General features: G+C 67.0%; 50 protein-coding genes (1 of these 50 cut by a window edge). 21 read left to right on the forward strand and 29 right to left on the reverse strand.

Translation table 11 applies throughout. The annotated features are described in order from the left end of the window. Positions 1-659 carry the 5' portion of an isocitrate lyase/PEP mutase family protein gene (locus AC07M7_RS07445; protein WP_495207053.1) on the reverse strand. 169 nt of this gene lie to the left of the window's left edge, so the window shows 659 of its 828 coding nt (coding positions 1-659); the start codon lies at positions 657-659; its stop codon lies beyond the left edge, outside the window. Positions 660-825: 166 nt separating this feature from the next. Between AC07M7_RS07445 and AC07M7_RS07450 the strand changes: the two genes are divergently transcribed. The 5 genes from AC07M7_RS07450 (at position 826) to accC (ending at position 4,673) form a co-directional block, all read left to right on the forward strand. Next, positions 826-1,572 carry a DOPA 4,5-dioxygenase family protein gene (locus AC07M7_RS07450; RefSeq protein ID WP_495207054.1) on the forward strand — a complete coding sequence of 249 codons (747 nt, stop codon included), beginning with the start codon at positions 826-828 and terminating at the stop codon, positions 1,570-1,572. A 318-nt stretch (positions 1,573-1,890) separates the two neighbouring features. After that, positions 1,891-2,340: a type II 3-dehydroquinate dehydratase gene (aroQ, locus tag AC07M7_RS07455; protein WP_136639400.1), complete on the forward strand. Its 450-nt coding sequence runs from the start codon at positions 1,891-1,893 to the stop codon at positions 2,338-2,340. After that, positions 2,340-2,762 (forward strand): lysozyme inhibitor LprI family protein, encoded by a 423-nt coding sequence (locus tag AC07M7_RS07460; RefSeq protein WP_006397182.1) that lies wholly within the window; start codon positions 2,340-2,342, stop codon positions 2,760-2,762. The genes aroQ and AC07M7_RS07460 overlap by 1 nt, the downstream gene beginning before the upstream one ends. 53 nt (positions 2,763-2,815) lie before the next feature. Next, entirely contained in the window at positions 2,816-3,295 is a 480-nt protein-coding gene (accB, locus tag AC07M7_RS07465) for an acetyl-CoA carboxylase biotin carboxyl carrier protein (protein WP_006397184.1), read from the forward strand. A gap of 10 nt (positions 3,296-3,305) precedes the next feature. Next, complete coding sequence (accC, locus tag AC07M7_RS07470; RefSeq protein WP_006397186.1) at positions 3,306-4,673, forward strand: acetyl-CoA carboxylase biotin carboxylase subunit; 1,368 nt, start codon at positions 3,306-3,308, stop codon at positions 4,671-4,673. A 134-nt stretch (positions 4,674-4,807) separates the two neighbouring features. Here accC and AC07M7_RS07475 read toward each other — a convergent pair whose 3' ends face one another. Both AC07M7_RS07475 and AC07M7_RS07480 read right to left on the reverse strand, forming a co-directional pair. Beyond that, positions 4,808-5,182 carry a hypothetical protein gene (locus AC07M7_RS07475; protein ID WP_065723554.1) on the reverse strand — a complete coding sequence of 125 codons (375 nt, stop codon included), beginning with the start codon at positions 5,180-5,182 and terminating at the stop codon, positions 4,808-4,810. After that, positions 5,179-6,141: a hypothetical protein gene (locus AC07M7_RS07480; RefSeq protein WP_046986043.1), complete on the reverse strand. Its 963-nt coding sequence runs from the start codon at positions 6,139-6,141 to the stop codon at positions 5,179-5,181. The genes AC07M7_RS07475 and AC07M7_RS07480 overlap by 4 nt, the downstream gene beginning before the upstream one ends. A 164-nt stretch (positions 6,142-6,305) precedes the next feature. Between AC07M7_RS07480 and prmA the strand changes: the two genes are divergently transcribed. From prmA to fis, 3 genes are all read left to right on the forward strand, one after another. Beyond that, on the forward strand, positions 6,306-7,226 hold the full coding sequence (prmA, locus tag AC07M7_RS07485; RefSeq protein WP_495207132.1) for a 50S ribosomal protein L11 methyltransferase: 921 nt from the start codon (positions 6,306-6,308) through the stop codon (positions 7,224-7,226). Between the two features lie 42 nt (positions 7,227-7,268). Next, positions 7,269-8,036, forward strand: a complete 768-nt coding sequence (locus AC07M7_RS07490) for a DUF3426 domain-containing protein (protein WP_253078606.1) — start codon at positions 7,269-7,271, stop codon at positions 8,034-8,036. Positions 8,037-8,150: 114 nt separating this feature from the next. After that, positions 8,151-8,426, forward strand: a complete 276-nt coding sequence (gene fis, locus AC07M7_RS07495) for a DNA-binding transcriptional regulator Fis (protein WP_006397198.1) — start codon at positions 8,151-8,153, stop codon at positions 8,424-8,426. A gap of 128 nt (positions 8,427-8,554) precedes the next feature. Here fis and AC07M7_RS07500 read toward each other — a convergent pair whose 3' ends face one another. The 7 genes from AC07M7_RS07500 to AC07M7_RS07530 are packed head-to-tail and all read right to left on the reverse strand — an operon-like array spanning position 8,555 to position 15,025. Further along, positions 8,555-9,550: a phosphatidate cytidylyltransferase gene (locus AC07M7_RS07500; protein WP_046986045.1), complete on the reverse strand. Its 996-nt coding sequence runs from the start codon at positions 9,548-9,550 to the stop codon at positions 8,555-8,557. Continuing rightward, positions 9,547-10,176, reverse strand: coding sequence for a lysophospholipid acyltransferase family protein (locus AC07M7_RS07505; RefSeq protein WP_046986046.1), 630 nt, complete (start codon positions 10,174-10,176; stop codon positions 9,547-9,549). Before AC07M7_RS07505 ends, AC07M7_RS07500 begins: the two co-directional genes overlap by 4 nt. Positions 10,177-10,189: 13 nt before the next feature. Then, positions 10,190-10,627: a hypothetical protein gene (locus AC07M7_RS07510; RefSeq protein ID WP_495207055.1), complete on the reverse strand. Its 438-nt coding sequence runs from the start codon at positions 10,625-10,627 to the stop codon at positions 10,190-10,192. Next, a complete protein-coding gene (locus tag AC07M7_RS07515; RefSeq protein WP_495207056.1) occupies positions 10,624-11,952 on the reverse strand; it encodes a phosphatase PAP2/dual specificity phosphatase family protein in 1,329 nt (442 codons plus the stop codon). Before AC07M7_RS07515 ends, AC07M7_RS07510 begins: the two co-directional genes overlap by 4 nt. Next, complete coding sequence (locus AC07M7_RS07520) at positions 11,952-13,703, reverse strand: bifunctional alpha/beta hydrolase/class I SAM-dependent methyltransferase (protein ID WP_495207057.1); 1,752 nt, start codon at positions 13,701-13,703, stop codon at positions 11,952-11,954. Before AC07M7_RS07520 ends, AC07M7_RS07515 begins: the two co-directional genes overlap by 1 nt. A gap of 34 nt (positions 13,704-13,737) precedes the next feature. After that, entirely contained in the window at positions 13,738-14,355 is a 618-nt protein-coding gene (locus tag AC07M7_RS07525) for a CDP-alcohol phosphatidyltransferase family protein (RefSeq protein ID WP_046986050.1), read from the reverse strand. Between the two features lie 46 nt (positions 14,356-14,401). Next, positions 14,402-15,025: a hypothetical protein gene (locus tag AC07M7_RS07530; protein WP_046986051.1), complete on the reverse strand. Its 624-nt coding sequence runs from the start codon at positions 15,023-15,025 to the stop codon at positions 14,402-14,404. A gap of 189 nt (positions 15,026-15,214) precedes the next feature. Between AC07M7_RS07530 and purH the strand changes: the two genes are divergently transcribed. From purH to purD, 3 genes are read left to right on the forward strand one after another with little or no spacing between them, the layout of a single operon-like run. After that, the gene (purH, locus tag AC07M7_RS07535; protein ID WP_495207058.1) at positions 15,215-16,798 is read left to right on the forward strand and encodes a bifunctional phosphoribosylaminoimidazolecarboxamide formyltransferase/IMP cyclohydrolase; all 1,584 of its coding nucleotides are present in this window, start codon (positions 15,215-15,217) and stop codon (positions 16,796-16,798) included. Between the two features lie 16 nt (positions 16,799-16,814). Continuing rightward, the gene (locus tag AC07M7_RS07540; protein ID WP_495207059.1) at positions 16,815-17,693 is read left to right on the forward strand and encodes a hypothetical protein; all 879 of its coding nucleotides are present in this window, start codon (positions 16,815-16,817) and stop codon (positions 17,691-17,693) included. A gap of 58 nt (positions 17,694-17,751) precedes the next feature. Next, positions 17,752-19,035: a phosphoribosylamine--glycine ligase gene (gene purD / locus AC07M7_RS07545; RefSeq protein WP_495207060.1), complete on the forward strand. Its 1,284-nt coding sequence runs from the start codon at positions 17,752-17,754 to the stop codon at positions 19,033-19,035. A 139-nt stretch (positions 19,036-19,174) separates the two neighbouring features. Here the strand turns inward: purD and rpoH are convergent, their stop codons facing one another. Next, a complete protein-coding gene (gene rpoH / locus AC07M7_RS07550; RefSeq protein ID WP_006397457.1) occupies positions 19,175-20,050 on the reverse strand; it encodes an RNA polymerase sigma factor RpoH in 876 nt (291 codons plus the stop codon). 357 nt (positions 20,051-20,407) lie between these two features. Between rpoH and AC07M7_RS07555 the strand changes: the two genes are divergently transcribed. From AC07M7_RS07555 to AC07M7_RS07565, 3 genes are all read left to right on the forward strand, one after another. Continuing rightward, positions 20,408-20,800, forward strand: coding sequence for a BlaI/MecI/CopY family transcriptional regulator (locus AC07M7_RS07555; protein WP_006397459.1), 393 nt, complete (start codon positions 20,408-20,410; stop codon positions 20,798-20,800). Continuing rightward, entirely contained in the window at positions 20,797-22,326 is a 1,530-nt protein-coding gene (locus AC07M7_RS07560) for a M56 family metallopeptidase (RefSeq protein ID WP_495207061.1), read from the forward strand. The genes AC07M7_RS07555 and AC07M7_RS07560 overlap by 4 nt, the downstream gene beginning before the upstream one ends. A 130-nt stretch (positions 22,327-22,456) precedes the next feature. Next, complete coding sequence (locus tag AC07M7_RS07565; RefSeq protein ID WP_495207062.1) at positions 22,457-23,992, forward strand: serine hydrolase domain-containing protein; 1,536 nt, start codon at positions 22,457-22,459, stop codon at positions 23,990-23,992. 37 nt (positions 23,993-24,029) lie between these two features. Here the strand turns inward: AC07M7_RS07565 and ung are convergent, their stop codons facing one another. The 5 genes from ung to rhlB form a co-directional block, all read right to left on the reverse strand. After that, on the reverse strand, positions 24,030-24,743 hold the full coding sequence (gene ung / locus AC07M7_RS07570; RefSeq protein ID WP_495207063.1) for a uracil-DNA glycosylase: 714 nt from the start codon (positions 24,741-24,743) through the stop codon (positions 24,030-24,032). Further along, the gene (locus AC07M7_RS07575; RefSeq protein ID WP_012512286.1) at positions 24,740-25,582 is read right to left on the reverse strand and encodes a response regulator; all 843 of its coding nucleotides are present in this window, start codon (positions 25,580-25,582) and stop codon (positions 24,740-24,742) included. The genes ung and AC07M7_RS07575 overlap by 4 nt, the downstream gene beginning before the upstream one ends. Positions 25,583-25,589: 7 nt before the next feature. Continuing rightward, entirely contained in the window at positions 25,590-26,537 is a 948-nt protein-coding gene (gene ftsX / locus AC07M7_RS07580; RefSeq protein WP_012512287.1) for a permease-like cell division protein FtsX, read from the reverse strand. 2 nt (positions 26,538-26,539) lie between these two features. Beyond that, positions 26,540-27,226, reverse strand: a complete 687-nt coding sequence (gene ftsE, locus AC07M7_RS07585; protein WP_005419728.1) for a cell division ATP-binding protein FtsE — start codon at positions 27,224-27,226, stop codon at positions 26,540-26,542. A 227-nt stretch (positions 27,227-27,453) separates the two neighbouring features. Continuing rightward, positions 27,454-29,187 (reverse strand): ATP-dependent RNA helicase RhlB, encoded by a 1,734-nt coding sequence (gene rhlB / locus AC07M7_RS07590; protein WP_495207064.1) that lies wholly within the window; start codon positions 29,185-29,187, stop codon positions 27,454-27,456. A gap of 510 nt (positions 29,188-29,697) precedes the next feature. Here rhlB and trxA point away from each other — a divergent pair. Beyond that, the gene (gene trxA / locus AC07M7_RS07595; protein WP_005411275.1) at positions 29,698-30,027 is read left to right on the forward strand and encodes a thioredoxin; all 330 of its coding nucleotides are present in this window, start codon (positions 29,698-29,700) and stop codon (positions 30,025-30,027) included. A 232-nt stretch (positions 30,028-30,259) separates the two neighbouring features. Further along, positions 30,260-32,011, forward strand: coding sequence for a transcription termination factor Rho (gene rho / locus AC07M7_RS07600; RefSeq protein WP_136639414.1), 1,752 nt, complete (start codon positions 30,260-30,262; stop codon positions 32,009-32,011). A 155-nt stretch (positions 32,012-32,166) separates the two neighbouring features. Here the strand turns inward: rho and AC07M7_RS07605 are convergent, their stop codons facing one another. Then, positions 32,167-34,698: a glycoside hydrolase family 3 protein gene (locus AC07M7_RS07605; protein ID WP_495207065.1), complete on the reverse strand. Its 2,532-nt coding sequence runs from the start codon at positions 34,696-34,698 to the stop codon at positions 32,167-32,169. A gap of 341 nt (positions 34,699-35,039) precedes the next feature. Between AC07M7_RS07605 and AC07M7_RS07610 the strand changes: the two genes are divergently transcribed. Further along, positions 35,040-36,047, forward strand: a complete 1,008-nt coding sequence (locus AC07M7_RS07610) for a LacI family DNA-binding transcriptional regulator (RefSeq protein WP_046986059.1) — start codon at positions 35,040-35,042, stop codon at positions 36,045-36,047. A 17-nt stretch (positions 36,048-36,064) separates the two neighbouring features. On the opposite strand, the gene AC07M7_RS07615 is transcribed toward AC07M7_RS07610, so the two are convergent. Further along, positions 36,065-37,261 (reverse strand): sugar MFS transporter, encoded by a 1,197-nt coding sequence (locus tag AC07M7_RS07615; protein ID WP_495207133.1) that lies wholly within the window; start codon positions 37,259-37,261, stop codon positions 36,065-36,067. A 490-nt stretch (positions 37,262-37,751) separates the two neighbouring features. Here AC07M7_RS07615 and AC07M7_RS07620 point away from each other — a divergent pair, with 490 nt between their 5' ends. The 3 genes from AC07M7_RS07620 (at position 37,752) to AC07M7_RS07630 (ending at position 43,561) form a co-directional block, all read left to right on the forward strand. Next, the gene (locus tag AC07M7_RS07620) at positions 37,752-40,742 is read left to right on the forward strand and encodes a TonB-dependent receptor (protein ID WP_495207066.1); all 2,991 of its coding nucleotides are present in this window, start codon (positions 37,752-37,754) and stop codon (positions 40,740-40,742) included. Between the two features lie 119 nt (positions 40,743-40,861). After that, a complete protein-coding gene (locus AC07M7_RS07625; protein ID WP_495207067.1) occupies positions 40,862-41,872 on the forward strand; it encodes a cupin-like domain-containing protein in 1,011 nt (336 codons plus the stop codon). A 114-nt stretch (positions 41,873-41,986) separates the two neighbouring features. Continuing rightward, a complete protein-coding gene (locus AC07M7_RS07630) occupies positions 41,987-43,561 on the forward strand; it encodes a sensor domain-containing diguanylate cyclase (protein ID WP_046986063.1) in 1,575 nt (524 codons plus the stop codon). A gap of 39 nt (positions 43,562-43,600) precedes the next feature. On the opposite strand, the gene AC07M7_RS07635 is transcribed toward AC07M7_RS07630, so the two are convergent. The 11 genes from AC07M7_RS07635 to AC07M7_RS07685 all read right to left on the reverse strand — a co-directional run bounded on the left by AC07M7_RS07635 (position 43,601) and on the right by AC07M7_RS07685 (position 55,417). Next, on the reverse strand, positions 43,601-44,473 hold the full coding sequence (locus tag AC07M7_RS07635; protein ID WP_046986064.1) for an energy transducer TonB: 873 nt from the start codon (positions 44,471-44,473) through the stop codon (positions 43,601-43,603). Between the two features lie 72 nt (positions 44,474-44,545). Continuing rightward, positions 44,546-46,276, reverse strand: a complete 1,731-nt coding sequence (gene aceK, locus AC07M7_RS07640; protein ID WP_295379568.1) for a bifunctional isocitrate dehydrogenase kinase/phosphatase — start codon at positions 46,274-46,276, stop codon at positions 44,546-44,548. A 146-nt stretch (positions 46,277-46,422) separates the two neighbouring features. Next, positions 46,423-46,782 (reverse strand): hypothetical protein, encoded by a 360-nt coding sequence (locus AC07M7_RS07645; protein WP_012512293.1) that lies wholly within the window; start codon positions 46,780-46,782, stop codon positions 46,423-46,425. A 53-nt stretch (positions 46,783-46,835) separates the two neighbouring features. After that, on the reverse strand, positions 46,836-47,252 hold the full coding sequence (locus tag AC07M7_RS07650) for a roadblock/LC7 domain-containing protein (protein ID WP_046986066.1): 417 nt from the start codon (positions 47,250-47,252) through the stop codon (positions 46,836-46,838). Continuing rightward, positions 47,245-47,793 carry a GTP-binding protein gene (locus tag AC07M7_RS07655; RefSeq protein WP_495207068.1) on the reverse strand — a complete coding sequence of 183 codons (549 nt, stop codon included), beginning with the start codon at positions 47,791-47,793 and terminating at the stop codon, positions 47,245-47,247. The genes AC07M7_RS07650 and AC07M7_RS07655 overlap by 8 nt, the downstream gene beginning before the upstream one ends. Continuing rightward, a complete protein-coding gene (locus AC07M7_RS07660) occupies positions 47,786-48,754 on the reverse strand; it encodes a hypothetical protein (protein WP_136639421.1) in 969 nt (322 codons plus the stop codon). The genes AC07M7_RS07655 and AC07M7_RS07660 overlap by 8 nt, the downstream gene beginning before the upstream one ends. Positions 48,755-49,112: 358 nt before the next feature. Beyond that, positions 49,113-51,335 (reverse strand): NADP-dependent isocitrate dehydrogenase, encoded by a 2,223-nt coding sequence (locus AC07M7_RS07665; RefSeq protein WP_495207069.1) that lies wholly within the window; start codon positions 51,333-51,335, stop codon positions 49,113-49,115. Between the two features lie 307 nt (positions 51,336-51,642). Further along, positions 51,643-52,152 carry a hypothetical protein gene (locus AC07M7_RS07670; protein ID WP_482998243.1) on the reverse strand — a complete coding sequence of 170 codons (510 nt, stop codon included), beginning with the start codon at positions 52,150-52,152 and terminating at the stop codon, positions 51,643-51,645. A gap of 44 nt (positions 52,153-52,196) precedes the next feature. Then, positions 52,197-52,490, reverse strand: coding sequence for a LysM peptidoglycan-binding domain-containing protein (locus tag AC07M7_RS07675; RefSeq protein WP_005419771.1), 294 nt, complete (start codon positions 52,488-52,490; stop codon positions 52,197-52,199). Between the two features lie 233 nt (positions 52,491-52,723). Continuing rightward, entirely contained in the window at positions 52,724-53,542 is an 819-nt protein-coding gene (queF, locus tag AC07M7_RS07680; protein ID WP_253078621.1) for an NADPH-dependent 7-cyano-7-deazaguanine reductase QueF, read from the reverse strand. 555 nt (positions 53,543-54,097) lie between these two features. Further along, complete coding sequence (locus AC07M7_RS07685) at positions 54,098-55,417, reverse strand: M20 family metallopeptidase (protein WP_136639174.1); 1,320 nt, start codon at positions 55,415-55,417, stop codon at positions 54,098-54,100. Positions 55,418-55,603: 186 nt separating this feature from the next. On the opposite strand from AC07M7_RS07685, the gene AC07M7_RS07690 reads away from it, so the two are divergent. Further along, positions 55,604-56,848: an efflux RND transporter periplasmic adaptor subunit gene (locus tag AC07M7_RS07690; protein ID WP_428710061.1), complete on the forward strand. Its 1,245-nt coding sequence runs from the start codon at positions 55,604-55,606 to the stop codon at positions 56,846-56,848. Positions 56,849-56,915 lie beyond the last annotated feature (67 nt).

Below are 56,915 nucleotides of genomic sequence, written 5' to 3' on the forward strand. Positions count from 1 at the left end.
AGGCTCAGCGGCGTCGGCCCACCGACCAGCAGGTTCACCGGCTTCGAGCCCGCAGCGGCGACTACCGCATTGATCTGTTCGCGTGTACTGATGCCCGGTGCATACAGCACATCGGCACCCGCTTCGGCATAGGCGCGCAGCCGCTGCAGTGCGTCCTGCAGATCGGGCACTCCGACGAAGAAGTTCTCCGCCCGGCCGACCAGCAGCACCTCGCCGCCGGCACGGTCGATGGCCGAGCGCGCTGCACGCAGGCGCTGGACCGCCTCGTCGATCGGCCTCAACGGCGCATCGGCCACGCCACTGGCGTCCTCGATCGACAACGCGGCTACGCCAGTATCGATTGCCGCCGCCACGGCCTCCTCCACCGCGCGCGGTGTGGCGCCAAAGCCATCACCGAAATCGGCGTTCAACGGCAATGGCGTCGCCGCCACCATCAGCCGCAGATGTTCCAGCGTGGCCTGCAGCGAAACCGCGCCGTCTGGCCGCCCCTCGCTCCAAGCGCACCCGGCGCTGGTCGTGGCCAGCGCCTGGAAGCCCTGCCGCTGCAGGTAGCGGGCGCTGCCCACATCCCACGGATTGGGCAGCACGAAACAACCCTGTGCGTGCAGTTGGCGGAAGGTCGCGCGCTTGCGCCGGGTGTCGGCATCGGGCGAGGTCATGGCGGGCTCCAGGGCGGCAGACCTGCACCCTAGCCCGTCGATCGGCCGCGCTCAATGACAAGGGGTGAACGGGCATGAGGTGATACCGCCTGCTTATTGGACGCTGCCGAGGCAGGTGCCTGAGCGTGCTTGCCTGCCCCCGCTGCACGCTGCCATGGAGCCCTTCATGCACCCGGACCCACAGACCTCCGCCACCAACGCCCTGTTTGCTGCCGACGACGATGCCCAGTGGGCCGACCTGCTCTCGCCCACGCGCCGCCGGCTGATCGCCTCGGCCGGGCTGGCCGCCGGTGGCCTGGCCAGTGCCAGCGCGGCGGCCGCACCGGCAGCCGCGCGCGCCGAAGCAGCGGCGAACACCACCGAGCCGGGCCGCCCCGGTTTCCGAGCCATTGTTCCGCCCGCGCCCCAAGCTCGCAGCCCTTGGGGCGAGGCCACGGTCAGCGAGTCGACTCCGCGTCCAACCAGTGTGCGCCCCGGCGAGGCCACCCTGCCGGCCACCCCGCGTGCCTACACCGATATCAGGAGCTATCACGCGCATATCTACTTCGACGAGGACAGCTTCGAGAAGGCGGCCCTGTTGCGGCGCTGGGCGGCCGAGCGCTTCCCGGTGGAGCTGGGCAACTGGAACCTGGAGCCGCGCGGCCCGCACGTCACGCCCTCGTTCTACTTCGGCTTCACCAACGACCTGCTGCCGGTCCTGGTGCCGTGGCTGCAGCTCAACAGCCTGGGCCTGACCATCCTGATCCATCCCAATACCGGTGATGGCCGCGCCGACCATCTGTATTACGCGTTGTGGGTGAACCGCGTGCAGCCGGTGAACGCCTACAACTGGCCGGCACCAAAGCAGGGGGAACGAGAGCCCTTGGAGGAGGTGTTCCCGAACGTTGTACCGACGGTGCCGCTGGAGACCTGAGCGGCCGGGTGCCGGAGTGCTCCGTGGTGGGTACGTCTTTTGCCGCGCACCGTACTCCCACATCCACGCATGGCGTGGATCTACTCATCACGGCCCATGGCAGCATGAGCCCTCTCCCTGCCTGCCGCCATCGTCGGCCTACGTGCACGCATCCCCCACCTGCACGGCGTTCAGCGCGCCTTGATCCAGCGCCCGCCATACAGCCACAAGCGCTCCGGCAGATTTCAAACGATCGATTGAAACGCTGCAAACTTCGCCGAACTGGACAGCATCCACCGGTTCCGCCAGACTGCCGCCCTTTCCCGTCTTCCGGATCCCATGGCGAAGCTGCTGGTCTTGCACGGCCCCAACCTCAACCTGCTCGGCACCCGCGAGCCGGAGGTCTACGGCCACACCACGCTGGCCGACATCGACCAGGCCCTGGCAGCCCAGGCGTCCGCTGCCGGGCACGCCGTGGAGAGCCTGCAGTCCAACGCCGAGCACGTCCTGGTGGACCGCGTGCAGGCCGCGCGCAATGACGGAACCGCTTTCATCCTGATCAATCCGGCCGCCTTCACCCACACCTCGGTGGCCCTGCGCGATGCGCTGGCAGCGGTGGCGGTGCCGTTCATCGAGATCCACCTGTCCAACCCGCATACCCGCGAACCGTTCCGCCAGCACAGCTACTTCAGTGACAAGGCCGTGGGCGTGGTCTGTGGCTTCGGTGCCGACAGCTATCGCTATGCGATGGATGCAGCGCTGGCACGCGTGCGGGTGGCCGGCGCGTGATGATGCTGCCGCGCGTGCTTGCCAGCGTCGTGCTGTGGGCCGGCATCTGCGGCGCGGCCACGGCGTTCGACCGCAAGGACGAAGGCATCGACTGTGCGCACCCGACCACTACGATGGAGAGCGACCTGTGCGCCTCGGACGTAGCGGCGGCTGCAGACGCTGAACTCAATACCGTGTACGCCCAGGCGCGCCAGCAGCTGCGCACGCCGGACCACGGTGGCAGCTGCAGCTACTGCGGCGAGGCCGAACAGCAGCTGGTGCTGGCCCAGCGTGCCTGGATGCAGCTGCGCGACCACGACTGCAACGCCGTCTATGCCCTCAATTCCGATGGCACGGCCCGCAACGGCGCACAGATGCGCTGCCTGATCACCCTCGCGCGCGACCGTACGCGGCAGCTGCGCGAGTTCTACGAACTGCTTTGACCCGAGCGCACCGCGCTTCCCACCCCACTGACATCACGAGCCAAGAGGCCACCATGGATCTCCGCAAAATCAAGAAGCTGATCGACCTGCTGGAAGAGTCGAACCTGGCCGAAATCGAAATCAAGGAAGGCGAAGAGTCGGTGCGCCTGTCGCGTGCCCCGGTGGCCGGCTATGCCGCACCGATGCCGGCACCGGTGTATGCCGCCCCGGCCGCCCCCGCACCGCAGGCGATGCCGATGCAGTCGCCGACCGAAGCCTCCACCGGCGGCACCGCCAAGCCGGGCCCGGCGCTGCCGGAAGGCCACGTGCTGCGCTCGCCGATGGTCGGCACCTTCTATGCCTCGGCCGCCCCGGACAAGCCGGCCTTCGTCAGCGTTGGCCAGCAGGTCAAGGAAGGCGAAACCCTGGCCATCATCGAAGCGATGAAGATGTTCAACCCGATCGAGGCCGACAAGTCAGGCACCATCGTCGCCATCCTCGGCGAGAACGGCCAGCCGGTGGAGTTCGACCAGCCGCTGTTCGTGATCGGCTGAGGGGCACGCCATGCTCGACAAAGTCGTCATTGCCAACCGAGGGGAGATCGCGCTGCGCATCCTGCGCGCGTGCCACACCCTGGGCATCCGCACGGTGGCCGTGCACTCCACGGTCGACCGCAACCTCAAGCACGTGGCCATGGCCGACGAGTCGGTCTGCATCGGACCCGCGCCGTCGCCGCAGAGCTACCTCAACATCCCGGCGCTGATTGCTGCCGCTGAAGTCACCGACGCCCAGGCCATCCACCCGGGCTACGGCTTCCTGTCGGAGAACGCCGACTTCGCCGAGCGCGTGGAGGAGTCCGGCTTCATCTTCATCGGCCCCAAGGCGGACACCATCCGCATGATGGGCGACAAGGTCGAAGCCATCCGCGCGATGAAGTCCGCCGGCGTGCCGTGCGTGCCTGGCTCGGGCGGCCCGCTGGGCGATGACATCGTCGCCAACACCAAGATCGCCCGTGAGATCGGCTACCCGGTCATCATCAAGGCAGCCGGTGGCGGTGGTGGCCGCGGCATGCGCGTGGTGCACGCCGAAGCCTCGCTGAAGACCTCCATCGAAACCACCAAGAGCGAGGCCAAGGCCGCGTTCGGCAATGGTGAGGTTTACATGGAGAAGTTCCTGGAAAATCCGCGCCACGTGGAGATCCAGGTGCTTGCCGACGGCCAGGGCAACGCCATCCACCTGGGTGAGCGCGACTGCTCGATGCAGCGCCGCCACCAGAAGGTGGTGGAAGAAGCACCGGCACCGGGCATCAGCGCCGAGCAGCGCGAGCAGATCGGCAAGGTGTGCACCGAAGCCTGCGTGCGCATCGGCTACCGCGGTGCCGGCACGTTCGAGTTCCTGTACGAAGATGGCCGCTTCTACTTCATCGAAATGAACACCCGCATCCAGGTGGAGCATCCGGTCACCGAAATGGTCACCGGCATCGACCTGGTGGCCGAGCAGCTGAAGATCGCCGCCGGCCAGAAGCTGTCGATCAAGCAGAGCGACGTGGTACTGACCGGTCATGCGATCGAGTGCCGCATCAACGCCGAAGATGCTGAAACCTTCGTGCCGAGCCCGGGCACCATCACCGGCTTCCATCCGCCGGGCGGCCCCGGCGTGCGCGTGGACACCCACATCTACAGTGGCTACCGCGTGCCGTCGAACTACGACTCGATGATCGGCAAGCTGATCGTGCACGGTCCGGACCGCGAGACCGCCATCGCCCGCATGCGGGTGGCACTGAGCGAAATGGTGGTGGACGGCATCAAGACCAACATCGCGCTGCAGCAGCGGATCATGCGCGACAAGGGCTTCCAGGCCGGTGGCCAGAACATCCACTACCTGGAAAAGCGCCTTGCCGAACGCAAGAACAAGCCGATCGCGCTGACCTGATCGGCGCCAGGTGCTGGACATGAAAAGGGCGGGGATATCCCCGCCCTTTTCTGTTTCTCTTCCGCTACCGCCGGACCATGCCCGGCGAAATGGCAACGAAGCGCGAGGCCGCCGGGCATGGCCCGGCGCTACCTTCAGCGCGCGTCGGCCGCCGTCGCCGGAATCTGCGACTTTGCCAACGGGCGGACGCCATTGGGCGAAGTCGGGTCGACGATCACCATGGTCTCGGTCGAGCCGTCGGGCCACACCACCTGGAAGGTGCTGCCGGCCGGCAGCGAGGCGAACGGCATGCCGCTCTGCGCGCGATACACCGCTGCGACCTGGCTGGCGCCCGCGCGGCGCACGTCTTCCTGCGCCTTCACCGTGGTCAGCTCCACCTTCGACAGATGCCGGTAGCGATCTTCATAGGTGTCGATCATCAACAGGCCAACCGCACCGGCCGAATAGGCCACGAACAGCGCCACCCAGAACCAGAATTTGGCCCCATGCAGGAATCGACGGTAATTCATTGCCCGTCCCTCTTTCCAACCAATCGCTTGATCCATTGCCTCATCTTCCCCGCACCTTGCCGCGAAACCGCAGCGTCATACACGAAATCCCGGAAATCCTGCGTTCCATCCTGCGAACAGATCCCTCCGTTCGCACAAAAACTGTTGACCAGCACGCTGTCTGCTCCACACGGTAGACCGAGTTCGCAGGCCGCAAGCCGCCATGCCAGTTCACTGAGCTGTTCGCCGGCCACCAGGCCGTTCAGCGCACGATCGCCCGAGGCGCGCACCCCCATGCCCGGCGCGATGGCCATGAATGCCTCCGGATCGCGCGACGTGCGCACCCGCTCGACCAGGTCGCGGCGGTACTCGGGGCTGTCCTGCAGCGGCTCGCCTTCGGCGAACAACGCTGCCTCGGCTGCCAGGTTGCCCTGCTCCGCCGCCTTGCGCCGTTCGGCAAGCACCAGCGGCGGCCCCAGCTTGTCGCCAGGCACAAAGCCACCGCAGCGCTGCGCGACACGTTCGCGTGCCTGCACCATCGCCGGCGCGGCGGTCAGCCCCGATCCGGCCAGCACGTTGTTGTCCAGGCGGTAGCCGCCCGGGTCGACCGCATACTGTGCGCAGTAGTCATAGACACGGCTGAGCATCCAGCGCGCCTCGTGGTTGCCCTCATCGGCCTGCACGCGCAGGCGCTGCGCGTAGGCATACAGATCGGTGGCATCTTCGATATCGGCACGGAGATCCAGTGGCAGGCCTGAAGGCAGGGCGTTGCCGCGCTCGAAGGCCGCCAGCCGGCGCGCCAGTGCTTCCGGCATTACCTGCAATGCTGCTGCGCTGTCATCGGCGACCGCGACGCCCGGCAGGTCTGCCTGCACCGTGGACGGCGCCACGTGGCCGCTGGCCCGATAGCCGGCCACGCCCAGCACGGCCACCGCCGGCAGCACGAGCAACCAGGTTTTCAGGGTCGGAGCAAAGGCCATTGGCGGCGGTGGAGCATCAGGGCGCACAGGAAAGCACGGAGTTTAGCAAGGCCCGGCAGGCCTGTCTGAATCGGCGTCGTTCATCCCAGAGCGGCATCTCAGGCAATACGGAGACGCCCCGATGGTCTAGCATGGCCCCCTTTCCCGCGATTGCCCCCACTGCCATGCCGTTCCTGGAACTGACCCTGCGCTGCACCGAAGCGACCCAGCCCCGCTATGAAAACGCGCTGGAGGACGTCGGCGCACTGGCCGTGACCCTGCTTGATGCCGAGGCCGATACCAGCAACGAACAGGCCATCCTCGAGCCGGGTGTGGGCGAAACGCCGCTGTGGGACACCCTGGTGCTGAGCGCGTTGTTCCCCGCCGACAGCAATGCGCTGTTGCTGCTGGCCGCACTGGAAGCATTCGATCCGGAACTGGACTGGAGCGGCGGCAGCTTCCGCGCGGTCGAGGACGAGGACTGGGAACGCGCCTGGCTGGACCAGTTCCAGCCGATGGATTTCGGCAGCCGGACCTGGATCGTGCCGTGGAACCATGAACTGCCAGAGGCCGCGCAGTCCGCCGATGCCGCCGTGGTGCGACTGGATCCGGGCCTGGCGTTCGGTTCGGGCACCCACCCGACCACCGCGCTGTGCCTGCGCTGGCTGGACCAGTTGGCCGTGGATGGCCTGCTGCAGGGCCAGCGCGTGCTCGACTTCGGTTGTGGCTCGGGCATCCTCGCGCTGGCCGCACTGAAGCTGGGCGCGGCTGAGGCAATCGGCGTCGACAACGATCCGCAGGCACTGGTGGCCACCGCCGACAACGCCGAGCGCAACGGCGAACAGGCACGCATGCACGTGTACCTGCCGCAGGACGAACCCGTCGCGACCTATCCGGTCGTGGTCGCCAACATTCTTGCCTCGGCGCTGGATGCGCTGGCCGAACTGCTGGCCGCGCGCGTCGCTTCCGGCGGTCGCATCGCCCTGTCGGGCATCCTGCACGGCCAGGAAGGCGAACTGCTGCAGCGCTATGCGCCGTGGTTCGACGACCTGCAGGCCACCCAGGACGGCGACTGGATGCGCATCACCGGCGTGCGCCGCGCCTGATCGTGGTTGAATGACCGCTGGATCCGAGCCCGCGCCCTGAGCATGTCCGAGCCGAACCCACCGCGCCGTCCACTGGCCACCTTCCTGCGTCCCACGTCGGAAGGTGATGCCGCGCCTGCGACCGAAGCGCACACGCCGGACGCAGCCGCGCCGGTGCCCATTGCTGCAGCACCGGCTGAACCTATCGACCCTGTATCGCAACAGGAAGCGATGAAGCACCACCACGATGACACTGTCATTGCCGATGAAGCAGTGCGCATCGAGCCCGTATCGGCCGCGATACAGGCAACCGCCGTTGCCAGCGACGCGCCCAGCTTCCTCGGTGCCGCGCGCGCGAGCAGGCTGCCGACGCCGCGCTGGCACTGGCTGCTGGTCGCCGGACTGGCCCTGCTGCTGGTTCTGCAAAGCGTGCTTGCCGATCGTGCGCGACTGGCCGCCGACGCCGGCAATCGTGCGTGGCTCGGGGCGCTGTGTGGCGTCCTGCGCTGCACCCTGCCCGCCTGGCATGAGCCGACCGCATTCACCATGACCAGCCGCGAGATCCGGCCGCTGCCCAACCAGGCAGGCGTTCTGCAGGTACAGGCCAGCATCCGCAACGATGCACGCTGGGCGCAGGCCTGGCCGGCGCTGCGCCTGTCGCTGTCCGATGCGGATGGCCGGGTGATCGGCAGCGCAGTGTTCACGCCGGCGCAGTATCTGGGTGAAGACCCCGGTGCGGCCCTGCTGGAGCCGGGACAGAGCGCGCGTATTGCCTTCCGTGTACAGGAGCCGGCTGCGTCCACCGTCGCATTCACCTTCGACTTCCTGTGACCAGGATGGACACGACTGGCCGTGGCAGGCCGGGCACGCTCGCGCTAGACTGGCCACCACCACCTCGTCCGGCCGCGCGCTCCGCGCGCACGGGCAACCGAATCGGGAACCCCCTTGAACGCTGTCCTTTCTCGTCCTGACAACAGTCGTGGCGCTGCCCGGCCACCGCTGCGTGAACATGTCGCCCAGTCCGTGCGCCGTTACCTGCGTGACCTTGATGGCTGCGACGCGGACGATGTCTACGAGATCGTGCTGCGCGAGATGGAGATCCCGTTGTTCGTGGAAGTGCTCAACCACTGCGAAGGCAACCAGAGCCGGGCTGCAGCGATGCTGGGCATCCACCGCGCCACCCTGCGCAAGAAGCTGAAGGAATACGGCATCAGCGCGTAAGCGCGCACGAGGGTAGTGCCGACCGCTGGCCGGCAACCCCATGAACGATGGCAGGATGTTGCAGTTGCCGGCCAGCGGCCGGCACTACCGGTAGATCCACGCCATGCGTGGATGACGGCCCAGCGGCATCAACCGCCGCCGCCTGCCTTCCAGTAGTACCGCACCACGTGGAAGAACACCGGCGCGGCGAAACACACCGAATCCAGCCGGTCGAGCATGCCGCCATGGCCCTCGATCATGTGGCCCCAGTCCTTGATGCCACGGTCGCGCTTGATTGCGGACATCACCAGGCCACCCCAGAACCCCATCAGGTTGATCAACAGCGACAGGCCGAAGGCCTGCAGCGGCGTGAACGGGGTGATCCACCATAGCGCCGCCCCCAGCGCGCTGGCACTGAGCACACCACCCACGAAGCCCTCCACCGTCTTCGACGGCGACAGCTTCGGTGCAATCAGGCGCCTGCCCAGCAGCTTGCCCCAGATGTACTGCAGCACGTCCGAGGACTGCACCACGATCACCAGGAAGGCGAACAGCAACACGTTGCGCGAGGGGTCATGGCCGGGCACGTGCAGGTTCAGCAGCAGCGGCACATGCGAGATGCAGAACACGCAGATCATCAGCCCCCACTGCACCTTCGCCGTGCGCTCCAGGTAGTGGGTGGTGTCGCCGCCGATGGTCGACAGGATCGGCAGGAACAGGAACGCATAGACCGGGATCAGCAGTGTGTACATGCCGTACCAGTCGATCCACACCAGGTAGTACTGCCACGGCAGCACGATGTAGAACGCGGCCAGCAGCGCGTAGTAGTCGCCTGAGCGAGTCGGCGCCAGGGTAATGAACTCGCGCAGCGCGAACAGCGAGATGATCGCGAACAGCACGATCACCCCGGCACGGCCGAAGAACAGCGCCAACCCGACCACGATCGCCATCACCCACCAGGCGCGGATGCGCGAGACCAGGTTGGCGATCACTGCGCTCGGCTGCCCACGCCGGCGCCAGCGCAGCGTTTCGGCCACCAGCGTGGCCAACACCAGCACCGCACCCACGCCAGCGAACAGCAGACCGGTTTGCTGGCCGACGCTCTGCGTAGCCAGGTCACCAGACACATCGATCAGGAAGCTCATGCCTTGCCCCCGTTCGGCGCCAGGTCCAGCAGCGCCTGCCTGCTGCGTGCCAGGAAGGCGGCCTTGTCCTCATCGGCCTGCAGCCGTAGCGGTGTACCGAAGGTGGCCGTACACAGCAATGGCAGCGGCAGGAAACGACCCTTGGGCATCACCCGCTTCAGGTTGTCGATCCACACCGGTACGAACTCCAGCTCCGGCCGTTGCCGTGCCAGGTGAAAGATGCCGCTCTTGAACGGCAGCAACGGCTCGTCGCCCACGTTGCGCGTACCTTCTGGAAACAGGATCAACGAACACCCCTCGTCCACCGCATCACGCAGCACCTGCAGCGGATCCTGCTGGCGATGACCGGCCTCGCGCTCGACCAGCACACCGTTGAACACCGCATCGATCAGGTAGCGTCGCAGGCCATCGCGCTGCCAGTATTCGGCCGCGGCCACCGGGCGCACCTGGCGCCGCAACGCCGGCGGCATCGACGACCAGATCAGCACGAAGTCACCATGGCTGGCATGGTTGCCGTAGTACACGCGGCGCTCGCTGGACGGCGCACAGCCGATCCACAGCGCACGCGCACCGGTCACCACATGAATCGCACCACTGCAGGCGCGGGCAATCAGTTCGGCGAACATCGGGTCCTCCCGTTCACGTCTGCGGCCACAACACGGCCAGCACCAGCAGCACACCCTGCACGCCTGTCAGCAGGTACTGCCGCAGCAACAGGCGACGCATGCCTGCCCAGCGCAGGTCCCAGCCGCGCAGCGGTGCGTCGGACGATACGCGGCGCAAGCCGCTGTCATGCAGCACCTGATCGATACGGCGCGCGGCGGCTTCGCCTTCCAGCCCTTCATTACGCAGCAGCTTCAGCAGGCTCGCGTCCAACCCAACCCGCCATGCGTGGTACGCCTGTGCAAGCCCGACAACGAAACTGAGCAGCAACAGGCCGGCAGCGATCATCGCCAGCCCCGGCTCGATACCGAGCAGCAGCAACGCCACCAGCAACAGGCCCAGCGACAGCAGCGCCGGCCAACGCCCCTGCCTCAGCAGCAACTGCATGGTCGCCAGATCGGGAACCATACTCATGCGCGTACTCCCGCTGCAGCAGCGATGGCATACAGATGCGCCGTGCCCAGCACGATGCCGGGGCGTGCAGCGCGCACGATCGCCACCGCTGCTTCGGCATCGCCCGCACGGCCACTGCGCAGCAGCCAGGTCGCGACGCTGGCGGCGCTGCGCGAATAGCCCAGTGCGCAGCACACCAGCAACGGTCCGTGCACACGCAGCCGCTCGATGGCCTCGGCCGCCTCGCGCAGCTGCTCCGGTGCAGGAACCACCAGATCCAGCACCGGCACGCTGGCATACGCGGCGCCCGGCGCGCGGCAGGACAGTTCGGCACAGGCATCGACCACGCCGACCAAGGGTGCCGGCAATGCAGCGCAGGGAATACGCCCCAGCCACACACCATCCATCACCGGCACCGGCTGCGGCGCACGGCGCGTCCACAGCCGCGAATTGATCCAGGCCGCACCCAGGTAGGGCGCCAGCAGCCAGCGCGCCGCCATCGTCAGGCGACCGTCGGCGCGCTTCTGGAACACCGCCATACCGAGCCCCGCATACGCCAACGCCACCAGCAGCAGCGATACCACCGGCCACAGCAGCCACAACGCCGCGCCACGCAGAAGCACCACCGGCATCAGCAATACAGCGGCCCCCAGCAGGTACAGCGCTGCCAGGCGCCAACGTTTGGCGTCACGCGCGGTGCGCCAGGCACGCAACGGTGGCGCGCCCTGCTCCGGCCACAGCCAGACGCACAGCCAGCCGGCCAGCAGGCCGGTCGGGATATCGATGAAATGATGCTGGAACGTGGTCAGCACCGAGACGCCGATCAATAGCGCCCACAGATGCAGTACCCAACGCCACACCCCGTGCAGATACTGTGCGAACTTCACCCACAGCACGATGAGCAGCACGATGTGCAGCGACGGCGCCTGGTTGAACGGCTTGTCGAAGCCCAGCAGCACATCGAACAGCCAACCAAACACGCCGCCGATCTCCGGCCGTTCGAAGCTGAAGCGCAGCGGCCACAGCAGGAAGCAGGTGACCGCGATCAGCTGCGCACTGAACAGCCGCAGCGCATGCCGGTCCAGTTCGAGGCGCTGACGGCACAGGAAGAAAGAAACCGCATAGAACAGGTCGATCGACCAGTACGGCACGATCGTCCACGGCACGAACGGGATGTGCGTCTCCCACGCAAACGCCATCACCGGCAGTTCGGCATGGCGGCCGGCCAGCCAGTTGGCGAAGCCATAGCTGGCAAAGAAGAACGGGCCCAGCAGGGCCAGCCACAGCAACGCGCGTCGCCAGGGGCGCCCTGCCGCGACCAGCGGGATTGCAGCGAGCGTCGCCATCACGCGGTCCGGCGCGCCAGCGACACGGTGAAGATGCCGAAGTCGTCGATGCGCTGGGCCACCTTCTCGAACCCGGCCAGGCGCACCAGCTCATCCATCTCCTGCTGGGTACGGCGGCGCATCACCCACGCCGCGCCACCGCGGTGGCTGGTCAAGGCGCGCGCGATGAATTCCAGCTGCGGGTGCCAGGGCTGGCCGGTGTAAGCCAGGTAGCCTCCCACTGGCACGGTCGCGGCAATGCCCTGCAGCGAGCGCAGCACGGCGTCGTTGTCGGGGAACAGTTCGTACAGGCCCGACACCACCGCCAGTGTCGGCACCGGGTCCACCTGCGCCAGCTGCGCAGGGTCGAACGCATCGCCCTGCTCGAAGCGGCCGATGTCGGACGCCCCCAGGTGTTCGATCAGGGCCTGGCCCTGGCTCACGTTCAATGCGCTGAAATCACGCAGCACGATGCGCTCGGCGCGCTGTTCGCCCTGGCCCAGTGCTTCCAGCACATAACGGCCATGGCCGGCCGCCACGTCCAGAACCCGCACCGGCGTGCCCTGCCCGCGCAGGCGCTGGGCAGCGTCGCGCAGCAGTTCCTGCAGGTGCTGGCCGCGCACGCGGATGCCACGCCAGCCGATCGCGTCCAGATAGTTGCGGTCAACCATCCGCCCCAATGGACCTTTGCCTCGTGCTTCGTCGCGATAGATGTAGTCGAGCGTACTGCCCGAATCGAAACCGGTCTGCAGGCCCAGCGCGATGCCTTCGGACAGCGTGCCGCCGAAGCGCAGGCCACCGCGTACCACGCGCCAGCGCAGGTCGGCCAAGCTGTTGCGCTCCGGTGGCCAGGCCAGGATTTCCGATTCCTCGAAGGTTGGCCCGTGGCGGTGCGCATCACGCCGTGACAGCTCGCGCAGCGGTTCGGCGAAACGCGCCTGGATGAAGCTGCGGATACGCACCAGTGCCGGTGCACGATCGCGCTCGCCCAGCGTGTCGTGGAAGAAGCCCGGCAGATGCACGCGCTCCTTGATCGGGCTGGACAGGCGCTCGTAGAAGCGGTCCTGCGGCGCGCGGTGCACAACGAAGTCCGAACCGGACACCAGCAACTGCACCGGCACACTGATCGCCTGCGCATCGGCCACGACACGGTCGGCGGCCTCGTACAGGCCCAACAGCACGCGCACCGAAATCGGCCGGGTGATCAGCGGGTCGGTGCGATAACTTTCCACCCGTGCCGGGTCATGCGTCAGCCACTGCGGCTTGACGTAGCTGTTGACGAAGAAGTTGCCGCGCAGCTTCTGCATCAGGGCCAGGCCCGCACGTGCGAATGGCACGTACAGCTTCACCTTGAACGCCGGCGAAGCCATCACCAGCGCGCGCAGGCGTGGTGCGTAGTCGTGCACCCAGGTCGCGGCGACCACGGCGCCCACGCTCTGCGCGATCACCACGATGTCCTCCACCGCGATGCCATGCTCGGCGCCGATGTGGGCGATGAAGCTGTCGAGGTCGCGCACCAGCGCCGGGAAGCCCGGCGCATCGCCGCGTGCGCCCGGCGAACGGCCGTTGCCACGTGCATCCCAGGCGAAGAAGGCGGTGTCGGGCAGGTCGAGTTCGTCAACCAGATGGGTCACGCGGCCGGAATGCTCATGGCCGCGATGCAGCAGCACGATGGCCTTCGCTGGCGTGGTTGTCGTGGCGCCCGGCCAGTACCTGTAGAACAGCGGTACCTGGTCGAAGCTGTGGAATTCCCGTTCCTGCGCCTGACGCATGCAATCTCCTGATTGTCTTTTTGTATCTGCTTGATTAGTTCGGCGAAACCGCCGCTTCCTGCAGTCCGCGCCGCACGCGGTTGATCATCGTCACCGCGCACAGCACCGCCATCGCGGCGGCCACGCCAGTGACCGTCATTGCACCGCCCCAGCCGAGCGCCAGCAGCAGGCCCAGCGCACCGATGACGAAGGCGCGGTCGCTCTTGCCCATCGGACCGTCATAGCGACGGCTGGCACCGACCATCAGCCCCAGCACCCCGGCGTACTCGCTCAGGGCCGCGGTCCAGGCCAGCAGCCACAGCGCTTCCGGGCGCACGCCCGGCACACTGAGCAGGCTCAGGTACAGCGCCGCGTCGGCGATCACATCGCACAGCTCGTTCAGGTAGGCGCCCAGCCGCGACTGCTGGCCGAACTCGCGGGCCAGCATGCCGTCCACGGCGTTGAGCGCCATGCGCAGCAGCATCCACAGTGGCAGCAGCAGGTACAGCAGGGGCTGGGCCGGCGCACAGCACCACACGGCGGCAGCCACCAGCAGCGAGACCACGGCAGCGGCCACGGTCACCGTATTGGCGGTGATCCCCATGCGGTACAGACCGCGTACGGCCGGACGCAACAGGTCCTGGAAACGTCCTTTCAATGCATAGATCGACATGATCCGTACCTGCTGATCCTTGGCAGTGCGGGCACAGCCTACCCCATCAAATGCGGTTACCGGCAAGTTCGGGCTGGCCCAGCCAGTCATGCCATGGCAGCCCAGGATCGATATGCCGGCACAGCCAGACCACGTCATGGCTGCGCTGCAGGGCATTGCGCACCGCCTGCACGGCCCGCTCGCGTGCTCCTGCATCCGCGAACCCCGCCTGCAGCGACAGCAGCCGGTAGACGCCCCCGCGCGAGCGCTGGAAGTGGATGATGCCGCCGGCAGGCAGCACGATCGCCCCCTCATCCAGCCCATCGGCGTACAGATACAGCTCGAAAGGCTCCAGCCAGTGCTGTGCTTGCATCACCCACAGCAGCTCGGCCAACCCAGGCGCGCGCCGATGCAGCGCGATGGCATCGCCATACCAGCGCTTGTCGTCATCCAGGTAGACCTTGAACTCCAGCCGCCGCCAGCGCCGGCGTTCGCGGCGCTGCACGTCCCAGGACAGGATCTCGGCCTGCTCGCCCCAGCGCTCTGCGGCTTCGGCCTGCAGCGTCGGCACATCGGCCTGGGCGCACCAGGCCGCGCCTTGGCCACAACGCGCATGGCGCACATAACGGGCCAGGAACAGCAGCGCCCCTTCGGCATCGAGGGTGGCCTGCAGGCGGTTGGCAACGGTCACGGGACGGCATCCTGCACACGGGGAACAGGCGGCACCGTGCCGTGCCCAGCGGTGGCTGACAAGCCCGCGGGCCGTGCCCATTACGGTCAAACCGGCTTTGGACGCAGCGAATCTGCCCCGGCAGCACCCGCCACCGGGCCCCAAGAACTACAATATCGGCCCCGCTCCGCTGCCGATTGCCCTGTCCCCATGACTGCTGATCTGTTGCCCGTCCGTCGGGCCCTCCTCTCCGTTTCCGACAAGACCGGCCTGGCCGAGCTGGCCACTGCGCTGGCCGCACGCGGCGTGGAGCTGCTGTCCACCGGCGGCACCGCCAAGGCGATCCGCGATGCGGGCCTGGCCGTGAAGGACGTGGCCGACGTCACCGGCTTCCCGGAAATGATGGACGGCCGGGTCAAGACCCTGCACCCGATGGTGCACGGCGGCCTGCTGGGCCGTTCGGGCCTGGATGATGCAGTGATGGCCGAACACGGCATCGGTGCCATCGACCTGCTGGTACTGAACCTGTACCCGTTCGAATCGGTCACCGCCAAGGCCGACTGCACCCTGGCCGACGCGGTCGAGAACATCGACATCGGCGGCCCGGCGATGCTGCGTTCGGCGGCCAAGAACTTCGCCCGCGTGGCGGTGGCCACCGATCCGTCGCAGTACGCCGAACTGCTGGCCTCGCTGGAGGCCAACAACGGCCAACTGTCGGCCAGCACCCGCTTCGCGTTCTCGGTGGCCGCGTTCAACCGCGTCGCCCAGTACGACGCCGCGATCAGCAACTACCTGTCGGCGGTCACCGCCACCGACGCCGCGGTGCCGGCGCGTGCCGAGTACCCGGCGCAGATGAATTCCACCTTCGTGAAGGTGATGGACCTGCGCTACGGCGAGAACCCGCACCAGAGCGGCGCGTTCTACCGCGACCTGTACCCGGTGCCGGGCACGCTGGCCACGTTCCAGCAGCTGCAGGGCAAGGAGCTGAGCTACAACAACCTGGCCGATGCCGATGCGGCGTGGGAATGCGTGCGCCAGTTCGACGCGCCGGCCTGCGTCATCGTCAAGCATGCCAACCCGTGCGGCGTGGCGGTCGGTGCCGGCAACGGCGATGCTTACGAGTTGGCCTACGCCACCGACCCCACCAGTGCCTTCGGCGGCATCATCGCCTTCAACAAGCCGCTGGACGCGGCCACCGCCAAGGTGATCCTGGACCGCCAGTTCGTGGAAGTGCTGATCGCTCCGGACTACGAGCCGGCCGCGCTGGAATACGCGCAGAAGAAGGCCAATGTGCGCGTGCTGCGCATCCCGCACGGCGACGGCCTGAACAATTTCGACAACAAGCGCGTCGGCTCAGGCCTGCTACTGCAGTCCTCCGACAACCGCGGCATGACCCGCGACGAGCTGAAGGTGGTGAGCAAGCTGGCGCCGACCGACAAGCAGTTCACCGACCTGCTGTTTGCCTGGAAGGTGGCCAAGTTCGTGAAGTCCAACGCGATCGTCTATGCCAAGGACAACCGCACCATCGGTGTCGGCGCCGGCCAGATGAGCCGCGTGTACTCGGCACGCATCGCCGGCATCAAGGCCGCCGATGCGAACCTGGTGGTCGAGGGTTCGGTGATGGCCTCCGATGCGTTCTTCCCGTTCCGCGATGGCATCGATGCCGCGGCTGCCGCCGGCATCAAGGCGGTGATCCAGCCGGGCGGTTCGATGCGCGATGCCGAAGTGATCGCTGCCGCCGACGAACATGGCCTGGCCATGGTGTTCACCGGCGTGCGCCACTTCCGCCATTGATCCTGGAGCGACACGGATGTCCACAGTTTCGATGAAATCACTGGCCGTGCTCGCCCTCGCTGGCGCGGCCATGCTGGCCGGCTGCAAGCCTGCTGCCGAGCCCAGCGCGGGCCCGAAGGCAGATGCGCCTGCGATGGCCTCCGCCTCACCGGCACAGCATGCCAGCCGCACTGCGCGGCTGCAGGCCTTCCTTGTCCAGCGTTACGGCAGCAACGCCACGCTCTCCGGTGAATGGCGCGGCAGCTGGACCGACGATGGCGACACCCATGCGATGGACTGGCAGGTCTGCGCCGAGCAACCGGTGGTGACCGGTGACAGCTGGCAGCAGCTGCTGGCGGTATGCGGTGCGCTGGTTGATGGCGCGCATATCGACCCGGGAACCATCGAGTTCTTCGTGCTTCGCCCCAAAGGCGAGGGCTTCGAGGTGACCAGCGAACTGACCGGCGAGCGCTTCGGCAGTGGTGGCCAGCCGGGCACCGCCAGCATCATCCGCGCCGGCAGCGATTTCTACGGCTTCCGAGTCGAGGATGGCTGGTTCGGCCAGGGCTTCTCGCTGCTCTCGCAGACCCTGGTCCTGCCGGGCCCGAAAGGCCTGACCAGCACCGGCAACGTGCGCAGCCACATCGACAACGACGCCCAGTACGAATGCGAGAACGTCGACGCGGCCGCCGACCCCGATACCGCCGAAGACTGCCGCACCCGCCGCTTCAGCATCGATTTCGCACTGCGTTTCGACGACAGCGACCGCAGTGCGCGCATCTGGCCACTGCTGATCGAGGAAACCGGCAACACCTGTGGCGGCAAGCAGGTGCGGCAGCAACACCGCTTTACCCTGGACCCGAAGACCTGGGCCTACTCCTTCCCCGAATCGCTGCGACGCGAAGGCTGCGAGTGAACCACGCGCGCCGCCGGGGCTATCGACCTTCCCTTCCCACGCAATCTGGAATCTCGTGATGAACGTACTTGTCATCGGCTCTGGCGGCCGCGAACACGCCCTGGCATGGAAGCTGGCCCAGTCCTCCCGTGTCACCGAAGTGATCGTGGCGCCCGGCAACGCCGGCACCGCCAGCGAAGACAAGTGCCGCAACGTTGCGGTGAAGGTGACCGATATCGACGGCCTGCTGGCGTTGGCCCAGGCCGAAGGCGTGGCGCTGACCGTGGTCGGCCCGGAAGTGCCGCTGGTGGCCGGCGTGGTCGACCGCTTCCGCGCCGCCGGCCTGCGCATCTTCGGGCCGACCGCCGCTGCCGCGCAGCTGGAAGGCAGCAAGGCCTACGCCAAGGACTTCCTGGCCCGCCACAACATTCCGACCGCGTTCTACGCCGTGCACACCGAGGTGGACGCCGCGCTGGCCTACATCCGCGAGAAGGGCGCACCGATCGTGGTCAAGGCCGATGGCCTGGCCGCCGGCAAAGGCGTGATCGTGGCGATGACCCAGGTCGAAGCCGAAGACGCCGTGCGTGACATGCTCTCGGGCAACGCATTCGGCGATGCCGGCGCGCGCGTGGTCATCGAGGAATTCCTCGACGGCGAGGAAGCCAGCTTCATTTCGATGGTGGACGGCGTGCATGCACTGCCGATGGCCACCTCGCAGGACCACAAGCGCGTCGGCGACGGCGACACCGGCCCCAACACCGGCGGCATGGGCGCTTACTCGCCCGCTCCGGTGGTCACGCCGGAGGTGCACGCCCGCGTGATGCGCGAGGTGGTGAACCCGACCGTGCAGGGCATGATTGCCGACGGCATCCCGTTCACCGGTTTCCTCTACGCCGGCCTGATGATCGATGCCAGCGGTGCGCCGAAGGTGATCGAATTCAACGTGCGCTTCGGCGACCCGGAAACCCAGCCGGTGATGCTGCGCCTGCAGTCGGATCTGGTGGAACTGGTGGAAGCCGCCATCGATGGCCGGCTGGACCAGGTGGAAGCACACTGGGATGCGCGCCCGTCGCTGGGCGTGGTGCTGGCCGCGAAGCCCTACCCGGAAGCACCGATCACCGGTGACGTGATTTCCGGCCTGGACGAAGTGCCGGCCAGTGCCAAGGTGTTCCATGCCGGTACCGCATTGGATGCACAGGGCCAGGTCGTCAGTGCGGGTGGCCGCGTGCTGTGCGTGGCCGCACTGGGCGACAGCGTGCGCGATGCGCAGGCCAATGCCTATGCCGGCGTGGCCAAGGTGACGTGGGCCAACGAGTTCCACCGCAACGACATTGGCTGGCGCGCGATCGCACGCGAGGGGTGAGGCCGGCGCCGCTGCCACGCATGGCGTGGCCGTACGGGCGGCACACCGCCGGGGTAGATCCACGCCATGCGTGGATGAGCCCCACAAACGAGAAAGGCCCGGCGATGCCGGGCCTTTCTTCGTTCCAACGCCCTCCCGCTTACGCGGTGAACAGCGCCTTCATCTTCTTCAGCGCATTGGCTTCAACCTGGCGGATACGCTCGGCCGACACGCCGTACTCGTCGGCCAGTTCCTGCAGCGTCACCTTGCTGTCCGCATCCAGCCAGCGGCGGCGGATGATGTCGCGCGAACGCGCATCCAGTTCGGCCAGGCCTTCGCGCAGCAGCTGCATCTGGTTGTCTTCGCTGTCCGCACGTTCGTAGGCCATCGACGGGTCTTCGTCGTTGGCCACCAGGTACGCGGCCGGCGACGGCGGCGCGTGCTCGTTGTCCTCGTCGGTCGGCGCATCGAAACCGATATCGCGACCGGACAGGCGCGACTCCATTTCCATGACCTCGCGCTCGGACACGTTCAGGTCCTTGGCCACTGCGCTCACTTCAGCCGCGTTCATCCAGCCCAGGCGCGTCTTCGACTTGCGCAGGTTGAAGAACAGCTTGCGCTGCGCCTTGGTGGTGGCGACCTTGACGATGCGCCAGTTCTTCAGGATGAACTCGTGCATCTCGGCACGGATCCAGTGCACCGCGAAGGAGACCAGGCGCACGCCCATCTCCGGGTCGAAGCGCTTGACCGCCTTCATCAGGCCGATGTTGCCTTCCTGGATCAGGTCGCCCAGCGCAAGGCCGTAGCCGTTGTAACCGCGGGCCACGTGCACTACGAAGCGCAGGTGCGAATGCACCAGCTCGCGGGCGGCGTCCAGATCGTTGCCGTCGCGGAAGCGACGGGCCAGGTCCTGTTCGTCATCGACCGACAGCACCGGGATCTGGTGCACGGCACCGATGTAGGCGTCCAGCGAACCGAGCGCACTGGGAATCGGGAGATTGTTTGCCACAAGGGCAGTAGAGGTGTTCTGGCTCATAGGCACCCATCTTAGCAGTCCGGGATTTGGACTGCTAAAGGAGGAAAAAGTTCCAGCATCCTATTGATGCAACACTGGTCCCAAACAGAGCCCTACCGTAGCGCGATTTGATGACAGTGGCGAGCACGCTTTTCGGGATTCACAATCCCTTGGAATTCAATCAATTACCCACCGGAAACCGGCGATTTCCGGTCAAGCGGAGCTGAACGGGCCCTCCTGGAGGTCCATTCAGGCCAGGAGACGTTGCCCGGTGTTCAGGCCCGAGGGCTGAGGGTTGTCCCTTTACTACTAAGAAACCCGTTGACAGCCACCCGGCGACATGCTCCGATGCATCAACTAATTCATACGTAGAAGCGCATGGCCCGCCCTGTCTCGCAGAATCCCACTCCCGCCGAGCAGGCCATCCTGGACATCCTCTGGGACAAGGGCGAAGCGTCCGTGCGCGATGTGGCGGATGTGCTCGGCCAACACAAGCCGGTCGCGTACACCACGGTGCTGACCATGTTCAACGTGCTGGCGAAGAAAGGCTTTGTCAGTCATCGCCAGGAAGGTCGCGCCTACATCTATCACGCCACGCTCAGCCGCGAGCAGGCCCGCCGGCAAGCGCTTGACCATCTTCTGCATCAGTTCTTCGACGGCTCACCGAACGTGTTGGCACAGCACCTGGTGGACGAACGCGAAATCGACCGCAACGAACTGCAGGCACTGCAGCAGCGCGTCAGCGATGCCAGGGCCGGGAGGAAGGAATGAACCTCATCGACCTGACGATGGCATTGGGCGTACGACAGTTGCTGTTGTCCGCAATCGTGCTGCTGCCCGCGCTGTGGCTGGCACGGCGGCGGGCCCTCAGTGCCGAACAACGTTCCTGGCTGCTGACCGCAGCGATGGCAGCGGCCCTGCTGCTGCCACTCAGCGCCTTCCTGCCGGGCTGGTCGACCACCCTGCCCGCACCGGCACCGCCCGCGGCCGCGTTCCACCCCATGCCCGGCGAGGGGGCAACGGCGGAAGAAGCCATCTTCGAAGCCGGACGACAGCCCGACATCTACTACGTCGAACTGCCGAAGACCCTGCCGACACTGCTTGCACTGCTGTGGCTGCTGGGCACCCTGTGGCTGGGCATGCGCCTGCTGGACGCGACGCTGCACGCACGCCGGCTGCGGCGGCTGGCGCAACCGGCGACCGCCGGACTGCGCGCGGTCCTGGCCGACATCGTGCCCGCCCACGTGACGATCGCCACCTGCGCCGTCGACGGGCCGATGGTCGTCGGCCTGTGGCACCCGCAGATCCTCCTGCCCCGCCCCTTGCTGGCACGCCTGGACAACAATGTGCTGCGCGACATCGTCCGCCACGAGGTTGCACACCTGCAACGGCGCGACCTGTGGACAAGCACGCTGCTGCGGGCGGGAACAGCACTGTTCTGGTGGAATCCGCTCCTGCACCTTGCCCAGGCACGCCTGGCGGTACTGCGCGAGATGGCCTGTGATGCACGCGCTGCGATGCAGGCACGCGAACCGCTGGACTATGCAGGTTCGCTGCTGGCCAGCGTCGAACAGCTGCAGGCCCTGCGCGAGGAGGCGCCGACGCTTGCACTGGGTATGTTCAGTGCGCGCAGCCAGCTGGCGCAGCGCATTGATCAGCTGGTGGACGCCGGGTCACCCACACCCCGGCACCGCAGCCTGTTGGGGCTGGGCCTGCTGCTTCTGCTGGCCTGCACCGGCACCGCCGTGGCCATCTCACCACGGCTCGCCCCATCACCGGCTGCCAGCGCCTCCGATACGCGCGTCATCAAGCTGTTCCAAGCCGCCAGCACGCATGACGTCGCGCAGGTCCGTCTGTTGGCGGCGGCCGGCGTCGATCTTGATGCGCGCGTGCTCGGTGATGGCACGGCGCTGATCCAGGCCATCCGTGCACGCGATCCGGCGATGGTCGACACGCTGCTGCAACTGGGCGCCGACCCCGATCGTGCCGCGCTGGGCGAAGGCAATCCGTTGATCGTCGCCTCCGCGTTGGGCCTGCAACCCATCGTCGAGCAGCTTGTGCAGGCTGGTGCCGACGTCAACCGGGTCGTGACCTATGACGAGACACCGCTGATAAATGCCTCGCGCGAAGGGCACCTGGTCACCGTGCAGTACCTGCTTGCTCACGGCGCCGACATCAACCTGGGCGTGGAAGCCGACGGCTGGCTGGGGCGCTGGCGGACACCGCTGAACCAGGCTGGCAACGCGGCCGTGCGCGATTACCTGCTGGCGCAGGGCGCCCGCCGCGAACGACGCTGACTCCTCCGCCGCATCGCCTCCTGCGCTGCGGCGGTAACCCGTTCCACCCGCAACGACTGGACGCGACAGGCGTGCGTGGCACCGCGTGCGCCGATCCCGCCCTTCTTCCACTCCTGCAAGGATGTCGATGATGAACCGCCTGTTGCTGTGTTCGCTGCTGGTCTCCCTTGCCCCGTTCCACGTGATGGCCACTGACGCCAGCGCTGAAGACGCTGCGCGCTTTGCGCAGGCTATGGCCCATGGCTTGCGCCCCAGCACCGCGCAGCTGGGCGCCGCGCTGCCGCAGTGGTCGATCGAAGAACGCCTCGCCCACTACAAGGTACCGGGTGCCGCCGTTGCGGTGATCCGCGATGGGAAGGTGGTCTACGCCGCCGGATACGGCCTGCGCCAGGCCGGCACGCGCGACGCGGTGGATGCCGATACCGTGTTCTCGGTCGGCTCGGTCAGCAAAATGGGCACTGCGGCAACCACCCTGAGGCTGGTTGCTGCCGGCAAGGTCTCGCTGGAGGAGAACATCGACCATCGCCTGCGCCGCTGGCACCTGCCTGCCGATTCGCAGGGACAGCACCCGCCGATCAACCTGCGCATGCTGCTCTCGCACACTGCCGGCTTCAACGTGCATGGCTTCCAGGACTACCAGCCCGCCGAACGCCTTCCGACCTTGCTGCAGACACTGGATGGAATGGCGCCTGCAAAGAATGAACCGGTACGCCTGATCCACGCACCCGGCCAGCAGGTCGACTATTCCGGTGGCGGCTACACGGTGGTGCAGCTGGCGATCGAAGATCTGACCGGCAGAGCATTCGCTGAGGTCGCACAACGCGAGGTGTTCTCGCCACTGGGCATGTCGCGCAGCACGTATCGGAATCCCTTGCCTGCCGGCTACGGCAACGTTGCCCATGCGCACGACAACAAGGGCCAGCCAGAGGCCCTGCCACGCGGCTGGCAGAGCTTTCCAGAACAGGCGGCGTCGGGGCTGTGGACCAGCGCCAATGACATGGGCCTGTTCGTCGCGGCCCTGCTGCGCAGCATCCGCACCAAGGATGGATGGCTGCCGCAGTCGTTGGCCCTGCAGATGGTCAGCGAAGTGGCACCGGCCGGCCGTGGCCTGGGCCCGGAGCTGGCCGGCGCTGGCGCCAGTCGCCGCTTCTTCCACAACGGCAGCAACGACAGCTATCACGCAGGCATCGAAGGCTACCCCGAGAGCGGCGATGGATTCGTCATCCTGACCAATGGGGACAACGGCCCTGCGCTGCGTGGGGAGATCCGCAATGCCCTGTCCGATGCACTCGGCCACAACGCCAAGCCGGTCATCCGCACGCTGGATCCCGCGTTGCTGGTGGATGGCTATCCGCGCTTCAGCGGCCGCTTCGTACTCGATGACGCCCTGCCCATGGATCTGCGCAGTGGCCTGGCCGATTGGTTCGATGCCGCCACCCTGGACGTGCAGGCGGTCGATGCTGGACTGCAGTTGCGCCTGCCCGGGCGTGATGCACCGGTCGCACTGCAGGCGCTGACGCCCGTCCGCTTCCTGGCAGGCAGTGCGGGAGCGGAACTGCTGTTCCATCGCGGCGGCGATGGCACCGTGCAGGCATTGAGCGTGATCGCCGAAGGCGCGCGCGCCTACTATCGGCGCGCGGATATCGCGCCAGCAGCGGGCCACTGATCCATCGCTGGCGGCGCCGGGCTACCGCCCGGCCCGCTCAGAGCGCAGAACGCGGCGGCAGCGACCAGTCGATCAGGGCCTGCCCGCGACGCTGCAGGTACTCGTTGGCCATCGAGAAATGGCGGCAGCCGAGGAAGCCGCGATGGGCCGACAGCGGCGACGGATGCGGCGACTTCAGCACGCGATGGCGACGGGTGTCGATGACCTTGCCCTTCTGCTGCGCGTAGGCGCCCCACAGCATGAACACCAGCCCTTCGCGCTCGCGGTTGAGCACGTCCACCACGTGGTCGGTGAAGCCTTCCCAGCCGCGCCCCTGATGGGCGCCGGCCTTGCCCTCTTCCACCGTCAGTACGGCATTGAGCAGCAGTACGCCACGCTGGGCCCACGGAATCAGGCAGCCATGGTCCGGGCGCGGGATACCGAGATCGCTCTCGATCTCTTTGTAGATGTTCAGCAGCGACGGCGGCACCGGCACGCCCGGCGGCACCGAGAAGCTCAGCCCATGGGCCTGGCCACGGCCGTGGTACGGGTCCTGGCCGAGGATGACCACCTTCACCTGCTCGAACGGCGTGGCATCGAACGCGGCGAAGATCTGCGGGCCGGGCGGGAACACCGCCGCGCCACTGGCCTTGCGCTGGCGCAGGAAGCTGGACAGCTCGCGCATCTGCGGCTGCAGCAGGTAATCGCCGACATGCTGCTTCCAGCTCGGTTCCAGTTGGATCGTCGGGGTGTCGGCTACTTCATCCATCATCGAATCAGGGGTCCATCATTCAATCGGGCCAGCCGCAGCTGGAACAGCACCTTGGTGACCAGCAGCCGTTCTTCGATCGGCTTCAGCACCAGGTCGTTGGCGCCGGACTGCAGCAGCCCGGTCTGGTTGTGCGGATTGCCATCGCCGGTCATCACCAGCACCGGCAGGCGGCGCTTGCCGTAGCCGAAGTCCACGCGCACGCGCTGCACCACGTCGCGGCCGCTCAGTTCACCCTTCAGGGTGACGTCGGTCAGCACCAGGTCGATGCGGTGGCGGCTGCGGCCCAGCGACTCGGCGGTGAGCAGGGTGAACGCCTCTTCGGCGCTGACCACGTGCAGCACGTTCAGCTGCTGGCGTTCGAGCATGCGCTTGGTGGCCTCGGCCACCACGCGGCTGTCCTCGATATAGAGGATGGTGGCGCCGGGAATGGTCTGCGGCTGCACATAGCCGCGGATGAAGGTCGCCAGTGCCTCATGGCCCAGCGCCTTGTCGAAATAATCGGTGACGTACTCGGTGAAGCGGCGCTGCTCCAGATGCTGCTGGGCATCGCCGGAGACCACGATCACCGGCACATAGGCCTGGCCAGCGGCTTCGCGGATCATCCGCGCCAATGCCAGGCCGTCGCCATCACGCAGGGTCAGCGAGGTGGTCACCAGGTCCACCGGACCCTGTGCCAGCGCCTGCTGCGCTTCCTCGATGCTGTCGCAGCCGATCACCTCCACGCCCGGCAGGTCACGCCTCAGCACGTCGGCGATCAGCTTGCGTACCAGCTTCGAGCCATCGACCACCATCACCCGCGTCGCGGGCCCCTCAAGGTGCTTCAACGCTTGCGGTTGCATGCCGGTCTCAGGTGTCGGTCGGTCGGGTCTGGCGCAGGAAATGGCCGGTCACCAGCCACGCCCCCAGCCAGCCCAGCAGCAGCGTGCCGAGCAGCACCAGGCCGCCATGCAGCAGGTCCAGGCCGTGCAGCACGAACGGGCTGCCGTAGCTGCGCGAAAGTTCGGCCAGCGGCATGCGCAGCGCGGCACCGGCGGCAGCGATCAGGGCCAGCGCCACTGCACCAGCGCCCAGGCCATACCAGGCGCCCAGGTACAGGAACGGACGTCGGATGAAGCCATCGCTGGCGCCCAGCAGCTGCAGCACGCCGATCTCTTCACGGCGGGCCTGGATGTCCAGGCGCACGGTGTTGCCGACCACCAATGCGGCACCGACACCAAGCAGCACCGACAGCACCTGCACCAGCCGCGCGCCAAAGGCGAGCCAGGCATCGAGGCGCTGGCGCCACAGCGCATCGTGTTGCACCAGGTCGGCCTCGGGCAGGCTTTCCAGCGCGCGCGCCAGGCGCGCATCGTCCTTGCCCTGGCCGGGAGTGATCACCAGCAGCGAGGGCAGCGGATTGTCGTTGAGCGCGTCGATCGCCTCGCCGAGGCCGGCATCGCGCAGTTCCTGCAGGCCCTGCTCGGGCGTACGCACGTTCACTTCGGCAACGTCGTCGCGGTCGCGCAGCTGCCCGGCCAGGCGCAGCGCGCCGGGGCCATCGACATTGCCCTTCAGGAACACGTTGATGTCGCGCGACTGCTGCACGCTGCCGGCGAACTGCTTGAGGTTGTCCAGCGCGATCGACAGGCCCAGCGGCAGGGCCAGCGCCAGCGCCATCACCATCACCGTCAGCAGGGTCGCCCACGGCTTGCGGCAGGCGCGGCCCAGGCTGAACACCACGCTGTGTACGTGGTGCTGGAACCAGACACCCACGCGCGACGGGGCGGCGGCTTCGCTGTTTTCGTTCTTCGCCATGGTTACTCCGCCAGGTCCTGCGGCGAGATGTCATCCACCAGCCGGCCGTGATCGAGGATCAGCACGCGCTTGCGCATGCGGCGCAGCAGCGGCAGGTCGTGGCTGACCACCAGCACGCTGGTGCCGCGCGAAGGCAGCTCGGCGAACAACGCCATGATCTCCGCCGCCAGGGTCGGGTCGAGGTTGCCCGTCGGCTCGTCGGCCACCAGCAGCTTGGGTTCGCCGACGATGGCGCGGGCGATGCCGACGCGCTGCTGCTCACCGGCGGACAACTGCGAGGGCAGCGCCTTCTCGCGATGGCCCAGGCCCATCCGCTCCAGCACCGAGCGCACCCGCTTGTTGATGTCGCCACGGCGGGTACCGCGCAGGATCAGCGGCAGTGCCACGTTCTCGGCAATCGAGCGGTCCATCAGCAAACGGTGGTCCTGGTAGACCGCACCGACCGCGCGACGGTGGCGGGGCACATCGCCGCCGCGCACCTTCAGCAGGTTGCGCTCGTCGAACACCACCGCGCCGCGGCTGGGCCGCTCGTCCAGGTGGATCAACTTGAGCAGGGTGCTCTTGCCCGCACCGGAATGGCCGGTGACGAACAGCATCTCGCCCGGCGCGACCTCGAAGCTGACATCGGTCAGCGCCTCGTGGCCACCGGCGTACTGTTTGCTGACATTGTCGAAGCGCAGGACACTCATACCCCGATTATGCAGGAGCGGCGCCGCGGATCGGTAGCGCCGGGCCATGCCCCGCGGATTTTTCGATCTGCCGCTGCGCTCGCCGGGCATGGCCCGGCGCTACCTGCGGCATCAAGGCTGTAGAGCCGAGCCAATGCTCGGCTCGGTGGGTGCCGACCGTTGGTCGGCACACCCTTCAAGGTCGCCCGACCAACGGTCGGGCGCTACCCGCTGATCGGCGGCGCCGATCAGCTGCCCGACAGCATCCGGCGGATCTTGCGGCCGATGCGGGTCAGGAACGAATCACCGGTATCGGCGGCGGTGCGCACCGGCTTGGCCACCACCTGCACCGGGGTGACCGGGCTGGCGCCATTGCCGGCCGTGGCCTGCACGCCTTCGGCGCCTTCGACCGGACGGCCGTGGCGACGACGACGGCGCTTGCGCGGCTTGTGCTCGCCATCCACTGCCACGTCCGGTGCACCTTCGGCACGCGGCGGGCGCGGCGGGCGCGGCGGACGCGGGGCCTGGGTCACGGCAGCCTCGGCGCCAGCAACCGGGGTGGCGGCAGCCTGCTCGCCTTCCACGCGCGGCTTGCGCGGGCCACGCGGGCGACGTTCGCCGCTGCGCTCGCCGTCACGACCACCGCGGCCACCGCCACTGCCTGAACGGCCGCCACTACGGCCACCGCCCCGACGCTCTTCCTCGGCGGCGCGGGCTTCGCGCGCTTCGCGGAAGATCTGGCCGACGCTTTCGTTGTCATCGCCTTCCTCGCCTGCCGCCGGGGCCGGGCGTTCAGGGCGCGGCAGCGGCGTCAGCAGTTCCTTGGTGACCGGCTCGGACGGAATCTTCTGCTCGATATAGGCCTCGATGTCCGGCAGGCCCATCGCGTAGCGCTCGCAGGCGAAGCTGATCGCATCGCCTTCTTCACCCAGGCGCGCGGTACGACCGATGCGGTGCACGTAGTCTTCGGCATCGAACGGCAGGTCGTAGTTGTAGACATACTTGATGCCGTCGATGTGCAGGCCGCGCGCAGCCACGTCGGTGGCCACCAGGATTTCCAGCTGGCCCTTCTGGAAGCGGTTGAGCAGGCTCTCGCGCTTCTTCTGCGGCACATCACCGGACAGCACGCCGACACGGTAGCCGGCCTTTTCCAGCGAACGGGCCACGCGCTCGACGAACACCTTGGTGTTGACGAAGACCATGGTGCGGGCGCCTTCGCTGCGCGACAGCAGGCCCAGCAGCAGCGGGATCTTCTCGTCGTCGGCCGGGAAGTAGATGCGCTGGCGCACGCGGGCGGCGGTGATGGTCTCGGCCTCGACCACCAGCTTCTGCGGCTCGTTCATGTGCTCATAGGCCAGCTCCAGCACGCGGTGGCTGAGGGTGGCGCTGAACAACAGGGTCTGCCGGGTGGTGCGCTCAGGCATGCGGCGCAGCAGGAAGCGGATGTCCTTGATGAAGCCGAGATCGAACATGCGATCGGCTTCGTCCAGCACGCAGATCTCGCAGGCGTGCAGCGAAACCACCTTGTGCTGCTTGACGTAGTCGATCAGGCGACCCGGGGTGGCGATGATCACGTCCACGCCCTGCTGCAGCAGCTCGCGTTGCTTGTCGTAGTCGACGCCGCCGTAGACCAGCGCGAAGCGCAGGCCCAGGTCGGAACCGAACTTCACCGCGTCCTTGTGGATCTGGATGGCCAGTTCGCGGGTCGGCGCAAGGATCAGCGCGCGCGGGTCTTCCGGCTTGCGATCGGCCAGGGCCGGACGGGTCAGCAGGCGGTTCACGACAGCGACCAGGAATGCCAGCGTCTTGCCGGTGCCGGTCTGGGCCTGGCCGGCAACATCACCACCGGGCAGCGCGACCGGCAGGGTCAGCGCCTGGATCGGGGTGCAGCGGGTGAATCCGGCTCCTTCAAGGCCAGCCTGCAGGGCCGGATGCAGCTCGAAGGAGGAAAAGGTCAAATCGGTCAGCGGTTTGTCGCTCATGAGTCCGTCTTGGTATGGCCACCGGCCAGCGGGCGGGCGGCACTGCATCGTCTGGGGGCACCGTCGCAAACTGCGGCCCCTGCGGCGGGTCGGCGGGCCGGGACCACCGGGTCCGCGCGCCGCTCAATGTTCCAGTTTAACGCACTCGGGCCGACAAACCGGAATGACGCGTCTCACCACGCAGGGAGACGCCGACCCTTCACCCAGCAACACCGGACTTGAACAGCCCTGCCGGAGGCGCTGGTGTCGCCCGCTGCCAACCCCATGTACAGGAGGACAGTGAAATCCGACACATATCAGGCATCGAAGCGATCACGATACGCTGGGTTCCAGCCGGCGCCTGTCCCTGCCCTGCGATAGGGGTACACTGCCGGCCGTGAGCGTCCAGGCATCCCGCCGAACGCACCGCGGCAGTGCGCCGCGAGGCAACGACGAGGGTCGCGCCACCGGGCATGGCCCAGTTCACCCACCTCCGGCATCGCCGGGTGCAATCCAAGACGAGAAACCAAGATGAGCGACAAGGTTGTACATGTCGGCGACGCCGACTTTGATAGCGCAGTGCTGAATTCCAAGGAGCCGGTGCTGGTCGATTTCTGGGCCGAGTGGTGTGGCCCGTGCAAGATGATCGCCCCGGCGCTGGACGAACTGGCCGACGCCTACCAGGGCCGCGCCAAGATCGCCAAGGTCAACGTCGACCACAACCGTGCGCTGGCCGCCAAGTACCACGTGCGCTCGATTCCGTACCTGGTCGTATTCAAGGACGGCGAAAAGGTCGGCGAGCAGATCGGCGCGGTGGGCAAGGCCCAGCTGGCCGGCCTGCTGGACAAGGCTCTGGCCTGATCCTGCGTGACAACACCGGCGGCCGCCACCCGCGGCTGCCGGTGGGCGCATACCGCGCCAGCATGAATGCAGTTCCCGGTGACCCTTGCACGGCGCCGCGGGCCGATGATAGTGTCGGCATATCCGGCCGCGTTCGCGTGCCGCACCCTCTGGACGCAGTTTCTTCCAGACCCATTCCCAACGTTCGCCGCCCCAGCCGGGCGCTCGCACCTTCAAGCGAGGAATAACGCTCTTGTCCGATAACACTCCCGAAACCGGCAGCGCCGAAGCGCCCGCCGAAAAGCGCGTGCGCAAGCCCCGCGTAGCCAAGGCTGCCACTCCGGCCGCCGCCGAAACCAGCGCCGCCCCGGCGCAGCCCACCCTGCCGCTGGCAGCCGCGCCCGAAGCGCCGGCACCGGCTGCAGCGCCTCCCGCGCCGAGCGCGCCCGCCGCCGAGGCGCCTGCCAGCAGTGGCGGCGGTGACAGTGGTGAGGGCCGCGAATCCGGCCAGCCGCGGCAGCAGAACCACCAGGGTGGTGGCCAGAACCAGAACCCGTACAACCAGAACCAGCAGGGTCAGGGCCAGGGCAATCGCCGCGACCGTTTCCGCAACCGCCGCGATCGTGATCGCAACGGCGGCGGTGGCGGTGGTCGCTTCCGCGATGACGGCATGCCCAACGACAACGGCGAGCAGCAGCCCTTCGTGCCGCGTCCGCATGCCAGCGTGCCGGAAGGTTTCCCGGTCTACTCGCTGAGCGACCTCAAGCGCATGCCGGCACAGAAGCTGCTGGAGATCGCCGAGCAGCTGCAGATCTCCGAAGGCGTGGCGCGCGCGCGCAAGCAGGACGTGATCTTCGCCCTGCTGAAGGTGCTGACCCGCCATGGTGACGGCGTTGCCGCCGACGGCGTGCTGGAAATCCTGCCGGACGGCTTCGGCTTCCTGCGCGCGGCCGAAGCCAGCTACCTGGCCGGCCCGGACGACACCTACATCTCGCCCAGCCAGATCCGTCGCTTCAACCTGCGCACCGGCGACCACCTGTCCGGCCGCATCCGCTTCCCCAAGGACGGCGAGCGCTACTTCGCGCTGTCGATCGTGGACACCATCAACGGTGAGCCGCTGGAAGCATCGAAGAACAAGGTGCTGTTCGAGAACCTGACCGCGCTGTTCCCGCGCCGCCGCTTCACCCTGGAGCGTGGCAACGGTTCGTCGGAAGACATCACCGGCCGCATCCTCGACCTGATGGCGCCGCAGGGCAAGGGCCAGCGCTCGCTCATCGTTTCCCAGCCGAAGGCCGGCAAGACGATGATGATGCAGCAGGTGGCCACGGCCATCACCACCAACCATCCTGACGTGCACCTGATCGTGCTGCTGATCGACGAGCGCCCGGAAGAAGTGACCGAAATGCAGCGCACCGTGCGCGGCGAGGTCATCAGCTCGACCTTCGACGAACCGGCCGCGCGCCACGTGCAGGTGGCCGAAATGGTCATCGAGCGTGCCAAGCGCCTGGTCGAGCACAAGAAGGACGTGGTGATCCTGCTGGACTCGATTACCCGCCTGGCCCGCGCCTACAACAACGTGGTGCCGAGCTCGGGCAAGGTGCTGACCGGTGGTGTCGATGCCAACGCCCTGCACCGCCCGAAGCGTTTCTTCGGTGCCGCGCGCAACGTGGAAGAAGGCGGCAGCCTGACCATCATCGCCACCGCGCTGGTCGACACCGGCTCGAAGATGGACGAGGTGATCTACGAAGAGTTCAAGGGCACCGGCAACAGCGAAGTGCACCTGAGCCGCCGCATCGCTGAAAAGCGCGTGTTCCCGGCCATCGACATCAATCGTTCCGGCACCCGCCGCGAAGACCTGCTGATCGAGCCGGAACTGCTGCAGAAGATCTGGATCCTGCGCAAGCTGCTGCATCCGATGGATGAAATGGCCGCGATGGAGTTCCTGCTGGACAAGATGAAGAACACCAAGTCCAACGACGAGTTCTTCGGTTCGATGAAGCGATAAGAGAAAAGCCCCGCACTGCGGGGCTTTTTTTGTTTTCGGGACGGCCCATCCACGCGTGGCGTGGATCTACCGGTAGCGCCGGGCCATGCCCGGCGGAATGCATCACCGCGCGCGGTCACAGACACGCCGGGCATGGCCCGGCGCATCCATCCAGATCACGGGCAGGCCACCGCGCCCTCCGAATTGGCCGTGTTGGCGGTCAGCTTGACCTGGGTGAACGCCGCGGCGAACGGCGTGTCCGCGCTCACCACGAACGGTGCTTCGACCGCGCCCAGATCCACACCCTGCTTTGCAAAACACGCCAGCGGCACGGTCACCGTCTGCTTCTGCCCGGGCGAAAGTTTGCCCAGCAGCGGGGCGATGTCCACTCCCCCTTCGCAGCCGGTGCCACATTGCATGGTCACCTTCACCGGCGATGCCGGGCGCTTCACCAGCTGCACGTCGAACTGCAGTGCGCCATTGCTGCGCGCAAGCGCGCCCAGGTTGCGGCGTGAGGTACTGCGCGCGATCAGCTGCGCCGGGGCCAGCCACGTCACTTCCCTGGCGTCCTGCTGGGTGTTCACCTGCACGGTGCGCACCTGCACCACCGGCGTGGCGGTCGGCCAGCGCAGCGTGGAATTCAGATCGTTGCCCAGCGGCTGGGTGGCACCGGCCGCGGCCACGTGCAGAGCGAACGGCGGGGTGTCGGCGCGGTTGAAGATGGGCAGCAGGGTCACTTCACCGCAGCTGTCCGGATTGGCCTCGCGCAGCGTAGCAACCTTGCCGCTCCTGGCGTAGCTCAGGCCATAGCCCAGCGGGAACAGCGGCGGCTTCTTCGCATCGGGCTGGTCGATCGGCGCCGGGCAAGGCACGCTCGGCCACGGGAAGCTGAGGCGACCGCGGAAGTCATGCGCGGGCGTTCCGCCCTTGCCCGCCACCAGTACATCGGTGACGCCCTTGCCTTCGGTGCCCGGCAGCCAGGCCGCAACGAAGGCGCTGGACAGGTTGAGCAGGTCGTTGGTGTACATCGGCCGACCGGACATGTAGACCGTTACCACCGGCTTGCCAGTCGCCGCCGCGGCCTTCAGCGCGGCCAGATCCTGCGGGTAGGCGCGGCTGTGGCTCACGGTGTCCGAGGCGAGGATGTCACCGTTCGTTTCCGCATACGGCGTCTCACCGATCACCGCCAGCACCACATCGAAGGCCTTCGGATCGACGCCTTGGCCGTCGACGCTGAAGCTGACCTTGTCTGCGCCCAGTTCCGCGCGCAGCGCACCGAGCACCGAATCGGCATTGGGGAAATCGGCGTTGTTGTTCCCGGTGCCCTGCCAGGTCAGCGACCAGCCACCGGACTGGTCACCGATGCTGTCGGCGCCCTTGCCGACCACCAGCACGCGCGCATCGCGGCGCAACGGCAGCAGCTTGCCTTCGTTCTTCAGCAGCACCAGCGATTCGCGCACCGCGCGGCGCGCCAGGTCGCGGTGCTGCACTGCGCTGGCATCACCGGCATAGCGGCTGTCGGACGGCTTGCGCTCGAACAGCCCGGCGCGCAGCTTCACCCGCAGAATGCGGGTGACTGCATCGTCGATGCGTGCCACCGGGATCTCGCCGCTCTTGACCTGCGCGATGGTGTTGTCGATGAACGCCTTCCAGTCGTCGGGCACCATCACCATGTCGATGCCGGCGTTGATGGCCTGCGCGCAGCTGTCGTTGCGGCAGCCGGGCACCTGGGCGATGCCGTTCCAGTCGGAGACAACGAAGCCGTCGAAGCCCATCCTGTCCTTCAGTGCATCGGTCAGCAGTGCCTTGCTGCCGTGCATCTTGCCGTAGTCGATACCGGCGGCGCGGTCGTTCCAGCTGTTGAAGGACGCCATCACTGTCTGCGCGCCTTCGGCCAGCGCGCCGTAATACCCCTGTGCATGCACGTTGATCATCGTCGCCTTGTCGACCAACGCCTCGCCCTGGTCGCGACCGTTGTCGGTGGCGCCGTCGCCCAGGTAGTGCTTGGCGGTGGTGATCACGTTGCCGTCGTCGTGGAAGCGACCCTGCGCGCCCTTGACGTAGGCATGGGCGAAGCTGCGGATCACCGCCGGATCGGACGAATAGCTTTCGTAGGTGCGCCCCCAGCGCGGGTCATGGGCCACGGCCAGGGTGGGCGCGAACACCCAGCCGATGCCGGTGGCGCGCACCGAACGCGCCGTCGCCTCACCGATGCGCTCGATCAGTTCCGGATCACCGGCCGCGCCCAGGCCGATGTTGTGCGGGAACAGGGTCGCGCCCAGCACGTTGTTGTGGCCGTGCACTGCGTCCGTGCCCCAGATGACCGGCACCGGCGTCTTCGCGTCTGTTGACAGCGAGGCGGCGTGGTACGCATCAGCCAGTTTCAGCCAGTCCTGCGCGCTGGCGTGCTTGTCCATGCCCGGCCAGGAGCCGCCGCCGTTGAGCACCGAACCGATGTAGTAGCGGCGCACCTGCTCGGGCGTGATCGTCTTGATTTCCGCCTGGGTCATCTGCCCGATCTTCTGCGCCAGCGTCATCTGCGAAAGGATCTTCTGCACGCGGCTTTCGATGTCCGCGTCGGCGGTGATCGCGCTCTGCACGTGCGGCCAGTCCTGCAGGCGCTCGCCGCTGGCCGGTGCGGCACCGGCGGGCGCGGCAAGGGCCGCCAGCAGGCAGCTGGCAAGAAGGGTCTGGGTGGGGCGATTCACTGGGTTCTACCTCCGTGGATGAAGTTCCTGGCGTGCGGGGCTGCAGCAGCACGACAGCGCGGGCACCTGCGTGCCGTTCCTGACAGCGCTGTCATATAAGCCCGCTCCCGTACTGTCAATCGTTGCTCGTGCGCGCTGTGGTGGCCGCCCCTCAACCACGGGCCCCGGCACATCACAAGCGCGCTACAGTGGTGCCCGCGTGTTGCATCGCGACAAGGAATCGGGACGTGCCAGCGCACCTCCTGTCGTGGCAACATCCGCCTGCTTCGGCAACACCGACCGGGCCACCACGCTCTACCATCGCCGCGTGCCCGCCGCCTTCCAGGAGGATCCATCGCACCATGCGCAGTCGAATCGAGGATGTCGCCGCCGTTGCCGGGGTTTCGATCAAGACCGTGTCCCGCGTGCTCAACCACGAGCCGAACGTGCGCGAGCAGACCCGCGAACGGGTGCTGTCGGCCGTGGCACGGCTGGGCTACAAGCCCAACCCGTCGGCACGCAGCCTGGCCGGCCAGCGCTCGTATGCGCTGGCGCTGGTCTACAACAATCCCTCGCGCAACTACCTGATGGAAATCCAGAGCGGCATGCTGGAAGCCTGCCATGCGCAGCACTACAACCTGATCCTGGGCCCGGTCGGCACCGGCCGCCGCACCCTGCCCGACCTGGCCGCGCTGTTCGAGAATTCGCGCCCCGACGGCGTCGTGCTGATCCCGCCGCTGACCGATGACGAGGTGGTGCTGTCCTATCTGGAGGAGCATGAAATTCCCTTCGCCTGCATCGCGCCGCGCCACCCGGAAGGCCGCATCGGCGTACGCATGGATGAGACCACAGCGGTGATCGAACTGATTGGCCACCTGGTCGCGCAGGGCCATCGGCGCATTGGCCACATCAAGGGCCCACGCGCACATGGGGCCTGCCAGTGGCGCCACGCCGGCTACCGCCAGGCGCTGCGCGAGGCCGGCATCGCTTACGACCCGGAGCTGGTGGTCAAAGGCCAGTTTTCGTTCGAATCGGGCGTGGACGCCGCCAATACCCTGCTTGACCTGGTCGACCCGCCAACGGCGATCTTCGCGGCCAACGATGACATGGCCGCGGCGGTGTACCGCGTGGCTGGCGAGCGTGGCCTGCGCGTACCACGCGATCTGTCGGTGTGCGGCTTCGACGATACGCCGATCGCCGGGCACATCTACCCGGCGCTGACCACGGTGCGCCAGCCGACCGCTTACATGGGCCGGCTGGCAACCGAGCAGTTGATCGAGCACATCCGTGCCGAGGCCGCTGGTCGCATGATCACGGTTGAACATGCGGTGCTGGATCGCGAATCGACTGCCGCGCCACGCCGGCGCTGACAACGGCAACACGTGGCTCACGGCGCCGGTAGCCGTGAGCCGTTCCATGCATAGAAGGCGATGTAGACGTAGCACAGCATCGGCAGCAGGAAAGACACCTGCAGGCCGTAGCTGTCGGCCAGCCAGCCCATCGCCAGCGGAATGACCGCGCCACCAACGATGGCCATCACCAGCAAGCTGGAGGCCTTTCCTGTGAGTGCGCCGAGGCGCGCGATGGCCAGGGCGAAAATGGTCGGGAACATGATGGAGTTGAACAGACCGATGCTGACCACGGCCCACTTGGCCACACCGCCACTGGCGGTGACCGTGATGCCCAGCAAGACCATCACCATCAGTGCGAACAGGCCAAGCAACTGGCGTGCGTCCAAGCGTGCCAGTAGTGCGACACCCACCAGGCGGCCGGCCAGCGCACCGCCCCAATACAGCGAGACATAGCCGGTGGCCTCCTGTTCGGACAGGCCCTGGCCGATGCCCGGCGAGGACAGGAAGTTAACAAGCACGCTGCCGACGGATACCTCGGCACCGACGTAACAGAAGATGGCCAGCACCCCCAGGCGCACGTGGCGATGGCGCAGCACATCCCACACGCGGCCTTCGCCGCTGATGCGCCCCTCCACGCCCGCAATGGTGGGCAGGCGGAACATCCAGATCGCCGCAGCCAGCAGGAACAGCGCCACCGCCAGGCCGAAGTACGGCAGCTGCACCGACTGTGCTTCGGCCGCACGATAGGCCAGTGCTTCGGCCTGTGGCAGCAGGGCCAGCTCATCCTCGCTGCGTGGCTGCGCCGAGAGGATCAGCAGGCCGCCGAACAGTGGCGCCAGCGTCGTGCCCAGCGCGTTCATCGCCTGCGCCAGGGTCAACCGGCTGGAGCTGGTGCGCTCGTCACCGAGCAGCGCAACGTATGGATTGGCGGCCACCTGGAGCACGGTGATGCCGGTGGCCAGCACGAACAGCGCCGCCAGGAACAGGCTGTACACGTGTGCGGCCGCCGCCGGCCAGAACATCAGCGCACCCACGCAGGCGATCGCGAGGCCGGCGACGATGCCGCGCTTGTAGCCGACCGCCGCCACCAGCCGGCCGGCCGGCAGTGACATCAGGAAATACGCGCCAAAGAAGGTGAACTGGATCAGCATCGCCTGCACCCAGGTCAGTGCGAAGGCGGCCTTCAGGTGCGGAATGAGGATGTCGTTGAGGCAGGTGAGGAAGCCCCACATGAAGAAGATCGCGGTCACCACAGCCAGCGCACGGGTATTGCCCTGCACGTGCTGTCCGCTGACGGTCGTTGCTGTGTCCAAAGCCTGTCCTCCCGGTCAGTGATTAAAGCCATCCATCGGTCATGTGCGACATGCGACGCCGCTCCGGGTTGTCCAGCGCTGTCAGCTCGCTGCACCCCGTCCTGGCAAGGTTCCGCACCGCCATCCGCGCAGTTTCGTTCTGCACCGCACAACGCTTTTCCGCAATCGGATTGGCAGCGCTGTCATACCTTGAAAACCGCTGCAGATGCCTTCCTTTAAGGCAATTCATCGGTGCGAGCGGGCCCATGGCAACGGTTACATCACGGCCGGCACGACCGCTGGTCAGGCGCACTTGATGGCAGTTTGTTGACAACGCTGTCAACCGTCGCTCCAATCCGGCCACGTGCAGTAACCGCGATCACGACAGCGCCGCACCGACACAACCGAATTCCCTGGGGAGGGAGCTTCCATGAAGACGTACACGGCAGTACCTCGCAAGACGATGCTCACTTCCGCGCTGCTTGCAGCACTGGCCGCTCCGGCCTGGGCACAGGACGCGCCCGCCGCCGCCCCTGCCGATCCAGCCACGCTCGATACCGTGCAGGTCACCGGTATCCGCGGCAGCCTGCAGTCGTCGATGAACCTCAAGCGCGACAGCCAGGGTGTGGTCGATGGCATCGTCGCCGAGGACATCGGCAAGTTCCCGGACACCAACCTGGCCGAGTCGCTGCAGCGCATCAGTGGCGTGTCGATCGACCGCACCTCCAGCGGCGAAGGCTCCAAGGTGACCGTGCGCGGCATCGGCCCGGACTACAACCTGGTGTTGTTGAATGGCCGACAGATGCCTGCATCCAACCTTGGCAACGGCGGTGGCGGCCTCAACGGCTCGCGCTCGTTCGACTTCGCCAACCTCGCATCCGAATCGGTTTCGGCCGTTGAGGTGTACAAGACCAGCCGCGCCGACAATCCGGCTGGCGGCATCGGCGCCACCATCAATATCAAGACGATGCGCCCGCTGGAATCGGAGCCGGTGATCAGCCTGGGCCTGAAGGCGGTCAATGATTCATCCAACGACAACCTGCCGCGCACGCTGCAGGGCTCGAACATCACCGGCGAGCTGTCGGGCATCTTCAGCCAGCGCTACGCCGATGACCGCTTCGGCGTGACCCTCAGTGCCAGCCATCAGGAGCGCGATTCGGGCTTCAACCAGGCCACGGTGGCCGAGGGCTGGGCGACCCTGTACGGCAACAACACCACGGACTGGCGTGCGCTGCCGCAGCCTGGCCAGGGCTACGCCGATCGCATCACCAACCGGCCCGGGCCGGACGATGTGTACGCACGCCCGCAGAACACCGCCTACAACGTCAATGGCGTGCAGCGCCAGCGCACCAACGCGCAGGCTACGTTCCAGTGGAAGCCGGCCGACAATGTGACGACCACGCTGGACTACACCTATGTCGAGAACAAGGTGCAGCAGCAGCGTAGCGAACTGTCGGTATGGTTCAACTACGGCCCCGGCGACAGTACCTGGACCAGCGGCCCGGTGGCCGCGCCGATCATCTACAGCGAGGACATGACCAACTCCGATGTGTCGATGGGTGGCGCCAAGCTGGCCACCAAGACCGGCATGCATTCGCTGGGCTTCAACGTGGACTGGGAAGTGAACGATGCGCTGGACCTGTCGTTCGATGCGCACAACTCCACCGCCGAATCGAAGCCGGACAGCCCGTATGGTTCTGCCGGCGTGCTGGGCGTGGCGGCCTTCGTGCGCGGCAAGACCACGGTCGACTACAGCGGCGACCTGCCGATCATCAACATCGCCCTGCCGCCCGGTGGCGTGCAGGCATCCGATGCGCTGGTGACCGGGTCGGTATTCCAGAACAGCTACAACAAGTCCAAGGTGCAGCAGTACCAGGGCCGCGGCACCTTCCGCTTCGCAGACTATTCGGCCCTGGACTTCGGCATCGGCCACGCCCAGGTGGAGAACCGCTCGGCCTCGGCGATCATGCAGCGCAATACCTGGGGTGGCCTGGGAACGCCGTCCGACTACGCCGATGACATCTGGTATGCGGACAACATGGCCAAGTACTTCAAGGCATTCTCCGGCCACAGCGATCCGCGCCTGACCGGCCAGTTCCTGGTCTTCGACTTCGACCGCCTGATCGATCGCGCCGCGCAGGTCGGCACCGCATCCGATCCGGCATGCCCCAGTTGCTACTACGCGCCCAGCGAGTATTCAGAGGACATCCGCACCACCGAGAAGACCCGCAGTGCCTACCTGCAGTACCGCACCAGCTTTGACTGGTCGATGCCGCTGCACGTAGCCGCCGGCGTGCGCTATGAGCGCACCGAAGTGGAATCGAACGCGATGGTTCGCGTGCCCACCTGTATCAGCTGGGGCTCGGCCAACGAGCTGAACATCGTCTACGCGGCCGACAGCAGCTTCATCGGTGGCCGTGGCAAGTACGACTACGTGTTGCCCAACGTCGACCTGAAGCTGGACCTCAGCGAATCGCTGGCACTGCGCGGCAGCTACAGCCGCACGCTGGGCCGTCCTAGCTGGACCCAGATCCAGAGCGGCCAGTCGCTGGCCGACATCGTGCGCACCCAGGGCGGTACCGCCAGTCGTGGCAACCCGGGCCTGGAACCGCTGATCTCGGACAACTTCGACCTGTCGCTGGAGTGGTACTACGGCGAGGCCAGCTATGCCTCGGTTGGATTCTTCCGCAAGAACATCAAGAACTTCATCAGCGACACGATCGTGCGCGAGAACACCGGGACGCTGCACACCCCGGTGGGCGGTGCGTACTGGAACGAGGCACTGGCCTCCGGCTGCGGCACCACCGACATGCCCTGCATCCGCGACTATATCTTCACCAACCATGCCGGCGATCCCGGCGTGACCTACACCGGCACCAATTCGGCGGGTCAGAAGACCGGCACCATCACCGGTCTGCCGGGAGATCCGATCGCCGGCTTCGACGTCACCGTGCCCGCCAACCAGCACTCGGACCATCTCGATGGCTGGGAAGTGGCGGTACAGCACCTGTTCGGCCAGTCCGGTTTCGGCGTAGCGGCCAACTACACCAAGGTGAAGTCGGGGCTGACCTTCAACAACCTGAGCCTGGGTGACCAGTACCCGATGATCGGCCTGAGCGACTCGGCCAACGTTGTCGCCTTCTATGACAAGAATGCCTGGCAGATCCGCGCGGCATACAACTGGCGCGACAAGTTCCTCAACGGCATCGGCGGCCAGGGGCCCAATCCCAACTACACTGCCGCCTATGGCCAGCTCGATCTGAACATCAGCTACGCGGTAAGTGACCAGCTGACACTGAGCCTGGAGGCGATCAACCTCACCGACGAGACCATGCGCACGTACTCGCGCCATACCAACATGCTGCGCTACGCCACCCAGACCGGCCCACGCTACATGTTCGGCGTGCGCTACAAGTTCTGACCTGTTGCAGGGCCGTGGAGCCGAGCGCCGGCTCGGCCCTGCCGGGCCGGGACGGGGCCGTGCATCCCGACGGAGCCGAGCGTACGCTCGGCTCTACACACCGCTCCGGATTTGCGCGCATGCTGGCCCAACCCCGCCCCATCGATGAAGTGCATGACCTGGGCCCGGCGCAGCTGCACGAGCAGCTGCCCACCTGGACCACACCCAAGGTGATCCGTGGGCTGGTGGCACACTGGCCACTGGTGGCCGCCGCGCGCCGGTCCGCCGCCGAGGCGGTGGCCCACCTTGCCCTGTTCGATCACGGGCAGATGCCGGTGACCGCCACCACGGCCGCGCCGGGAGCGGGTGGGCGGCTGTTCTACAACGAGGACATGAGCGGCTTCAACTTCCGCCGCGAGCAGGTGCCGCTGAAAGTGGTGCTGGCCACGCTGCTGAAGTACGCCCACGATCCGTCTCCACCATCGATCTACGTGGCATCGACCACCCTGGACAGCTTCCTGCCTGGCCTGGCCGAGGCCAATCCGCTGCAGCTGGGCGTGGCTGACCCGCTGACCAGCATCTGGATAGGCAACCGCTCGCGCATCGCCGCCCACCAGGATGTGCCGGACAACCTGGCCTGCGTGGCCGCAGGACGTCGCCGGGTCACCCTGTTCGCTCCCGACCAGGTGCGCAATCTCTACATCGGCCCTCTGGATCTCACCCCGGCAGGCCAGGCCATCAGCCTGGTTGACTTCCACGCACCGGATTTCGAGCGCTTCCCACGCTTCGGCCAGGCACAGGCACAGGTGGCGGAACTGGAGCCAGGCGACGCCGTCTTCATTCCTTCACTCTGGTGGCACCACATGGAAGGGCTGGATGCCTTCAACGTGCTGATCAACAGCTGGTGGCGCCCGGTGCCGTCATGGATGGACTCACCAATGAACGCACTGATGCTGTCGATCCTGGCGTTGCGCGATCTGCCCGAAGCGCAGCGCGCGCAGTGGCGTGTGATGTTCGATCACTATGTGTTCGACGCCAATATGTCGACCAGCGCACATATTCCTACGCAGGCACGCGGCGTACTTGCGCCACTGAGCGAAGAGCGTGCCGGGCAGATCAGGAACATCCTGCGCCAACGCCTGCAACGGTGAGCCCTGCGCGGGGCGCGCACTTCACCCGCGGCGGCCCCGTTTGTGGCGATAATGCAGCCCCGCCTCCGCCGGCACCTGCCCGCGCTGAGCGCCCTCCGCCTCCGTTTGCCCCGCATGCGCCTGATTTCGCCCCGCCTCAACCTGGGCAAGCTGATCCTTGCCCTGGCCCTGCTCAGTGCCATCATTGCCTTGGCCAACACCCTGCTGGCCAGCTACCGGGTGCAGCGCGACCAGCTGGTCGGCAACACCCTGGAAGCGAACCGTGTCTATGCCACCAAGCTGGCCGAGACCACCCAGAACTTCCTGCTGGCCGCACAGCAGGAGCTGGCCTACGCCGCCACCCGGCTCGGCCAGAGCGACCTCGATCGGGTACAGGCGCAGGACGAAGCCAGCCGCCTGCAGCTGCAGACCAACAGCTTCAACTCATCGCTGGTGGTGGATGCCGACGGCCTGGTGATCGCCACCTCTCCACAGACCCTGCAGCTGCAGGGTGAAATCCTGCACAGCGTCGGCAACAACGCCGCATTGGCGGCGCGCCAGCCGATGATCAGCGACCCGTACCAGTCGGCCACCGGCAAGCTGCTGGTCTCGCTGTCGCACCCGATCTTCGACCGCCAGGGCCACTATCGCGGTTATGTCAGTGGCACCCTGTACCTGCGCCAGCGCAGCGCGCTGCATACGCTGCTGGGCAAGCACTACTACCGCGATGGTTCCTACCTGTACGTGGTCGACCGCCACGGCCGCCTGCTGTACCACGCCGATGGCAAGCGGGTGGGTGACTATGTGGTCGGCAACCCGGCGGTGAAGGCGGTGATTCGCGGCGAACGCGGTGCACAGCAGGTGCGCAACAACCGCGGGGTGTCGATGCTGGCCGGCTATGCACCGGTGCCGGCCACCGGCTGGGGCATCATCGCCCAGCGCCCCACCGAATCCACCCTGCAGCCGCTGTCGCGGTTGATGACCGCAGTGATCTGGAACGCGATCCCGCTGGGCCTGCTGTCGCTGCTGATCACCTGGTGGTTTGCGCGCCGCATCTCGCTGCCGCTATGGCAGTTGGCGCGCAACGTGCAGGGCGGTGAGGACACCGGCAATGCGATCAACCACGTCAGCGGCATTCGTGCCTGGTACTTCGAGGTCGCCCAGCTCAAGCAGGCGGTACTGCACAGCTTCAACGCGCTGCAGGACCGGATCGGCACGCTCAACCGCGCCAGCCGCACCGATCCACTGACCGGCCTGCTCAACCGCCGCGGCCTCCAGCAGGCGCTGGATGCGCTGCAGGTGCAGCGCATCCCGTTCGCGATCCTGGCGCTGGACATCGATCGTTTCAAATCGATCAACGACAGCCACGGCCATGACGTCGGCGACGCCGCCATCGTCCACATCGCCGACCAGATGCGCCGCTACTCGCGCGACAGCGACATCCTCTGCCGCGCCGGTGGCGAAGAGTTCCTGCTGTTGCTGCCGGGCATCGGCACCGAATCGGCGCGGCAGGCCGGCGAGCGCCTGCGCCAGCATATTGCCGATCATCCGTTCGAGCCGGTCGGCACCATCACCGTGTCGCTGGGCGTGGCGCATTTCCCGAGCTTCCATGTCGACGCCGAGCAGGCGCTGCGGCTGGCCGACAAGGCGCTGTACCTGGCCAAGGAACAGGGCCGCAACCGGGTGGTGGTGTACCCGTACGCGGACTGAGGCGGCACCGGATACGTCCGGCACCGCCTCCACGCGCCCTCACCCCAGCGGCGTCAGCAGCCGCGGGCCGTCGTTGCGGCCGACCATGTAGACGCCACCTTCGGGCAGTAGATCGGTACCGGACGCCTTCTCGTCTTCGCCTGTCTTCCATGGCGCCTGTTGGCGCGGCCCCGGAATGTAGGCCGACCATCGGCCATACCGCTCTTCCTTCCGGTCGAAGGCATAGCGGACCGGCACCCGCACGGTCCAGAACTCACGATCCCTGTACTCACCGGTGGTCGGCGGATTGAATGTCCAGCCCCGGGCCGTCGCCACGCTGGACTTTGCCAGCACATCGCGCAGCATCTGCATGGTGCGCTCGGGAGCGACCACCGCCAGGTTGGTCTGTTCGGCGATCACATCGGCGACCTTGCCATCGCGCCCCACCTTGACCAGCAGTATCACGTCGCCCTGGCCACGGATTGAAGCCGCCCGTTCCGGGTACGCCGGCGGGCGCATTTTCGCCGCACTTACGTCGTCGCTGGGCCGCGTCTGTTCATTGTCGATGCTGCCGAAGTTGGCATCGACCACTCGGATCTGCATGGTATTGCCGGTCAGGGTCTCGGCCAACAGGCGCAAGCGGACAGCGGTGCGCGCGAGCACAGGCTTGCCATCGACCAGCACCGGCTCGAAGCGCCAGCCCTTGACCGTGCCGTCAACCATTGCCGCCACGTCGGCGGCAACCTTCTCACGGCGATCCAGCTGGAAGCCTTCCACCTGGCCTTCGCGGCCGATATTGATGATACCGCTGAGCGTCATGCTGGCCTCGAGCTGCTTGCGTACTTCACGCGCGGTCTGTGCGTCGGCCACGCCGATGCAGGCGACACCACTGCCCAGGGCCAGCGTCAGGGCCAGGAAAAGGGAAGACCGCATTACACTCACTCCTTGTGCTTGGAGTGCCAAGCCTACCGCAGGCGGCGCTGCAGCTGGCAATGACAATGGCAATCACGCCAGCCGGTGGACGCCCGCATAGGGCGGCGTATCCGGATAGTCACCGTGGGCGAAGCGTTCCTGCAGGCCCTGCCACCAGCCCGGGTCGAACAGGTGCCGGTAGTGCTCGCGCACCGCTGCCAGCTCTCCTCCCGGCAGGCCCATGAACGGGCCGAAACGCTCGGGAAACACATCGCGCGGCCCCACATGGAACCAGGGCTCGTCGGCCATGGCCTCCTCCGGCGTGCGCGGCTGCGGCCAGGCACGGAACACGCAGTCACTGACCAGGCAGAGCTCGTCGTAGTCGTAGAACACCGCACGGCCATGCCGCGAGACGCCGAAGTTCTTCGGCAGCATGTCGCCGGGGAAGATGTTGTTGCGCGCCATGTCGGTGATTGCCTGCGCGTAGTCGAGCACCGCCGCACGCACCGCCTCCGCGCCCTGCTCACGCAGGTAGAGGTTCAACGGGCGGAAGCGGCGCTGCACGTAGCACAGGTTGATCTCGACCTCGTCGCCATCCAGTCGCACGCTCTGCGCGCACTGTTGCAGCAGTTCCTCCAGCAATGCCGGAGCGAAGCGGTCACGTGGGAACCGCAGGTGGCGATACGGCTGCGCATCAAGCAGGCGGCCGACACGATCCAGGTTGAACACCAGCGCATATTTTTCTTCCACCTGCTGCCGCGACATCGCCTTGGGCCAGGCGAAGCGGTCGCGGATCAGCTTGAACACCAGCGGGTAGCTGGGCAGAGTGAATACCGCCATGACCATGCCCGGCGTGCCTTCGGCATGCACCAGCCGTTCCTGCGGATGCTCGTTGAAGTGGCGGAAGAAGGTGCGGTAGCGCTCGGTCTTGCCCTGCTTGGCCCGGCCCAGCACGGTGTAGATCTCGTCGATCGGCTTGCCCGGCAGCAGGCTGCGCAGGAACACCACGGCATCACCCACCGTGGCCAGATCGGCCTGGAAATAGCTGCGCGAAACGCCGAACAGGTGGGCGACATCGCGGCGCCGGGTCAGTACCGCATCGGCACGCAGGCCACGCTCGTCATTGACCAGCGCGATCACGCACGGCGAGAAGCGATGCTCGCCGAATACCCGGCCGACCAGATAGGCACGGCGCTCGCGGTAGAACACGGTATCCAGCAGCTCGATGCTGCGCACCGGCGTGTCGCCCCAATGCGCGAGATCGTCCTGCAGACGTACGGCAATCGCCGCCGCACAGCGCAGCTGGTGGGCATAGGGAACATCGAAGCGGTAATCGGCCAGCACCCGCTGCAGCGCCTCCACCGGTCGCGTCGGCGAGACCGCATAGGTATGCCGGGCAACCGGATGGGTGATCGCATCGGACGGTTCGACATCAAAAGCAATGAACTCCAGCGCCGGATCCACGCCACGAGTGGCGAACAGCCGCCGCGACAACGTGTTGTAGAAGGTCTTGTACAGCTCGGCGTCGATCAGCCCCTGCAGCAGCGCGCTGTACTCCGCGTGCACCTGCAGCCACAGCGCGCGCTCGCCGATCACCTCTCCGGCCAGGCGACGCAGCGCGTCCATCTGTTCGGCGATGCACAGGTCGTACAGGGCAATGCGCTCGACCGCATCCTGGCGGGCGCCAGCCCAGTCGCGCTGCTCGAAGCGCAGGCGGGCGCGAACGGTGATCGCCGCGAAACGGGCGTGGTAATCCTCGAAACCATCGCGGATGGCGCCGGCGATGCGCGGCGCCAGTATGGTTGCGATGACAGGCTGGGACATGCACGGCTCGGTAGGGAGACGGATATCCACCATACGCCGGCGTGTGTGATGCCGTCGAGCGCAGAGGTAGTGCCGGCCGCTGGCCGGCAGCACCTGGACCGCCGGTGGATCGATGCAGATGCCGGCCAGCGGCCGGCACTACCGGCTCAGATCGCCAGTTCGGCCTCCACGTCCTGCACTTTGCGCCGGGCCAGTGCCAGGTTGGACTTGGTACGGTCCAGCACGATGTAGAAGAACAGGCCCTGCTTCTTCGCCACCGGGCGCATGATGTGGTACGCCTTGCCCAGCGAGATCAGGATGTCCTCGATGCTGTCGTTTAGGTTCAGCGACGCGGCGGTCTTCATCTTGGCGCGGATCACTTCGGTGTTGCCGGCGGCGGCCACTTCCATGTCCATGCCGGCACCGGCCTCGCCCAGCAGCATGCCGCTCTCGTAGTCGACCAGCGCGACTGCCTGCGCGCCGTCGATGCCCATCAGTGCGTTCAACGATTCATTCAATCCAGCCACGTCGCACCCCTTGTCGATGTTGGTTCGAGCCCCTCGTTCCCCTGCGGCCGGGCTCACGATCCGCCGAGTTCGGCCAGGATCGCCTGGCCACATTCCCTGCTCTGCCACAGCACCTGGCCGATCACGCTGCGCTGGTCGCAGGCCGCCATCAGCAGCAACGGCGCGCGCCCCTCGGCATGGATGGCCAGCATCAGTACCTTGCCGCCCGCCGCTTCCAGCATCAGCGTCTGCAGATCACCCAGCACCAGTTCGCGCCCGACCGCCGCGGCCAGCGCCAGCATCGCGCTGGTCATCGCCGCCAGCCGTTCGCCGCGCCCCTCGGCCCCGGCGCTGACCAGGGCGAAGCCATCGACACTGGCCAGCACGACCGTGCGCACGCCTTCCACGCGCTGCTGCAGGTCCTGCAGCAGAGGCTGCAGGCGCTCACGCTGGCCGGCATCGGGCAGTACCGCCATCTGCCCGTCAGCCATGCGCAGCCACCAGTGCGTGCGCTTCCATTTCGCTCATCAATACATCCATCAGCAGCAGTCCCTGTTCGCGGTCACGGGCATCCACCGCCAGCAGCGGCAGCGGCTGGTCATCGAGGTAGGCACGGGCGGCCCAGTCATCCAGCGCGGCCTGTGGCGCCTGGTCCAGGTGGGTGACCGCCACGACCAGTGCCAAGGATGATGCGAACGGGCGCAGCACCTGAAGATAGTCTTCCAGCTCGCTTGCCAGGCCGGCGCGACGCGAATCCAGCAGCAGCACCGCGCCACGTGCGCCCTGCAACAGGATCGGCCACAGGAAATCGAAACGCTGCTGGCCGGGTGTTCCGTACAGGCGCAGGCGCTCACCGTTGGGCAGGTGGATATCGGCGTAGTCCAGCGCTACGGTGGTCGACGCCTTGTCCGCACCCGCACGGTCACTGTTGGCAACGTCAGTATCGATCACCGCGCCGGCGGCGATGCTGCGCACCAGGGTCGACTTGCCGCTGCCCATCCCGCCCAGCACCACCACCTTGTGCTCACGCATTGCGCTCGCTCCCGCGCAGGTGCCGCCACAAGCGGGCGAGCAGGCCGTTGTCGGTACCGGCGCCGTGCCTCGACGACGCTATCGGTGCGCCCGACGCCACCTGCAACTGTGCATAGCCGCACAGGTAGGCGGCATGGATGAAATCGCGCACCGCTGCGGCCGGCAGCTCGAGCAGCATCGCGCACTCGTCCACCGTGCAGGCCCGCTTGAGCAACAGCGAGCACAGGCGGAAGCCATCGTGGTCATGCCCCAGCACGCGGAAGTCCGGCCAGCGCAGCAGTTTCACCGACGCGCTGCGCAGGCGTTCATCCAGCGCCTGCCAATGGCGGCTGCGCTGCGCCCATTGCCACAACAGCGGCCGCAGCGGTTGGCGCGGCCGCTCACCGGCCAGCGCCTGCAGGCGCGCCGGCGTCAACGCATCCAGCTGCAGGCGTTCGAAGGCATCGGCCAGGCGTTCCACAAGGGTGGCCGCCGGCTCCTGCAGCAGCACCGCCTGGTCGTGCTCCAGATCCATCAACAGCAACGGCTCGCCCGCATCACTCAGCAGTGCCTGGCCCTGCCGCAGCGGCAGCCGCTCGCGCAGCAGACGGGTGATGGCATGCGCACCATCAGCCAGGCGGATCGGTGCGAGTGCGTGCATGGCCAGGGGCTCCACTGCCAACTGCATGCCGCGCAATGCACGACCGATGGCACTGTCATCAAGTACGTCCTGGTGGCCATCACCGTCACGCAGCTGGCCCCCCAGGTCCTCGATCCAGCACTGCAGTCGCGGACGCTGCTGACGCATGCGCAGGGCCGCGTTGCGCAGCGCCGGGGTATCGCGGATGACCAGCAGGTCGCAATCATCCAGGTCCTGGCTGCGGCGGATCTGGTCGTCCGGCAGGGCCGATGCCACGCGCAGCCGCTGCAGCAGGGCCTGCTCGCCCTGGATGTCGGTTCCCACCACCAGCACGCGTGCCATCCGTGTTCCCCGTGCGGCCACCTCCCCGGTGGCCTCGCGTCGCCAAGGCTAGGGCATCGCCAGCGGCAGCCGTCGTGATCGACTGCTCAGATCGAGGGCGGTTGCAGATTCATTCTTATCGGTTCTGCGACGGCCATCGCGGGCAAGTTTCATGCCCCTTTGACGGCATTCCGACAGCCGACGGATGTCGCGCTTTTCGGCTGGGGTCAGAGCCCTCTGCGGTGCAGAGGGATCCGACCCCGGGCAGGAAGGGGTCAGAGCCCTTTTGCCATGCAGAAGGGCTCTGACCCCCGCGGCCTGCAAAAAAGAAACCCGCGCCGAAGCGCGGGTTCCGGTATCACGACCGAGCGGCGATGGATCAGCCGCGCAGCTGCTCCAGCGCGGCGTTGAAGGTCGCGCTCGGGCGCATCGCCTTGCTGGCCTTGGCCACGTCCGGACGGTAGTAGCCGCCGATGTCCACGGCCTTGCCCTGCACGGCGATCAGCTCTTCGACGATCTTCTGCTCGTTGTCGGTCAGCGCCTTGGCCAGCGGTGCGAAGCGGGCCTGCAGTGCAGCGTCTTCGGTCTGCGCGGCCAGGGCCTGCGCCCAGTACAGCGCGATGTAGAAGTGGCTGCCGCGGTTGTCGATGCCACCCAGCTTGCGCGACGGCGACTTGTCGTTGTCCAGGAACTGGCCATTGGCTTCGTCCAGCGCCTTGGCCAGCACGCGGGCAGCGGCGTTGTCGTAGCGGTTGCCGAGGTGTTCCAGCGACGCGGCCAGGGCCAGGAACTCACCCAGCGAATCCCAGCGCAGGTAGTCCTCTTCAACGAACTGCTGCACGTGCTTCGGGGCCGAACCACCGGCGCCGGTCTCGAACAGGCCGCCACCGGCCATCAGCGGCACGATCGACAGCATCTTGGCGCTGGTACCCAGCTCCATGATCGGGAACAGGTCGGTCAGGTAGTCGCGCAGCACGTTGCCGGTCACCGAGATGGTGTCCTCACCCTTGCGGATGCGGTCCAGCGAGAACGCGGTGGCTTCCACCGGCGGCAGGATGCGGATGTCCAGGCCGGCGGTGTCGTGGTTCTTCAGGTACTGCTCGACCTTGGCGATGACCTGCGCGTCGTGGGCGCGGGCAGCATCCAGCCAGAACACGGCCGGGGTGCTGCTCAGGCGGGCGCGTTCGACGGCCAGCTTGACCCAATCCTGGATCGGCGCGTCCTTGGTCTGGCACATGCGCCAGATGTCACCGGCTTCCACGGCGTGCTCGAACACCACGGTGCCGGCATCATCGGTGACCTTGACCACGCCGTCGGCGGCGATCTGGAAGGTCTTGTCGTGCGAGCCGTATTCCTCGGCCTTCTGCGCCATCAGGCCCACGTTCGGCACCGAACCCATGGTGGCCGGGTCGAAGGCACCGTGCGCCTTGCAGTCGTCGATGACGGCCTGGTACACGCCGGCGTAGCAGCGGTCCGGAATGACGGCCTTGGTGTCCTGCAGCTTGCCTTCGGCGTTCCACATCTTGCCGGAGTCGCGGATCATCGCCGGCATCGAGGCGTCGACGATCACGTCGCTCGGCACGTGCAGGTTGGTGATGCCCTTGTCCGAGTTGACCATGGCCACGCCCGGACGCTGCGCGTACTCGGCGGCCAGATCGGCTTCGATCGCAGCGCGGGTGGCTTCAGGCAGCGACGGGAGGCGCGCGGCCAGGTCACCGATGCCGTTGTTGGCATCGAACCCGGCCTGCTTGAGCACGTCGGCATGCTTGGCCAGCACGTCCTTGTAGAACTCGTTGACTGCCACGCCGAACATGATCGGGTCGGAAACCTTCATCATGGTCGCCTTCAGGTGCAGTGAGAACAGTACGCCCTGGGCCTTGGCATCGGCGATCTGCTCACTGATGAACGTGGCCAGCGCCTTGCGGCTCATCACCGCGGCATCGACGATCTCGCCCGCTTTCACCGCGGTCTTTTCCTTCAGCACGACGGTGCTGCCGTCCTTGCCGTGGAAGGTGATCTTCAGCGCACCGGCGTTGGCCAGGGTGGCCGACTTCTCGCTGCCGTAGAAATCACCGGCGGCCATGTGCGCGACGTGCGACTTCGAATCCGAGGCCCAGGCGCCCATGCGGTGCGGGTGCTTGCGTGCGTAGTTCTTCACCGACAGCGGTGCGCGGCGGTCGGAGTTGCCTTCGCGCAGCACCGGGTTCACCGCGCTGCCCTTGACCTTGTCATAGCGCGCCTTGTAGTCGCGCTGCTGGTCGTCGGCCGGAGCTTCAGGGTAATCCGGCAGCGGGTAGCCCTGGTCCTGCAGTTCCTTGATGGCCGCCTTCAGCTGCGGCACCGAGGCGGAGATGTTCGGCAGCTTGATGATGTTGGCGTCCGGGGTGGTCGCCAGCTGGCCCAGCTCGGCCAGGTCGTCGTTGACCTTCTGCGCATCGCTCAGCAGTTCCGGGAACAGCGACAGGATGCGGCCGGACAGCGAGATGTCACGGGTTTCCACCGCGATGCCGGCAGTGGAGGTATAGGCGTCGACGATCGGCAGCAACGACTGGGTGGCCAGGAACGGTGCTTCGTCGGTCAGCGTGTAGAGGATCTTGGACATGGGGGACTTGGACTCTGTAGCAGTGCTCAGGGGAAGGCCGGCGCCAGCGCCGGGCCACGTGCAACCGTGTCACTTCCCCCGCCGCCGTCAGGGTGGGCGCGCGGCGGGGAAACCCCTGCATTGTCGCGTTTTCAGCCGCGCGGGGCAAAGCCGCGCCATACGCGGCGGTACTGCAACGCAGTGATTCGTTCGGCCGGGCTTGTGCGGCGGTGATGCGTGGATGAGACCCCGCCATCGCACCATAAAAAAAGACGCAGCCTCGCGGCTGCGTCCATCGTGAGCCCTGCCGGGAGAGAGTCGGCAGGACTTACTTGACCTCGAACTCCTGCGGCGTTCCGGCCGCCTTGCCATCGACGGTGACCTCGGCGCGGTACTTGCCGGCCGGCCAGCCCTTTGCATTCTTGAAGGTGACGTTGGTGGTTTCCGCACCGCTGGTGTTCAGGGTTGCGTTCTGTTCGCCGGCCACCTGGCCGTCCTGGTAGGTCAGCTTCGCGCCAACGGTGACGTTGTTGGCAGCGCCATCGGTCTTGACCGAGACGACGATGTCATCCTTCGGAGCGAACAGCGCCGCCGTTGCAACCGACTTGTCGGCGGCAGCGGTCTTGCCCACGGTGACCGCCGAGACGCTGACAGCAGCGGCTTCTGCCATCGGCGGCGGCGCGCCGGTCATCGGCGCCGGTGCCGTCTCGGCCGGAGCGGTTGCGGCGGGCGCGGCGTTGTTGTCGGTCGACTCTTCTTTCTTCTTGCAACCTACCAGGGCAACGCTGCCCAGCAGGGCGGCGATCAGGGCGGTCTGGAGCGGGGTGGTCTTGATCATTCGGGGTTCCTCCCAGGGATTGTCGGACGGCGTTCGATCGCCGTTTACTTCGGCGGCAGTTTCAGGGTCTGGCCCGGGAAGATCTTGTCCGGGTCGTCAAGCACATCGCGATTGGCTTCGAAGATCTTCTTCCAGGCATTGGCGTCGCCCAGATGCTGCTTGGCGATCTTCGACAACGAGTCACCCTTCTGCACGGTGTAGGTGCCGCCGCTGACGACGTCTGCGGTGCTGTCCACCGAAGCGCTGACGCCAGAGAAGTCTGCCTTGGGCACCTGCTCGGCGGTACTGTCGACGCTGCCACTGACGCCGGAGAAATCGGCTTTCTTCTCGGTACTCATCCACAACTCCCGTTTGCATGACTACGTGGTTCGCACGTTGCCATGACGGTTGTTAAATGGGGATGGTGCAGATGTGAAGCCGCCCCCCGGGGCGGCTGAACAATCGGGGCGGAAGGCACCCGTGGGGCTTGCCGTTGAACCGGTAGTGCCAGCCGCTGGCCGGCTTGGCCTGCACGCGGGTTCCACGCGGTTGCCGGCCAGCGGCCGGCACTACCCGTAACCGCCTGCGGCGGCTACTGGCGCAGTTCGCGGTAGGTCGCAGCCGGCGCGGCGATGCCAGGGCTGGCGCGCCAGGGGTTGATGTCCAGGCCACCACGGCGCGTGTAGCGGGCTTCCACCTCCAGCCACTGCGGCTGGCAGCGCGCGGACACCTCACTGAAGATCCGCTCAACGCACTGCTCGTGGAACTCGGCGTGTTCGCGGTAGCTGACCAGATAACGCAGCAGGCCCGCGCAATCGATCTTCGGCCCACGGTAACGCAGGCTGACGGTGGCCCAGTCCGGCTGGCCGGTCACCGGGCAGTTCGACTTCAGCAGTGCCGAGACCAGGGTCTCCTCCACCACCTCGCCCGCGTCGGCCATGAGGAAGTCCGCCTGCGGCGGGCCGTAGCAGTCGATTTCCACGTCCAGCCCATCGATGGACTCGCCCAGCGGCGTCTCGCGCAGGCTCGGCAAACCGAACGCGACCTGGACCGGCGCACCGGCGCAGGCCGACAGATCGGCTACCAGGCGTTCGCGCAGTGCCTCGGCGCTGTCGATACGGGTGCTGTTGAGGGAGTTGAGGTACAACTTGAACGACTTCGATTCGATCAACCGCGGCGAGGTGCACGGCACCTGCACGGTGGCGACGGCGACCTGCGGCTTGCCACGCGGGTCGAGCCAGCTCAGCTCGAAGGCATGCCAGCGGTCGTGGCCGACGAATGGCAGCGCGGCGTCATCGAGGCCTATCTCGGCGCGGGCGCCGCTGCGGGGGATGGGAAACAGCAGGCCGGGATCGTACTGCGACGGGTAACTGACCTCGCGACCGAGGCTGGAATCCTGGGGGGTGTTCATGGTGCTTATTGTATCGCGCGCAGAGCGGACCTTCGGCCGGGTCGGCCAACGGCGGAGCCCCTCCGTGGTGGGTGGGTTGGTCGCGGGAAGCCCCGACTCCCGGGTCCGGGCCGGGCGGGTGGGGCTGGCGGGGACGCCGTGAATCCGTCCTTGGAGGCTTAGCCGCACCATCCATGGCGCGGATACCCCGCCACCCCCACCCCCCCGGCCCCCAGACACATTTCTGCCGCCGATCCACCACGGGAAAGATCAGAAAAATCAAAATCAAAAGCCGATGCTTCAGACGTTCATGACGTCCGCCGTGTCGACCAAGGTCGACACCTACCAAAGCAGGAGGTCGTTCCAACAGCCGCGGGAAGCTGTCGAAGGCGGGGTGGGTCCGGTTGAGGGGGTGTGAGCGGCATGGATGCCGCGACCAAGCCCCCAAGGACGGGTTTACGGCGTCCCCCTCAACCGGACCCACCCCGCCATCCCACGGAATGCCAGCCTTTGCTGTTGCTCCGGCTGTTGCCATTGCCTCTGCGGGTGCAGGGCTGCAAGCCCTGCCGGTAACCCTCACCCCGCCGGGGTGCCGGCACCGTGCAGGTAATCCAGGCTCACCTGCAGCAGCGCGCGCAGTCCCACATCCAGCGCCTTCTCATCCAGCAGGAACTTCGGCGAATGATTCGCCGGTGCCGTCGCCGGATCGATGCCCACGCTGGTCGAACCGACGAAGAAGAACATGCCCGGCACTTCCTTCGCATACAGCGAGAAATCCTCCGCGCCCATCTGCAGCGGCGGCTCGTACACATTGTCCTTGCCCACCACCGCCTGCAGGCTTGGCAGCATCTTCGCGGTCAGCGCCGGGTCGTTCACCGTGGCCGGGTTGCCTTCCGACTCGTAGATGTCGGTCACCGCCTTGGCACCGTGCGCGGCGGCGGTGTGCTCGGCCACGTTGCGCAGGTCGGCGAAGATCTGCTGGCGCATGCCTTCATCAAAAGTACGGATGGTGCCGACCATCTCCACTTCATCCGGAATGATGTTGTAGCGGATGCCACCATTGATCGCGCCGAAGGTCAGCACCGCCGGCTGCTTGGACAGGTTGGCGCGGCGGCTGACGATGGTCTGCGCGGTGCCGACCAGGTCGGCGGTGGCCACGATCGGATCAACACCATTCCACGGCGCCGAGCCATGCGTCTGCCGACCGATCACCTTGATTCCGAAACGATCCGAGGCAGCCATCAACGGACCACCACGCACGGCGATCTGCCCAGCCTGCACGCTGGAGAACACGTGCAGGCCGAACACCGCTTCCGGCTTGAAGTCGGCGAACAGGCCTTCCTTCAGCATCAGTGCGGCACCGCCCTCCTCCGGCGGCGGAGCGCCCTCTTCGGCCGGCTGGAAGATCAGCATCACCTGGCCCGGCAGATCCTTCTTCATCGACACCAGTGCTTCGGCCACGCCCAGCAGGGTGGCGGTGTGCGCGTCATGACCACAGGCATGCATCACGCCCACGGTCTGCCCGCGATACTGGTCGGTGGCCTTGGAGGCGAACGGCAGGCCGGTCTGTTCGGTCACCGGCAGCGCGTCCATGTCCGCGCGCAGGGCGATCTTCGGCCCGGGCTTGCCGCCTTCGATGATCGCCACCACGCCGTGGTGGGCGATGCCGGTCTTCGGCTTCAGGCCCATCGCACGCAGGCGCTTGGCGACCTCGGCCGAGGTGCGTACCTCCCGGTTGGACAGCTCCGGGTGCTGGTGGAAGTCGCGCCGCCACTCCACCACCTTGGCCTGCAGTCGCTGGGCGGCGGCGGTCACTTCCGGGCGCTGCGCGTCCTGGGCATGGGCGAGGGCCGGCAAGGCCAGCAGCAGGGCGGACAGCAGCAACGAACGGCGCATCACGATCTCCACGGCAGGGGGTTCCAGCTGAATGTAGGGCAACGCCGCCGCCACGGGAACCTCCGCGGCCGGATCCGGTCTTAGCGCCCGTCCCATCCGTCATGCAGGAAACGTGATGTGGCACAGGTATGCTTTGCGCAATGCCAACCGGGGCCGTGCCCCGTCCAGCCCTCTTGGAGTCCTTGAATGTCACGTGTTTGGAAGATCGTGCTGCTGGTCGTGGCGGTACTGGTGCTGGCCGTGGTCGGCCTGCGCGTACTCGGCGGGGGCAAGGACAAGGCCGGTGGCCCGGCGGCAGCTGCGCGCCAGGGTGGCGAGGATCCGGATGCCGGCCCGGTGCCGGTGACCGTGGTGGATGCGGCACGCCAGGACGTGCCGGTCTATGCCAGTGCCCTGGGCACGGTGACCGCGATGAACACCGTCACCGTCAGCCCGCAGGTTGGCGGCCAGCTGATGAGCCTGAACTTCCGCGAAGGCCAGGAAGTGAAAAAAGGCGATGTGCTGGCGGTGATCGACCCGCGCACCGCCCAGGCCAGTTATGACCAGGCGGTGGCTTCCAAGCGCCAGAACGAAGCGCTGCTGGCTACTGCGCGTTCCAACTACCAGCGCTCGAACGCGCCGGAGTATCGCCAGTTCGTCGCCAAGACCGATCTGGATACACAGCGAAACCAAGTGGCACAGTATGAAAGCGCGGTGGCGGCCAACGAGGCCAGCATGCGCTCGGCGCAGGTGCAGCTGCAGTACACCAAGGTCACCGCGCCGATCACCGGTATCGCCGGCATCCGTGCGGTCGACGCCGGCAACGTGGTCAGCGCCGGCACCGCGCTGGTCACGCTGACCCAGATCCATCCGATCCACGTGCTGTTCAACCTGCCCGAGCGCCAGCTCGGCGATGTGCGCCAGGCGCAGGCCGCCGGTGCGGTACCTGTCGCGGCACTGGACCGCGCCGATTCGCATGTGCTGTCCGGCGACGGCAAGCTCGACGTGGTCGACAACCTGATCAGTGCCGACAGCGGCACGTTCAAGGCGCGCGCGATCTTCGACAACACCGACAACGGCCTGTGGCCGGGCCAGTTCGTCAACGTACGCATGCAGCTGCGCACGATTGCCGGTGGCGTGGTCATTCCGACCCAGGCGGTGCTGCGTGGCCCGGACGGCGAGTACGTCTACGTGGTGCAGGGCGACAACTCGGTGAAGATGCAGACCGTGCGCAGCGGCGTGGAAGTGGGTGACAGCCAGGTGCAGATCGCCGAAGGCCTGAAGGGCGGCGAGCGGGTGGTCAGTGAAGGCCAGTTCCGCTTGAAGCCGGGCAGCAAGGTCACCGCGCTGAAGCCGGGCGAAACCCCGGCGGTGCCGACCGAAGCCGAGCTGAAGGCGGCCGAGCAGAAGAACGCTGGCGGCGGTGGCCGTCGTGGCGGCGGCCCGCGCTGAGCGCAGGCTACCGACCTCCCTCGCGCCGGCAAGCCTGCCGGCGCCGACATTGAAGTGCCAGCAAGGA

It is taken from the genome of Stenotrophomonas sp. GW821-FHT09E08, from assembly GCF_059416125.1.

Excerpts from the sequence above, each read along its gene's own strand:
- AC07M7_RS07450 (WP_495207054.1), top strand. The coding sequence starts at position 826 with ATGCACCCGGACCCACAGACCTCCGCCACCAACGCCCTGTTTGCTGCC.
- aroQ (WP_136639400.1), top strand. The coding sequence starts at position 1,891 with ATGGCGAAGCTGCTGGTCTTGCACGGCCCCAACCTCAACCTGCTCGGC.
- AC07M7_RS07460 (WP_006397182.1), top strand. The coding sequence starts at position 2,340 with ATGATGCTGCCGCGCGTGCTTGCCAGCGTCGTGCTGTGGGCCGGCATC.
- accB (WP_006397184.1), top strand. The coding sequence starts at position 2,816 with ATGGATCTCCGCAAAATCAAGAAGCTGATCGACCTGCTGGAAGAGTCG.
- accC (WP_006397186.1), top strand. The coding sequence starts at position 3,306 with ATGCTCGACAAAGTCGTCATTGCCAACCGAGGGGAGATCGCGCTGCGC.
- AC07M7_RS07475 (WP_065723554.1), bottom strand. The coding sequence starts at position 5,182 with ATGAATTACCGTCGATTCCTGCATGGGGCCAAATTCTGGTTCTGGGTG.
- AC07M7_RS07480 (WP_046986043.1), bottom strand. The coding sequence starts at position 6,141 with ATGGCCTTTGCTCCGACCCTGAAAACCTGGTTGCTCGTGCTGCCGGCG.
- prmA (WP_495207132.1), top strand. The coding sequence starts at position 6,306 with ATGCCGTTCCTGGAACTGACCCTGCGCTGCACCGAAGCGACCCAGCCC.
- AC07M7_RS07490 (WP_253078606.1), top strand. The coding sequence starts at position 7,269 with ATGTCCGAGCCGAACCCACCGCGCCGTCCACTGGCCACCTTCCTGCGT.
- AC07M7_RS07500 (WP_046986045.1), bottom strand. The coding sequence starts at position 9,550 with ATGAGCTTCCTGATCGATGTGTCTGGTGACCTGGCTACGCAGAGCGTC.
- AC07M7_RS07505 (WP_046986046.1), bottom strand. The coding sequence starts at position 10,176 with ATGTTCGCCGAACTGATTGCCCGCGCCTGCAGTGGTGCGATTCATGTG.
- AC07M7_RS07510 (WP_495207055.1), bottom strand. The coding sequence starts at position 10,627 with ATGAGTATGGTTCCCGATCTGGCGACCATGCAGTTGCTGCTGAGGCAG.
- AC07M7_RS07515 (WP_495207056.1), bottom strand. The coding sequence starts at position 11,952 with ATGGCGACGCTCGCTGCAATCCCGCTGGTCGCGGCAGGGCGCCCCTGG.
- AC07M7_RS07520 (WP_495207057.1), bottom strand. The coding sequence starts at position 13,703 with ATGCGTCAGGCGCAGGAACGGGAATTCCACAGCTTCGACCAGGTACCG.
- AC07M7_RS07525 (WP_046986050.1), bottom strand. The coding sequence starts at position 14,355 with ATGTCGATCTATGCATTGAAAGGACGTTTCCAGGACCTGTTGCGTCCG.
- purH (WP_495207058.1), top strand. The coding sequence starts at position 15,215 with ATGACTGCTGATCTGTTGCCCGTCCGTCGGGCCCTCCTCTCCGTTTCC.
- AC07M7_RS07540 (WP_495207059.1), top strand. The coding sequence starts at position 16,815 with ATGTCCACAGTTTCGATGAAATCACTGGCCGTGCTCGCCCTCGCTGGC.
- purD (WP_495207060.1), top strand. The coding sequence starts at position 17,752 with ATGAACGTACTTGTCATCGGCTCTGGCGGCCGCGAACACGCCCTGGCA.
- rpoH (WP_006397457.1), bottom strand. The coding sequence starts at position 20,050 with ATGAGCCAGAACACCTCTACTGCCCTTGTGGCAAACAATCTCCCGATT.
- AC07M7_RS07555 (WP_006397459.1), top strand. The coding sequence starts at position 20,408 with ATGGCCCGCCCTGTCTCGCAGAATCCCACTCCCGCCGAGCAGGCCATC.
- AC07M7_RS07560 (WP_495207061.1), top strand. The coding sequence starts at position 20,797 with ATGAACCTCATCGACCTGACGATGGCATTGGGCGTACGACAGTTGCTG.
- AC07M7_RS07565 (WP_495207062.1), top strand. The coding sequence starts at position 22,457 with ATGAACCGCCTGTTGCTGTGTTCGCTGCTGGTCTCCCTTGCCCCGTTC.
- ung (WP_495207063.1), bottom strand. The coding sequence starts at position 24,743 with ATGATGGATGAAGTAGCCGACACCCCGACGATCCAACTGGAACCGAGC.
- AC07M7_RS07575 (WP_012512286.1), bottom strand. The coding sequence starts at position 25,582 with ATGCAACCGCAAGCGTTGAAGCACCTTGAGGGGCCCGCGACGCGGGTG.
- ftsX (WP_012512287.1), bottom strand. The coding sequence starts at position 26,537 with ATGGCGAAGAACGAAAACAGCGAAGCCGCCGCCCCGTCGCGCGTGGGT.
- ftsE (WP_005419728.1), bottom strand. The coding sequence starts at position 27,226 with ATGAGTGTCCTGCGCTTCGACAATGTCAGCAAACAGTACGCCGGTGGC.
- rhlB (WP_495207064.1), bottom strand. The coding sequence starts at position 29,187 with ATGAGCGACAAACCGCTGACCGATTTGACCTTTTCCTCCTTCGAGCTG.
- trxA (WP_005411275.1), top strand. The coding sequence starts at position 29,698 with ATGAGCGACAAGGTTGTACATGTCGGCGACGCCGACTTTGATAGCGCA.
- AC07M7_RS07610 (WP_046986059.1), top strand. The coding sequence starts at position 35,040 with ATGCGCAGTCGAATCGAGGATGTCGCCGCCGTTGCCGGGGTTTCGATC.
- AC07M7_RS07615 (WP_495207133.1), bottom strand. The coding sequence starts at position 37,261 with ATGTGGGGCTTCCTCACCTGCCTCAACGACATCCTCATTCCGCACCTG.
- AC07M7_RS07620 (WP_495207066.1), top strand. The coding sequence starts at position 37,752 with ATGAAGACGTACACGGCAGTACCTCGCAAGACGATGCTCACTTCCGCG.
- AC07M7_RS07625 (WP_495207067.1), top strand. The coding sequence starts at position 40,862 with ATGCTGGCCCAACCCCGCCCCATCGATGAAGTGCATGACCTGGGCCCG.
- AC07M7_RS07630 (WP_046986063.1), top strand. The coding sequence starts at position 41,987 with ATGCGCCTGATTTCGCCCCGCCTCAACCTGGGCAAGCTGATCCTTGCC.
- AC07M7_RS07635 (WP_046986064.1), bottom strand. The coding sequence starts at position 44,473 with ATGCGGTCTTCCCTTTTCCTGGCCCTGACGCTGGCCCTGGGCAGTGGT.
- aceK (WP_295379568.1), bottom strand. The coding sequence starts at position 46,276 with ATGTCCCAGCCTGTCATCGCAACCATACTGGCGCCGCGCATCGCCGGC.
- AC07M7_RS07650 (WP_046986066.1), bottom strand. The coding sequence starts at position 47,252 with ATGGCTGACGGGCAGATGGCGGTACTGCCCGATGCCGGCCAGCGTGAG.
- AC07M7_RS07655 (WP_495207068.1), bottom strand. The coding sequence starts at position 47,793 with ATGCGTGAGCACAAGGTGGTGGTGCTGGGCGGGATGGGCAGCGGCAAG.
- AC07M7_RS07660 (WP_136639421.1), bottom strand. The coding sequence starts at position 48,754 with ATGGCACGCGTGCTGGTGGTGGGAACCGACATCCAGGGCGAGCAGGCC.
- AC07M7_RS07665 (WP_495207069.1), bottom strand. The coding sequence starts at position 51,335 with ATGTCCAAGATCCTCTACACGCTGACCGACGAAGCACCGTTCCTGGCC.
- AC07M7_RS07670 (WP_482998243.1), bottom strand. The coding sequence starts at position 52,152 with ATGATCAAGACCACCCCGCTCCAGACCGCCCTGATCGCCGCCCTGCTG.
- AC07M7_RS07675 (WP_005419771.1), bottom strand. The coding sequence starts at position 52,490 with ATGAGTACCGAGAAGAAAGCCGATTTCTCCGGCGTCAGTGGCAGCGTC.
- queF (WP_253078621.1), bottom strand. The coding sequence starts at position 53,542 with ATGAACACCCCCCAGGATTCCAGCCTCGGTCGCGAGGTCAGTTACCCG.
- AC07M7_RS07685 (WP_136639174.1), bottom strand. The coding sequence starts at position 55,417 with ATGCGCCGTTCGTTGCTGCTGTCCGCCCTGCTGCTGGCCTTGCCGGCC.
- AC07M7_RS07690 (WP_428710061.1), top strand. The coding sequence starts at position 55,604 with ATGTCACGTGTTTGGAAGATCGTGCTGCTGGTCGTGGCGGTACTGGTG.